Genomic DNA, 53125 nt, shown 5'->3' with positions numbered 1-53125 from the left:
ATGTAAGAGAAATGGAGTTAATTGCTGAGGGGGTAATGCTGATAAGGGAGTAATTAAAGCCGCGAGGGTGGGAGTTAACTGTCCCAAACGAGTCTGGAGGAGGTTTTCGATAGTCAGCCGTTGTCCTTGCTGTATGCCTTGCTCTATGCCTCTTTGTATACCTTGCTGCATACCTTGCTGTATGCCTTGTTCTATACCTCGCTGCATACCTCGTTGCATACCTTGCTGTATGCCTTGCTCTATGCCTTGTTCTATGCCTTGTTCTATGCCTTGCTCTATGCCTTGTTCTATGCCTTGCTCTATGCCTCGTTGCAGCGCGGCGTCGAGTTGTTGCCGATATAGGGGTGCTAATGCCATAATTAACTCCCTGTCCTCTGTGTCTAATTGTTGTTCTTGGTTAGCTTGTAAGTTGGCTTGCAAATTATACAATAACTCTAGCGCAGATTGCCGCAGAGGATGGTCTTCGGGTAATGCAGTGATTTCCTCAATCGCTTGCTGTTGGACTCTACCTTTTCCCAGAAGTCTTAACCATAGGGTTTCTGGGGTACGGGGGAGTTGGAGAAAATTGGCGATCGCACTAAGAAAGTATGATTAAACCCATCGCATTGTAGGGGCTATTGACCTGCGCCCTGTCAAATTGACGGAAATGGAAATCAGGCTGCGATCGCACGATGGAATTGACCAGACGAGAACAGGCGATCGCAACGTTTGTCGCCTGCACGTAGGGGCGCACCGACGTGCGCCCGATAAAATTGATGGGAATAGGAAAAAGGGAGCGATCGCACGATTGAATTGACCCAAAGGGAACAGGCGATCGCACTGTTTGTAGCCGACACGTAGGGGCGCACCGACGTGCGCCCTTTACTTCCCGTGCGTCATCACCACAAACGTGCGCCCGATACAATTGGTTTGAGGCATTATTAAGGTTAGATGATCGCTCTGGGTCGAGATGTGGGTAGGTTAAGGATAGGACGAAGCTGTGAACTCAGGTTCACTGTTCAATGCTCAAGCTGGTTTGAATTGGTCGTTCTAGCTAGCGGGACTTGATTGGCTGGCAGATTCATTTACCCTTAAGTAGGTATGGCGGATAAAAAACCCAAGGAAAATCCCCTCAAACGAATTCTTCTTGTATTCTCGATGGTAGCCTTTCTGGGATCTACGGGCTATGGGCTATTTGGTCTATATAGTAATGCCTTACAGCAACCGCAGACGACGGCTACTCCGGAAGAGGCGTCGGTTGATCAACAGCTAGCGGCGAAAGAACGGGGGTATGAGTTGGTTTTAGAACGGGAACCGGAGAATCGGGTGGCGCTGGAAGGGTTGGCGGATATACGGTTACAGAGGCAGGATACTCAAGGTGCGATCGCACCGTTGGAGAAGTTGATTGAGTTGCATCCTCAGGAGGCAGGGTATAAGGTACAGTTGGAGCAGTTGCAGCAGCAGGTGGGTGAAGTTGGTGAGGGGGAAGAGGAGAGCGATCGCTAAACGACTCCTAACTCTAGGAAAATGAACTTGATAAGAAAGAATATCTTGTTTAAATTAATACCATTTATTGTCTGAAGGTTATTTTTTTTGATAAATAATAAATGCAATCAACAATGAAGTGTAAAATTTGTGACTCAGAAGCCAATAATTTTTCTGAAGCAATAATATTAAACCAATATAATATTGATTATTTCCAATGTTCCAATTGCGGCTTTATTCAAACTGAAGATCCATTCTGGTTAGAAGAAGCTTATTCCACAGCAATAGCTCGTAGTGATGTGGGTTTGGTATTCAGAAATATTCAATTATCTAAAATTACCAGTCATATAATTTTTAATTTTTTTAACCATGAAGCTAAATTTATAGATTACGGAGCAGGATATGGGTTATTTGTGCGGATAATGAGAGATGCAGGGTTTGATTTTTATTGGCAAGATAAATTTTGTCAAAATATTTTTGCCCAAGGTTTTGAAGCAGAAACCCAGACCCATCAAAATCATGAATATGAATTAGTTACGGCGTTTGAAGTCTTTGAGCATTTGGTAAATCCACTTCAAGAAATTAAGCAAATACTCGATTATTCCCGAAATATTTTGTTCAGTACAGAATTAATCCCGAAAAGTAACCCAAAACCTGATGAGTGGTGGTATTTTGCTCTGGAAGAAGGACAGCATATTTCTCTCTATACAAGTAAAGCACTATCTATAATTGCCGATAAGTTTAACCTACAATATTACTCTAATGGTTCCTCTCTACACTTACTGACAGACAAGACAATTTCGCCATTGATATTTGATAATTTGTCTCAAAGGCAGACAGAATTATTACGTAAGCAATCACTTCTACAACAAGATTATTTAAAAGCAATTGGTAAATTAGAGAATCGTCAAAATTTTTATGTCAAAACCGAAACTAAGAATCAGGAACATAATCTAGTCTTTACCGAAGGAATGAAAATTGCCATTGATTGTGTATTTTTTCAGCTATACAAAACTGGAATAGCTCGTCTATGGCAGTCATTATTAGAAGAATGGTCAGAAAAGGCTTTTTCTCAGCACATTCTCATTCTTGACCGAGCTGGAACTGCTCCGAAAATTCCTGGTATTCAATATCGAACTGTACCGCCTTATGACTACGGTAGCACAGATATTGATCGCGAAATGCTCCAGCAAATCTGTGATGAGGAAGGTGCTGATTTATTTATTTCTACTTACTATACGACACCCCTGTCAACGCCCTCTGTCTTTATGGCGTATGACATGATTCCAGAAGTTCTGGGATGGGATATGAATAATCCCATGTGGCAAGAAAAGCATCGTGCGATTCAACAGGCGTCTGCTTATCTGGCGATTTCAGAAAATACAGCGCGTGATTTGGTAAGGTTTTTCCCAGAGATATCTCCAGAATTAGTAAGGGTGGCTGCTTGTGGAGTTAAAAGCGGCTTTTCTCCAGCGAATTTGGAGGCGGTGAATAGTTTTCGCACGAAGTATGGCATCTCGAAGCCTTATTTTATTCTGGTAGGTACTGGAGGCGGGTATAAGAATACAATTCTATTTTTCCAAGCGTTTGCTCAACTGTATAGTAAACAAGGTTTTGATATTGTCTGCACGGGTAGCGGTTCCCTGCTTTCTCCAGAGTTAAGAACTTATGCATCGGGTAGCGTTGTCCATATGTTGCAACTTAGTGACGAGGAGTTGAGAGCCGCGTATGCTGGTGCTGTTTCATTAGTTTATCCCTCAAAGTATGAAGGGTTTGGATTGCCGATTTTGGAGGCAATGGCTTGTGGTTGTCCAGTGATAACTTGTGCCAATGCATCTATTCCTGAAGTGGCTGGGGAAGCCGCATTATATGTGAATGACACTGATAGTAATGAACTAACCAATGCGCTTTGTGATGTGCAAAAACCGGAGGTTCGCAACTCGCTAATTTCGGCGGGTTTAGCACAAGCGAAAACGTTCTCATGGTCAAAAATGGCAGAAATCGTTAGTGCGGCTTTGGTTGATGCTACCCTCTTGCCTTTAAATTTAAGAGATATTAATTTAATTATATTCCCCGATTGGTCTCAACCTGAAGAGTCACTAGGGATAGAATTGGAACAAGTGATTAGAGCGATCGCGACTCATCCAGATAGAAGTTATATCACGTTGCTGATAGACACCACTAATATTTCTGAGGAGGAGGCTAATCTCTTTTTGTCGGGTGTCGCTATGAATCTGCTCATGCAGGAAGATTTAGATGTTACCGAGGGAGCAGAACTATCTTTTGTGGGAAATTTCGGTGAAATGCAGTGGAAATCGCTCTTGCCTCACCTCCAGGCTCGTATTATCTTAGAGAATGAAAATCAAGAGGCGATCGCACAAGCCAACGTGGACGCTTTGCAAACTTATGCACTAAGTCGGTTTAGCGATAGAGAAGTTGGCAGCTTTTTTTTTAAGTTGAGCCATAAATTCTTTCAGGAAGGAAGATGGCAAGAGGCAATTGAGCAATATCAACGGATTTTAGCTAGCCAAACAGGAACTCCAGAGATTTTTTGGCGCTTAAGCCAGTGTTATAAAAAGCTCAAGCTCTTAGACCAAGTGTTTAGCATACTCCAAGAAGGGGTTAGAGTGTGTCCTACAGATGGTCGTCTTCATTTTACATTAATTATTGAATTACAGAGACATGGACGTACCCAAGAAGCAATCGCCTGGGCGAATCAGGCATCGCAGATATTACCGAGCGATTATACCTTTAAAATTCTCAAACATTTAATTGTACCGATAATCTATGATTCTCCAGCGGAAATAAGTTTTTATCGTCAACGCTATAAAATTGGACTTCAACAGTTGATTCAGGAAACCTCTCTAGAATCCTATGCCGAAAAAAAGGATGCTTTGGCAGGTATCGGTAGGCTGACCAACTTTTATATTTCCTATCAGGCGAAAAATGATGTTGATTTGCAACGCCAGTATGGAAACTTAGTGCATCAAATTATGGCGGCTAACTATCCAGATTGGATTGAGCCTAGAGTAATGTCTCCACTTCAGCAGAATAACAAGATTCGGATTGGTTATGTTTCGGCTTATCTACACTGCTATAGTGGAACCCTGTGGTTAACGGGGTGGCTGCGTCATCACGATAAACAGAATTTTGAAGTCTATTGTTACTACACGGGTAGTACTCCCGACTTGATTACCCAACAGTTTCAGGAGTATAGTGATGTGTTTCACTACATTCCTCATAATTTAGAAGCAACCTGCAAACAGATTATTGCTGATCAACTGCACATCTTGGTATTTCCAGAAATTGGTATGGATGCGCCAACCCTGCAAATGGCGGCTTTGCGACTTGCACCAGTACAATGTACGGCTTGGGGACATCCGGTTACATCGGGTTTACCAACCGTTGATTACTTTTTATCCAGCGAGTTAATGGAACCGGGAAATGCTCAAGAGCATTACTCAGAAACGCTGATTCGTTTGCCCAATATTGGGGTTTCTTATCCTAAACCTTATATTCCGCCACGCACAAAAACTAGAGCAGATTATCAGTTACCAGAGGAGGCGGTACTTTATCTGTGTTGCCAAGCACCTTTCAAGTATTTGCCACAATACGATTATATTTTTGCTGAAATTGCGCGTCGGGTTCCACAAGCACGGTTTCTGTTTCTGCGTGGTGAGTTGCTTCAGCCGCGTCTTGAGCGTGCGTTTAGCGCCGTTGGGCTAAAATATGAAGAGTATTGTGTGTTCTTGACTATTCCAGAGCGGTTGGATTATCTGATGATTAACTTACTCTCAGATGTTTATCTGGATACACTTGACTGGTCTGGTGGGAATACGAGCTTAGAGGCGATCGCCTGTCATCTACCTATTGTTACTCGCCCAGGGGAATTTATGCGGGGTCGTCACTCGGATAGTTTCCTGAAAATGATTGGTGTGACAGATACGATTGCTGAAGATGAAGCGGATTATATTGAGATTGCGGTTAAGTTGGGACTAGATTTAGCTTGGCGACGGGAGATTGCAGAACGAATGAAGGAGAGTCATGAACGTCTCTTTGATGACAAAGCCTGTGTTGCGGGTTTAGAAGCATTTTATAAGCAGGTTGTTCAGGAGTGGCTTACGCTGCAACGAGAAATGGCTCACTAAGCGCAGAACAAAGTAGTGGCGTGGCACACCTTAATTGGTGGATTAGATTCGGTACGTAGTGAGGGCTTTAGCCCTCTTCAGCTAGGCGTTAGAGAACTAAAGTTCTCACTACAAACAAAGTCCTATTTTAGCTGTGTCAGTCCAGTAGTGCCATGACCCAGCTTAAGTGTGACTTTATAAAAACGCTACAACCTTTATATTACAAGGCTTGGCGCCAATTTCCTAATGCATCATTTTAGCTGGGTCACGCCAGTAGAATGAGATAATATTGATAAGATAACTGCGTTTCATCTCCATTTGTATGTAGTTGGAGATGTAGAGGGGACGTTCGGCAAGGTTGGAGTTAAAATACTGCTGATAAGCTTGAGTCCCCAAGAGCAGAGAACGGACAACGGAGGTATCGAGAAAATGTTGCGGACTATCCTTGGTCTGCATATTATTTAGTTCTCATCCTTGTCTAGCTCAATACTGGAGTTAAATTCTACCCCAAAGGGCAGGGTGTCGAAGCCCAAATCTTCCAGACTTAAAATGGTTTGTTCGACTTCTTCATTACTCAGTTGGGAATTAACTAAAGTCGTGAGGAGATCGCCAACTTCTTTATACTGATTAGCCTGATAGTCAATCCAGCGATTCTCAAAGGCGATCGCGTCGTAAAAAGCCATCAGAATTTCGGTTAATGGTTCAAAGGGAAACTGATCGCGAATAGTCCTCAAGGTTCGCAACAGACTATCTGCGTAGACAGCCGCTATGGGTGTACCACAGTAAGGTTGGATTTTTTGCAAGTCTAGCTGAATAGAGAGAGTAAGTTGTTTGGGAGAAAGAAGCTTTACGTCTGGCATGGTTATTTCCGTAAGTGATTAATTTTTTGCTTAAATCATCATCCTATCTTCACTGCTTTTTATTTTAGTCGGATTGTACTTGATCAACGCTTTTTTAGTCTGGTAATTTCTAGAGTGACAGTGTATAAAGCACTACTAATTATTGCGTCTGTTCAATATATCTTGTCCACATTTGCTGGTAAGCCTTTTCCATTTCGCGGGTAAACTGCTTGGCGTTCCATAATGGTGCTGTTTGCTTGGACTGTCGCAGCTTCCAGGCGATTTGTTGCCGCAGCGCTTCATCTTTACCTAAGCGCACACCCCACTCGACATATTCTTCATCTGTCCAGGCAATCCCTTCTGTAATACCAGCATTCATCATCATGGTGTAACTGTTGCGGGCGGAAAATTGCTGTCCCACTCGCGTGACTAGAGGGATACCCATCCAGAGGGTTTCGAGAGTTGTGGTTGCACCATTATAAGGATAGGTATCTAATACCACATCCGCAATACCTAGATTAGCTCGGTGAGTTGCTTCTAAAGCCACTTCTGGTAAAAATCGTAGGTACTGGCAATCAACTCCCTCTTCTTCAGCAATCTGGATAAAGAATTTTTTGACTGACTCTTGATTGGCTATCCCTTTAATCAAAAAATAGCTATTCGGCACTTGTTTGAGAATTTGCATTTGCAGACGTGCCGTGTCTGGATGCCGTTTATGACCCATCTGAGCGCTAAGATAAATCACTGCATCGTTGGGAATATTGAGTTGGTCGCGGCGTAACGTTGGTACACCAATTTCAAAACCATCTACAGCAATGTAGGTGTTAGGTAAGCGCCAGATTGTTTCACGATAGTAATCTGGTGCAGAATCGGGTAAAACGTAGGGATCAGCCATAAAGTAATCAATCGCGGGTAGTCCGGAAGCATCCCAACCCAGCCAAGTGACTTGAATAGGGGCTGGCTTTAGCGCGATGACTTCGCAAGTAATATCTAAGGTAATGCTATCAAGATCAATTAAAATATCAATTTCATCCTGATAAATTTTCTCTGCTATTTCCAGAGAATTCATTTCAAATTTATGCGCTTTATCTGCGTGTTCAACAAACCAATCTCGTAGAGGATCTTTAAGGCGAGATTGATAGTTGATAAAATAAGCACTAATTTCAAACTGATTGCGGTCATGATACTCAAATACCCATCGAGCTAACCAACCAACAGAATGTCTACCCAGGCAATGAGACAAGTATCCAATTTTCAGGGATTGAACAGCAGTACCTTTGCTACCTGGGTGTGAGGTGCGCTGATGGTATCGTTCCACGCGCTCCTTTTCATAACATTCAATGCCCGCTTGACAAAGCTGAACCACCTGATTTTGAATCCAACGATTAGCGGTTGAATCGTCTCTAATATAAGGCAAAAAAAAGGTTGAGTTCACCAGACGGGAGGTAGAGGTTCTGTCAGTTAAAGTAGGTTGAGCCTCAATCAAAGACAGTAATAATGATTCGTAATGGTTTAACAGAGACAGAACTTCCTGCCAATGACCACCCGTACCCATCAACCCTCGTAGCAACAGATAGCATGCAAACACTTTTTCGGGTAGTGTTTTTGCCAAAGAACAACATAATTTAGCGATATCTATACCCTGATCGTCCTGACGGTTGCGGATATAAAAAGTGGATAAATGACTTAATATTTCTATATTTTCCCCATCTAAATGCAAACATATTTGGGCTAGCTGTATCGCTCTTTGGTACTGTCCTATCCCATAAGCAATTTTAGTTGCCGCCAGCATCAATACATAAATAAAAGTCTGAGGTTTATCAGTGTAGAGCAAGCAGGCTTCGGCGAATTCAGGCAACCCCGGATCAAGCGGAGCGTAATCTAGAACATTTTGCAACACTTGCAGCAATAGATCAGAATTAACATGAACTCCTTGTTTTAACTGAAGTATCTCGATAATCCCAAGAGAATGCAAATCCTCTCCTGTAAATTGTTTCAGCTTGATAGAAAGTTGAATAATTTGTAGTAAATTATTAATTTCACTTGGGCGAATTTCCCGGATGTGTTGGCGGAGTGTCCAAGCCATTGGATAATCCTCCAATGTTTCCTGTCGCTCCGCTTCGAGTTGTAACACTTCGATCAGTTCATTTGTCCACTCGTCTAACTGCTCCGCTTCACCCTCCAGCATTGCTAGCATCCAAGTTGTCTGAGCTTCTGCTTCTTGTCCTTGTAGAAGTAAAGTTAACCCTAAATACCAGTAATACTGTTTAACACTGGGTTTAGCTGCAATTGCTTGTTGATAAAGCTCTGCGGCTTTTGCATAATCACTCTGAATCAGGTATTGGTATGCTTCTTGCTGCAAATTTACAGACTCTGAAGAAACCTTGTTAGCAGTCATGATTCTGATCCAAATTGCAGAAAAATAAAATAGTAAAGACAGCAGTAGGGAGACTTAATGAACCTACTGCTGTAAAATGCTGCAACTGAACTAGTCAAAAAGCTTGATATAGTGAGAGCTTTTTGGCTGGAAATCAATTGCTTAAATCTTCATAGGTCGGATCATTACATTCTGGAGCTGTGTCTGTATTAGGCTTCAATTTAACACCAGCCTCAGTTCCCTTCTGTGGATCTGCTGATTGACACAATATAGCTAATGTAGTGGTTTCACCTGTACCCTTAATTTCCCCAACCTGCACACCTCCTACAAACGCTCTCAGAGTATTGGTCTTGCCGTCAAATGCGGTTCCTACAATTTCTACTTTTGCACCTAGATCACCAGCTTTCGTAGGAACTGTATACTGATAGTTTGCCGTCTGCGTGGAAATGCCAAGACCCAGCTCTCCCCAGTCACTTGTAAATTCCGATCTCTCTAGATAATAAGCTTGTTCAGCACGGTTAGCAGAACCAACATATTGCTTGGCTTCCGACTCCTTAGCTTTATTGGCTTGGTTCAAGAAGGAAGGCAGAGCAATAGCAGATAGAATACCAATAATAATGATCACGACCAGCAGTTCAATCAGCGTGAAACCCTGATCCTGCTTTTTCTGGCTGAGATGCTGTAAGAACTTGGCTTTGAGTTCAGTTTTCATGAACGGTTTCTCCTTGAGATGGGGGATGCTTGACTTTTGTCTCCTGAATGTAACTTACCCAGTTCCGACTGTTTTCCTATCACCTGACGTCAAAAAAATTTTTTTCTGGGTTCCCAGTCACTCACGATGCACGCTCTACCAACACATATCCATTTTCCTCCAGTCCAGTCAGTGCCTGTTTGACAATCTCAAACGCTTCCTCTTGGTTGGTAAACTCCAGCGTAACCGGATGCACTGGGCGCAATTGCTGCCATCGCGCCACCAGAGATGGCATCGACTGAGGTGACTCCAACAAGGGTAACAGACAGGCAGCAATAGTACTGTCTACCAATCTTGACTCTCCCGTCACAGGCAAATGCTTGCTGATTTCAAACGGGTTGAGTTGCCTAATACACCAAATCATTTTCTCTTTGACGGCTGCGGTTCTAAGCTGAGGATGCAAATGCACCTGGGCTTCCTGCCAATCAGCATTCGTCCACTCGGCAATCGGTACAAAGGGTTGAGCTTGATCAGGATGCCCACACCAAAAATCCAGCAGTCGATGGATGGGGTGTAATAGCTCAAATAAGCGCAGTCGCTGTTCCTCTGAAATCTCTGGTAAACTCATTGCTAGAAACACAGGCAAGTTGTCCGGCTCTTTGAACAGCTTCATTAAGTCCCATTGCCGCCAATTGACCATACTGATAAATTCTAAGTCTGCTGCTCTCAACGCCGCAAATAAATCAGAAATTGTGTAGCCCTTATCTCCTTGGAACAGATAGTTCATTAAAACTGTTCCTTTTCCCTCTTCTCCCTCATACTTATCAGTCCAAGTTCTAGCTTTTAGGTTAACGCCATCCTTCAACGCCTTCATTGTTTCTAAGACGATCTCAATCTCCATATCCTCCGGATTGTCATCCATCAATCCCATCATCTGGAACGCTTCCTGAGCGCGGAAATAGTGAACGCGCTGATGTTTGCTGTGGAGATTGCTGCGAATAATCCCCTGTGGCTTCAGCACCGACTTCATTGCTTGGAGGGCAATGGCTGGATCAGGAAACAGGTACAGCAACTCATCACAATTAATGTAGTCAAATTCTAAACCGAGCTGAGGCAGCTCATAAATAGAGAGCTGATGAAACTCTACCTGCTCAAAACGATGATGCTTTAAACGCTGATGCGCTAATTCCAGGGATTTCTCTGATATATCAATCCCGACAATTTTTGCGCCCGGGTTGGCTTCGGCTAAAATTAAAGCTCCATATCCTGTACCACAGCCAGCATCTAAAATAGTTGTCTGCTCCGTATCTATTACCTTTTGATTTCTTACATAGTAAGGTGTGACAAAATTATGAATATAGAGTTCGCTAACATTATCTTTCGGGGAGCGGTCTATAGGAATTCGTGGATAGGGACCAAAATCAAATTGCTGGCGAATTTTTTCCAGTAATACAGCCGCTTGTTCATCCATTAGCGCTATCTCTCCATACAAAGGCACAGACACAAATTAACAGCATTCAAGCTTTTCCCCCAAGTCTAAGGATAATCGGATGGGTGACGCGATCGCAATGATTATGAAGGGATAATCCTCAGTGACACCATTTACCAACAAAGGCGCACGTTGGGAAAGGGCGCACGTCTGTGCGCCCCTACGAGGAACCATCCATCATAAATATTAGGTGTGCTATGCCAGTCGATGGGATTTTTCAGGTAGCACAGCGCGAAACACTGATTGCACAGATTTATAGAAACGGTAGGGGTGGGGAGGGGAGATTTTAGTAGCACTGATTACACTGAAGCGTTAGTTCTCAATGGGCAAAGGATGACAGGATTATTCGATGGGGGTAGGAATTATTCAGTTATCTGTGTCCATCTGTGTCATTTAACCGTGAGTCTACAGCAGAATGTGATTAAATCGGTGTCATCTGTGTTATCACAAGGCATCTGGATCAACGAAAGAGCGATCGCATGGGCTTGCTACATCCGTCAGGTGCATTCCTTGAATGTAGGTAATGTAGGTTAGAAACGATAACTTGGTGGGTTACAGCGGATAGGTAATTAAATGATTTGTTCTCTCAATTGAATACCGCTTAACCCACCCTACGGTTTACTGTTGATGAGGTCTATAGGCAGGCACATTTTCCCACAATTGAAAGTATACCATAAACCAATACGCGATCGCCTTCGGCACTAGCTCTCGCTAATCGCACTTGTTTAAGCGGATTGGCAAGGATCAGTGTTGGGAGGGTGTAACCCGACTCTTTTCCATAATTCTCGCGCACTTCGGATCGATTCCTCTTCTGGATAGCGGGTATCATTCAGATCAAGCCGATCACACGTTGCTCGACCAATAGGGGTTGTTCCCAGGATTTCTTTCCCATCCGCACTCCAGATAAAATGGTCTGACCATTGTTGCTGACGCGGGTTAAAAAGAGGAACAATCGTTTCAGTGATGTGATCGTATCCAGCTACGAAATTATAGCGACGCTCGTTGCAACGGCGACAAGCAAAAGCCAGATTATTTAAGTGATCAGAACCGTTAAGAGAACGGGGTAAAATATGGTCAATCGTAAAACGAGTTGTACAAATCTGTTCGGGAGAATGACAATATTCGCACAATCCATTGGCTCGCTCTCGCACTTGTTGACGTACTGTCTCATTAACAGTCATTTTTGAGCGAGGAGCATAGCATTGATATGAGTGAAAATGCGATCAAGTTCGCCAATCGCTGCGAGTTCGCTGATTTCTTCTAGGGTTAAGCGATCGCTTTTTTTCTTTTCGAGTAGTTTTTCCATTCGGGATTGCAGATCGTCAGTAAATTTAAACAGCGTATGTTCTTCAACTCGCTGGAGTTGAATTTTACCAATTAGAGTAGAAGGTTTGATGGTAACGGAGGAAACCATATTTAATCTGATACCATTGATAGGGATATTATAATTCTACATAGTCAATTGCCCGATTGAGGATTGCACGGGTTAACTTCACCATGGAAAAATGTGTCCACCTTTAGGAGCATCTAGCGATCGCAATCTCTCCTCTAACCGATTAGAGATGTCTAGCTAGGGCGTGCGATTGCCTTCGGCACAAGCGAAGCTTATCGCTCTTTTCGTCTCCCCGTCTGCCACCTTATATATTGAGTCGATAGGCAGGCACATTTGCCCACGGTGAAAAGTATACCATGAATAAACACGCGATCGCAGGTCAGCAGGAGAAAATCAACCAGGCTTTAGAAATACCAATTTTCGATTGGCAATTCATTAAAATTAGCATAATCTGATACATTATTAGTCACTAAAATTAACTGATTCACCTTAGCAATTGCGGCAATTTGACTATCTGCAAACGAGGGAGTTTTACCCAGTTTAACCAAACGCGCCCTAAGAGAGAGCGTGCCATTCTGCGGCGGCTTCGTTGTAAGGGAAAAACGGTAATTTCGCTTTAACTTCTTCCTGAAGATACCGTTCCAACCCTTGACGCTTTCTTGATGGTGGCAATCGATTCAAACCGAATAACAGTTCGTGCCAGACTATCGTTGCTGTTGACATCTCTCTCCTCTTGACGGGATAAACTTGCCATAACCCTGGCATCAGGCTTTGGCTTCATCGGTTCAGATATTATATTACTATCTAGCAAAAATCGAAGCGTCACAAATTCACCTCGCGTCCAGGAGATTTATCGCGCACATCGCCAAAAATATCATCAACATCAATATCTAGTTCAGCAATATTATACCTGAGCCTAAATTCTTCTAAGTTGTCACCAAACTTGCCTTTATCCTGATTGATTGGAGTATCAATAATTTCAAGTCTCACCGCTTGACCTTCAGGAATATCCAGACGTTCTGAAAATTCTAACGTTTGACCGCGTTTAATCGCTGTGATTTGCATAATCGACTCTCCCGATTTGGAAAAATTATAATGGATACAGATAACCGAGTTTAGACTGGGAACCCAATTTTCCCCATCATCAGCTCAATTCTACCCGATATCGCCACAATTGGGTCTTGGGAGCGATCGCTCTTTTTATATCCCCATCTGCAATCTTATATATCGAGTCTATAGGCAGGCACATCTGGTAAGGCGTAAAAACGTTGCCAGAATTTCGGGGTTGTTCGATGATGCACTTACAAGTTTCCTAGTTTTCCTTGAGACTTGGCTGTCATTGCCTCTTCCAGCAAAAAATCCAGTTTACCATTAGCACTATCCGCCTCAATTTGCTGATCCCAGATTTCCCAATCTTTTTGAGCAAACCACTCTCTCAATCGCCGGAAATCCTCCTGGGAGAGCGCTTCAATTTCCGATTGAATCTGTTCGACTTGTTTCATTTAACGTCACGCTTGAGCAATCCACCTCTATCATTTTATCCCGTCGATGCGATCGCACTCCTCAATCCACCCGAGTTCAAACTCCCTGATCACCCAATTTTCCCCATGATCAGCTCAATCCTACCCGATATCGCCACAATGCGAGTCTTGGGTGCGATCGCTTGAAACGTCTTTTTGTGTCAATCTGTGTCATTTAAGCGTGAGTCTCTGCAAGAGTGTGACTCAATCGGTGTCACTTGTGTTGTAACAAAGTTTCCAAAGCAACCCCAAGCACTCTGGGTATATTCAATAGTCCGTCCACTTTGACTTTGTGCTGTACCATTGAAGATAAGATATCCGTTAAATTAGCAGCCAAAAATGTCAACGCTTGAATTTACCGCCAAGGTACAGGATGGGAAAATAGAAGTCCCTGAAGCCTATCAACAACTCCTACAAAATATTGACCGTGTAAAGATTACCGTAATCTCAAACAGCCGAACCCCTGAGCTAGGTATGATTGCCCACCTAATTCATAACCCCATTCCACTTAAGACAGTCGGGAATTTTCTTTAAACTGCCAATACAATAGGACTCGTCAGCCTGTGCTGAAGCTACCTCTTCTTTTTCTTGAGTAAAGCTACCTGTGGGGTAAAATTCGATGCCTTTTTCCACAAAGTAGTCAAACAGTAGCCCTGCAATTGTCCGACTGAAAAGTTCGTGGTCTTGTGAAACTGCCAAAATTTCTACCTCACCCTTGTAGTAGAACAGTCGTATTCCAGGGGAATTGTTGAATCCTGCTTGAATGAATCGAAATTGTTGCCAGTTGATTCCTGAGTGGGTGAACCGTTGGTCTGTCGGTTTATCTAGTGTCTGTGTCATGGCGATCGCTCATGTCAAGGTTCATCTTATCTTGTGCTTCTTGTCGTCCTTATTCCCTTAAACCAGGGACATCAATCGTCGCTTTTACCTCAAGTCTCAGGATAATCAGATGGGTGACGCGATCGCAATGATTATAAAGGGATAATCATCAATGAAGCCATTTATCAATAAGGACGCACGTTGGCAAAGGGCGCACGTCTGTGCGCCCCTACCAAGAACCATCCATCAAACATATTAGGTGTGCTACGCCAGCCGAGGGGTTTTTCAGGTAGCACAGGGCGAAACACGCTCTTTCACGGATTGATTGAAACGGTTGGGGTGGGGATGTGAGAGGTTAGCCCCACGAAAGAGGGGAGCAACCCCTCAGACTCCCCAATTCAGTTTCAAGAAGAACAAAGCAGATCAATTAAAGATTGAGGAAGTTCTTCAAAATGATCTAACAAAAAATCCACGGTTGTCAACTGGCGCAAGTCAACGGGGTGAGGAGAGCGATGATCTTGACCTCGGTTGAACCAACATTGAACGGTTCCCAGGGAACGGAAACATATATGAGAAATTTGCTCATACGTGACATCCCATTTGGAATAAAACGTCTTGGGTGTCATCCTTAATTTACAGTAACAATAGAGGTCAATGATGTATTGTTCACGCTGGGTAATCGGGCGGGGTTTGTGGGGTTCTTTGGAATTATAGCGTCCGGTTGGGGTACACACTAATGGAGGCTCTATTCCATGATCTGAATCGGTGGGATAACGGTAGGGGTTGTGATCATCTTCACCGGAAGAATCGTTGAGTGTTAATTGTGTCGGGGCGGGTTGAGGAACAAACAGGAATTGTTTGACCCAACTTGATGGCAAAACCCGCCCTGGGTGTGGCGTTACGTCCTCCATTTCTTGACTATGACGCAGAGTATTTAAGACACCAGCAATGAGTTTACCCGTGAGGCTTTCGGTTAATTGCTGGATCAATAACGTTGCGATCGCATGGGCTTCATCATCCGTCAGGTGCATTTGAGATGCATCGAAGTCAATGTCGCTGTAGTGCTTAATCAATGAGAGGAGTTGGATAATGCCCAATTCCTCTAAGGCTTGCTGGATATAGGTTTCATCGGTGTTGCTGGTGTCGAAGTTAGGGGGGAGATGTGTCATGGCTTTTTTCTCCTTTAATGTTTAATACTTAAGTAACTTGTAATAATGTTATAACAAACTGGGTAAAATAAAAACCCCTTTGTCTCAAAAAAAGGGATTTAAAGGAAATCATGGAAAGGAAAAAACCTAGGGTAGGTTAGGTGGAATTTAAACGGAAGCGCTAACGATTCAATGAATAATCCAACCCAACCCACCGATGTTAATTGGGGAGTGCAATGTTGCTATCAATAGTTCCAGTTTTGTTGGGGGTGTAGGGAATGTAGGGAATGTAGGGAATGTAGGGGCGAGTCGCTGCACTATTGTTAGGGGAAATCCATTAATGCGATCGACTCGCCCCCCTATTGTTAGGGGAAATCCATTAATGTAATCGACTCGCCCCCCTATTGTTATCGGGAAATCCATTAATGTAATCGACTCGCCCAAATCTTTTGTTCGCTCGTTAGATAACGTGGTGGGTTACGGCGGATAAGTAATTAAGTGGTTTGTTTTCTTAATTGAATACCGCCTAACCCACCCTACGGCTTACGGTTGATGGGGGTCTATAGGACGGCACATTTTCCCATGATATAAAAGTACCTAAAATCTCCCAAAAAGTCAAGCCCTAATTCTGTTTTTTTTAGCTGCAATTACCAATCAGATGTCCCATGAACACCTGAATATGGGTATTACCAAATCACCTTGAGATCCTGATAGAGAATCTGGACGAGAACCCAGTTATAGGGGATGACGAAGACTGTTGCGATCGCTCTTTTTGTATCCGACGTTGATATCTTGTGGATCGAGTCTATAGGCAGGCACATTTTCCCATGATGAAAAGTATACCAGAAAAAAACACAGATGGCACAGATTTCTAAAAAGGGTAAGAGTTTGGATGTGAGAGGTTAGTCCCACTGATTTCACAGCAGATGTTATAGCAGTCTACATGAGCGATTAGGACAAAGCCCATGAAACCTTGACCAGTCAATCAGGAAAAGATGGTCAGATTTTGATGGGAATTATTCAGTTTTCTGTGTCCATCTGTGTCATTTAATCTTGAGTCTCTGGCAGAATGCCCTTCAATCTGTGTAATCTGTGTTATCGCCAAAATGACGCAGGAAGTAAGCAGCAAGCCTAGATATGACCCGTTTTGCCTAGACTTGCTGATGTCTGATCAACGGTTTAGAACAAATCGCCAAATTCTGGCTTTAAATCCCGCTCCATCAACGCTTCTACTGCCTCTTGGGGTGTAATTTTATGGTTGAGTAGACGATAAACTTGCCGACAGATGGGTATAGGAATTTGCTCGCGATTGGCAATTTGTACCAATACGTTGGCTGTATTTACCCCTTCGGCGGTACTTTGCAATTCTTCGAGAATTTGCTCCAATTTTTTCCCTTGGGCTAAACCGTAACCAACCCGATAGTTCCGGCTGAGTATACTACTACAAGTGGCTAGCATATCACCCAAGCCCGATAATCCGAAGAAGGTTTCCGTTTGTCCACCTAAGTGTGTCCCCACCCGAATAATTTCCGTTAACGCCCGGGTAATTAGGGCAGATTTGGCATTCGTACCCAATTTTAGCCCATCACAAACCCCAACCGCGATCGCAATCACGTTTTTCAGGGTGCCTCCCAGTTCGGTGCCAATGGGGTCGGGACTGGTGTACACTCGGAAGAGACTGGAGGAAAATACTGTTTGCACTTCCTCCGCCGCTGCCATATCTGTACTCGACACCACTGTGGCGGCGGGGAGTTCTTGCTCAATTTCTTTGGAGAGATTCGGACCCGAAAGCACTACAATCGGATGGTTGGGAAAGTCGGCTTCCCAGATTTGAGAAGGGGTACGAGTTGTCTCTGGGTCTAATCCCTTGGTTGCGGTAATAATTGTCACATAATCCGGTAAACCAATCTCTTGAATCTTCGCCGCTGTCGATGCTACTCCTTTCATCGGAATCGCGGAGACGAGCATATCAATGTCCGCTAATACCTCTTCCAGGGATTCGGTGCTGCTGCGAGACCACAGTCGCACCTGATGATTCTTATGTCTGGCAATTGTTGCCAACGCTTTACCCCAAGCCCCAGCGCCGAGAATGGCTAGGGTAGCTTCTGGCGCCGGTCTCCGGTGGGAGTGGGCATGAGCCTGAGTCGTTTCTGGGTTCTGATCCGCTTGAGATGAGCTGGATTGAGAATTTGAGAGGTTGCTCACCATAAATAGTATGTGTTGAACTCAACAATTTCTGGGTTAAGTTAAGGGTCAAAGGCAAAAGAAAAAATATAATGAGTTCTTTTGCCTTTGCGGATGGGATTAACTCACGGGTTGGATTTCTTTCTGAGTCGCCATGACGTAATCGGGAATACAATTGGCTTCCATGAAAGCCCGATAGTCCTCAACTTGGCGATCGCACTCCGCCGCACTCCAACCACCATAGCGAGACAGAGTGTCAGTTAGTACGGGCAGAATATCAAAGCCATAGTTAGTATGCATGGCTAGGCTGGTCCGGCGACGGGCAATATCGACCAAGGTTCGCGCAAATTCTGACTGCACCGCATAGATAATCTGGGCTTTAATATCGGGCAAGTTGGGGGTAATCGCTGCGGCTAATTCCGGTTCCTCGTCGGTTAAGGCTAAAATATCCACCGCCTTCGCCCCATACACATCAAACAGGTGATGAATTGTTGCCAGGGGTAAGGAGAGGCGATAGTCTTGCAGCGCTTTTTCCAGACGCGGATCACTGGGTAACATGGCGCCCGGTAAGGGTTTCTCGTAGGTGGGACAAGGGGGAGCAGAGCGTCCCAGCTTGCGATAGACTTTATTCACCATCTCTTCCCCCACTTGGCGATAGGTGGTGATTTTGCCGCCAATTAAAGAAATCAGATTGCTCACACCCTCTGGGGTATGGTCATAGAGAATATGGCTGCGGGTAACGCTTCCGGGTTTCTTCCCCTCTGCATTGGGTAAGGGACGTACCCCCGCGTACGTAAACTTCACATCTTGGCGGGACAATTGAGCAGTGGGCAGAATTCGATTGGTTTCGGTGAGTAAATAATCAATTTCCTCGTTGTCTGCCTTAATTGAGTCAAGAGACCCTTCATGGCGCAAATCCGTGGTGCCAATTAAATACATGCCCAACCATGGCACAATAAAAAACGGACGACCATCCGTTTTCGCTTCTACGTATAACGTTGTTTCGGGGGCACCGGGGAAGGGGGGGACAATGATGTGACTGCCCTTAGTTGGACCGAGTTTTTTCTTCTTACCAATGGGCGCAGATTGTCCATTTTTCACCCCAGACTGACAAACCTTATCCACCCAGGGACCGGCGGTATTCACCACCACGGCGCGATCGCTGCCTCGAACGGTGAATTCCTCTGCCGTTAAGGCATCTTTACAGGTGATGCTGGCAATGCGACCCTCTTGGCGCTGTAATTGGGTGACTTCGGTATAGTTGAGAACCGTTGCTCCCGCTTGTTCAGCCGCGATAATATTCTCTAATGCCAAACGCTCGGCATAGGCTACCTGACCGTCATAATATTGCGCTCCCCCGACTAAACCATCGGGATCGATATGGCGAAAGAGCTGCTTAAACTTCTTTTTGGGCAGCATCCGGTGAGGTAGCAGGGTTTTCTCGAAGCTCAAGATGTCATAGAGGAGCATCCCAGCTTGAATTTTCCAGTAAGGACGAGAGCGATCGCTATAGATCGGAATCGTCAGCATTAGGGGCTTGACTAAATGGGGGGCGGTATGCAACAGAATTTCTCGCTCCCGTAACGATTCCCGCACTAGGGCAAATTCAAAATATTCCAGATAGCGCAAGCCACCGTGAACTAATCGGGTTGACCAACTGGTCGTACCACCGCAGAAGTCAGCCTTCTCCAGCAAAATCGTTTTCAGACCTCGCAGAGCCGCATCTCGGACAACACCCGCACCGTTAATGCCACCGCCAATGACAATTAGATCATAGGTTTGGCTCTGGATGGTTTGTAAATCACGCATGATCCCGTTTGAGTAACATCTAACTTCCACATTAGTCGCGACGGTGGCAAATCAGTAATAGACAAGGGAGATAAACAGGAGAAGAAGAGGGAAAAAGGAAGGACGTTAACCTCATACTCTTTCTCCCGTCTTTGCACCTCTACCTCCCGCACCCAGACGCGCCATGGCGCATCCTTACAGCGGTTTAAACCGCTACGGCTTCCTGTTGCTTCGCGGTCTGATGTTTGGTTTTCTCAAACATGTCAAACAAGTGATCTGCCCAGCACTGGATGTCGTACTTGGTTACGATGTCATACATTTTCGCCATCCGTTCCTTTTGCTCCTCCGGAGACATCGTCAGCGCCTGCTCAATCGCTTCGTCCATGCGATCCATGGAGTAGGGGTTGGTCAAAATGGCATCGGGGAGTTCCACGGCGGCGCCGACAAATTCAGAGAGGACTAATACACCTTCTTTTTTCTCGTGGGTGATGATATATTCCTTCGCCACTAGGTTTAAACCATCTCGCAAAGGCGTTGTCCAGCAGATATCTGCGGCTTTGTAGTAACAGAGCAAGTCCGGTAAAGGAACGGGTTGGGTATAGAGCATAATCGGTAGCCAGTCTAAGTTCCCATACCGCCCGTTAATTTTTCCAGCTAATTGCTCAATCTGAGTTTGAGCCGTTTTGTAAACTCGCATTCCCGACGCCGACGCCACACAGGTAACCAGCATGTTAATTTTGCCATGCAAGTCGGGACGACGCGCTAACAGGCGTCCATAAGCTTCTAGCTTTTCACGAGTGCCTTTGACATAGTCCACTCGTCCGGCTGAGATAATTAACTTGCGATCGCCTAAGCTTTCCTTAATTTCCGCAAACCGTTTTTGCGTTTCTGGTTTATGCAGGATAGAGAGAATTTGTTGCGGATTGGCACCAACCGGGAAAGGATCGATATTAACTAACTGATCCTTGTATCGTAGCTGAGTGGTCATTTCTGGCTCAGCCAAGGCAATTCCCGTCGGGGTAATATGCTCAGGTACAGGTTCTTTCTTAACGATTTCCACCGGGCGCAGGCTACGAGCCACATTGACAAAGTTCTCGGAATAGCGAGGAATATGGAAACCGACAATATCGCAACAGAGTAAGCTATCGGTAATTTCTTCCCGCCACGGTAAGATATTGAAAATATCCACCGAGGGAAAGGGAGTGTGATGGAAAAACGCAATCCGCGCATTCGGCTTCAGTTGGCGGATATAGTAGGGCGCTAACCATAGGTTGTAGTCATGCACCCAAATTAGCGCATCATCTGCTGCTTCGTCACAGGCGGCTTCGGCAAATAGGCGGTTAATCGTGTGAAAGTTTTCCCAATCTGAGCTTTCGTAGGTGAAGTGATAGGGGAATGAATGCAGAATGGGCCAAAAGGCTTCTTTCGAGGTGATGTGATAGAAATGCTTGACCTGATCGGCGGATAGGGGAATCCGGCGAACGTTATAGTTCCCTTCACCTTCAACAACAATCCGCTGTTCAAAGTTATTTCTTTGCTTAGCATTCACCTGTTTCCAAGCAATCCAGGTGCCTTGATTGACGCCAGCAAAGAAGCTTTTCAGGGTTGGCACAATCCCATTGGGGCTTTTCTTTGCCCGATAATGCACTTTACCATTTTCCACGACCTCATCATAAGGTTCGCGGTGGTATAGGATAACGAGTGATGATTTCATGCAACTACCTCCAGGTGTTTACCATTAAAATTGGTACAATTCCCGATCTCAATGCAACTTGGATGGGAACATAATTTGATAGCTTCGATAAATTTAGGTTTGTCGAATGTCCACAGTTATAATTTTTCCCTTTGACTTCCTGATTAGTTTAAGAGTATAGACTCAAATATGACTCAAATCGCTTGCTGGAAACCCCAGTCACTATTGTCCTGATGGGACGTGAAGATTGAACGTATTACCCGTGTTACTTATATTACCAACAATGATGGTTTTGAAGGTTGCATTGCATTGGAAGTCATTATTCGATCAAAAATACTCTCAACAGTCTAGTTTTGATGACAAAACCGCCAAGATCAAGATACAGATTAAATTGGCTATGCCATCAAATCCTTGGGGAATTGTGTTCAATCTCGATTAGTCTGTGCCGTACTCAGTATTCTGTCCATACAACTAACGCCGTAGCAGGTTGGCGAGAGTTGACGTGAGCCAAAGCTAATAACAAAACTGGGACACCTCAGAATTCAACAATAGTCTGACATCCAGTGGACAAGGATTTATCATCTCTTACACTCTGGTTATGGATGATATCTGCCATCGACAGATTTCCTGACCGAGTAGCTATCTGTAGCTACTATACTATAAAAGTATAAAAAAGTGTAAATTTTAGTAAAATTTAGCATAGTGCCTCGTCTTACATCATTGCTAAAGCGGAAAGCTGAGGGAGCTTGTAGAGACATAGCATGCTACGTCTGGGAGCTGGGGGAGATGATGATCAATGAACAATCAACAATGAACCCTGAACCATCAAACAATTCCCGATCGCAACGCTACCACCGCCGCCTGCACTCTGTCATCTACCGAAAGTTTGTTCATGATTCCGCGTACATGGGTTTTAACGGTATTGGCGCTGAGGTAAAGTTGAGCGGCAATTTCTGGGTTACTGTAGCCTTCGACGATCAGTTTTAAGACTTCTAGCTCCCGTTGTGACAAATTAGAAACATTGCCTGGGGGAGAAGGAGGGGACAAATGCTTGAGAACTTGACGACCAATTTGAGGATCAAGGTACGTCGCGCCTTCAGCCGCCGCGGTGATCGCCTGGAGTAATCGTTCTACACTTGATCCTTTAACACAGTAGGCATCAGCGCCGCTGGAGAGTGAAGCAATAATTTCGCGATCGCTGGTATGAGAGGTGAGGATGACCACTCTCACCTCAGGGAAATCTGCTTTAATTTGTTGAGTCGCCGCAATCCCATCTAAACGCGGCAAACCAATATCCATGACCACGATATCAGGTTTGAGTTGTTTGGTCATTTCCACACCCATATAGCCATCTTCAGCTTGTCCCACCAGTTCAAGCTGGGGGTTTGTGGATAAAGATTGTTCTAAGCCAAGCTGCATCATGGGATCATCTTCTACAATCACAACTCGCAGGAGTGGGGAATTTTTTGGCGAATTAGCCGGGGAGGGAAGTTCTGAGGACATGGTTCGTACCAAAGCAACGCGATCGCACTTTTGTATTGTACAAATTAAGTCGGTGGACACAATTAAAGTGAACGGTGGAGATCGTCATTCGTCATTCGTCATTTGTCATTTGTCATTCCGTTTTTATCGGGTACTGGCAAACGATACTGACGAGCAATGTAATAGAAAAAGCGATAGTAATCAGCAAATTGCTCACTCTCACAGCGTCCCTGCCAGTTGTAGCTTACATTGTTCTGGGTCAGGGTTAAGGTCATCACACTGATATCAGAGTCAAGGTTTACCTGAAGTTGACCTGTTTCACCTTGTTCAGTGAAGAAATTTTGAGGTTGAGATGGATTGAGGGGTTGGGATGTACTTTCAGGTGATGGGGTTCCGAGTGGGGCAAATTCTGCCCATCCCCTAATCTCACAGTCGGGATTCTCCGGATCACGAAAGGCTCGACCATCAAGGTTGTCGGGTAGGGGAAAGGGTATCCAATTACTCGGATAGAGGAACTCAAAGTTGAAGCGGGAGTTGCGGTAGGTGTTCCAGGTGTCTGGCAAATCCACGTTAGTACCCTGACAGCTTACGAGTAAGACAGCCAGTGGCGCGATTCGACTAATGAATTTCCAGGTCATTTGTCATTTGTTGATTGTTCATGGTTCATGGTTCATTGTTGATTGGTAATCCTCTTCCCCATCTCCCCCCGCACCCTGGATTCATCCGCCTGATCGGGCATCAGAACCGGATAATGTAAAGAAATATTACAAAAATGCCGTCATACTGGCTTACTGTATTGACAGCCAAAGAGAATGCCGTTAATCTGGCATACATACCCGGGTAAAACGATTGAAAATAATATGCAAGACAAGCAAAAAGTTACGTTGTATCTCCCACCAGGACTTCATCGCCAGCTCAAAATCCGAGCAGCCGTTGACTCAGACTCAATGTCGGCGATGGTCGAGAGAGCAATCGTATTCTATCTACACCACCCGGAAGTGGTAGACGAGGTAGAAGCATCCTACGGGAATACTCATCGGGTATACAATTGCCCGGAATGTTCTAGCTCAGTGGTTATTCAAGATGGAGATATGGTTGCTCTAAAAAATCAGCCCAGCCTTCTGGATGATGAACTGCCTGTCGAGAAAGTGCGAGAAGAAGTTAAATCCCGTACCGATTCTCAGGGCGAAGAGGAACTCGTTCCTTGTTGATAGTGTTACAAAAACAGCTAACTGCGAGAGTTCTATTAATGATGTTTGGGCAGTGGTTGTGCCGTCTCTAAATAGGTCGATAGTCATGCAAGAAGAGATAAGTATTCTCATTCAAGCTCAATACCCTCTAATCTACCTGGTGACGTCAGAGGAAGAGCGGACAGAACGGGCAATAGCCATGATTGCTCAACATAAAGGTCAGCAACGGCGCGTATTCGTGTGGACTGTCACCCATGGGATTGTGGAGTATGGTCAATCACGCCACATCACCCAACACAATACAGTCTCTCCAGAAGCTGCTGTACAATGGGTTATTCAACAAAAAGAACCTGGTATCTATATATTTAAGGATCTACATCCATTTATTGATTCTCCAGCAACAACCCGATGGCTGCGGGATGCGATCGCCAGCTTCAAGGCGGCTCAGAAAACGATTATACTCATGTCTCCCCTGCAGCAGGTGCCGATTGAGTTAGAGAAGGAAGTGGTGGTGATTGACTATCCGCTACCGGATTTGACTGAACTCAACCAAGTGCTGTCTCAGCAATTGGATAAAACCAAAGGGCGTCGCACCACCACGGAAACGCGGGAGAAGTTGCTGAAAGCGGCATTGGGTTTGACGCGAGATGAAGCGGAGAAAGTTTACCGCAAAGCCCAAGTTAAAGCAGGGCGTCTCACGGAAGCGGAAGTTGATATTGTTCTGTCTGAGAAAAAACAGCTCATTCGTCGCAACGGTATTTTAGAGTATATTGAAGAGGATGAAACCATTGATTCTGTTGGCGGTTTAGAGGAGCTAAAGCGATGGCTGAAACAGCGATCGGGCGCTTTTACTGAACGGGCAAGAGAGTATGGTTTACCCCAACCTAAAGGGATGCTGATTTTGGGAGTTCCCGGATGCGGAAAATCCCTGATTGCCAAGACAACGTCTCGCCTTTGGGGACTACCCCTATTGCGGTTAGATATGGGTCGGGTGTATGATGGTTCCATGGTTGGTCGCTCAGAAGCCAACCTGAGAAATGCCCTAAAAACAGCAGAATCGATTTCACCTGCTATCCTTTTCATTGATGAGCTAGACAAATCCTTTGCGGGAAGCAGTGGCTCGGCTGACTCCGATGGTGGCACCTCTAGCCGCATCTTTGGTTCCTTCCTCACCTGGATGCAAGAGAAAACATCGCCAGTATTTGTCATGGCGACAGCCAACCGAGTGGAACGGCTACCGGGAGAGTTTCTCCGCAAAGGTCGATTTGACGAAATATTCTTTGTTGACTTACCGAATAAAGAAGAGCGTCAGCAAATCTTTAACATTCATCTGAGTAAGCGGCGTCGAGATATTAACCGCTTTGATATCGAACAGTTGGCGACAATTTGTGACGGTTTTTCCGGTGCAGAAATTGAGCAAGCCCTCATCGCTGCAATGTACGAGGCGTTTGCCCAAGATCGGGAATTCACCCAACTGGATATTATCGCGGCGATTAAAGCCACGCTGCCGCTTTCTCGGACAATGACTGAGCAGGTCACAGCCCTAAGGGACTGGGCAAGACAGAGAGCGCGACCTGCTGCAGCCTCCGTCGCTGAATATCAGCGCATGGAGTTCTAACAGGCTTTCTCCTGCTCCCAACAGGAGGAAAGGCTAGCAAACTACTTGCTAGCAGTTTCAAAAGACGCCGCACTTTAACTGCGGCATACCCAAAAAAGCTACGTTGTCGTTTGTTTTCTATCTCTACTGGAGGAAATCTAAAATGTCTCACTTTAGCACTCTGCGTACCAAGATCACCGATGCCGAAATCTTAAAGGCTTCTTTGAGCGATCTAGGTATTTCCGTGAAAACGGAAGCTGATGTGCGCGGCTACAATGGTCAGCGAGTTCGTGCAGACCTCGTTGCTGTTCTCGAAGGCGAGTATGACCTCGGTTGGTCCCGCAATGGCGATGGTTCCTTTGACCTAATCGCTGACCTGTGGGGTGTTGCTAAAAAGCACAACCAAACCGAACTGATCAACTCGATCAACCAGAAGTACGCCGTTAATAAGACCTTAGCAGAGGTCAAGCAACGTGGCTTACAAAATGCCAACGTTAAACTGGTGGTACAAAAATAGTCCATCTAGGCGTTCCCAAGCTTACGGGTTAACCAATTTATTTGGGGTTGACCCGTTTTTTAAAAAAGCTTTAGAACAATTGTTCTAGTCTTTTGCATAACATACCAACGGCGAGAAAAGCTCTCATCCAGGGAGTTTCTTCGCCGTATTTTTGTATTGGCTTGGTTTTGGCGATCGCGTTCCCAACTGCGGTAGTCTTTTAGGGTGAGGAGAGATAGGCAGAGGATTAATTGTTCTGATGCGGGTAGGGGATGATTGATCAAATGATCAGGGGATCAAATATCTACTGTCTATTGATTTACAAGAAAGCGTATGTTTGCAGATAATTTAAGATCTTCTCAAGCGGCAAAGTATAGCAAACTTGAGGAACTGTTAGCAGCAGGGCGGTGGCGAGAAGCAGACGAGGAAACGTTTACGATGATCTTGAAAATTACGGGTGCGGATAAACGCGGCTATTTAACGAATCAAGATATTCAGCAATTTCCTTGCCAGGAACTTCGGGCGATTGATCAACGTTGGGTTAAGTATAGCAGTGGTCAATTTGGTTTTAGTGTTCAGCAGCGGATTTATGAGCAATCAGGAAAGGATTTGATCGCATTTGCTGATCGGATTGGCTGGCGGGTGTCTAATCGGTGGCAAAGTTACAATGAGCTGATATTTAATCAGAATGCACCGATAGGACATCTTCCTGGCGGTGGAATCGTGGGATGGTTGGCGTGGGGAGACCTTCGGGATGATTTGTTTGCTCGTGTTAGTGCGTGCAATCTCTAGAACAAAAAGCCATCGTATCTACACAATTATCAGATCAAATACAGAGTGCGATCGCCCTCCTTAAAAATTAATGCGACGATAGATTTCAGACAGGGGAACTTCTATGTTTAAACTGTGCAGAGCGATCGCCTGCTCAAGGTTAGAGTATACTTGCCATAGCCAGCGATCATTACTGCTTTGCTCAAGATTATGATACTGCTCAATGTAGGGTTCACTTTGGCTCACCAGCAGATATTCCCGAAAGCTAGCAATAGAGCGATATTTTCTGAACTTTTCACCTCGATCATAGGCTTCCGTAGAAGGTGATAGAACTTCAACAATCAGTAAAGGATTGAGAATTTCATCATTGCGCTCACCATTGAACTCTGGGAAACCATTAACCACCATCAAATCCGTATAAGTCCCACACTGATATTCAGGAATCCAAACACGCAAATCGCTGTTATACAAACGAAAATCCGTGTCTCTCAGCAAAAACCCCAAGTAAATTAATAAATTGCTAGCAATCGCACTATGGGCTTCAGAACCTCCCGACATTGTAATAATCTCTCCGTTGCGGTATTCATGGCGTTCTGGGTGGGTTTCTTCCATCGCCCGATACTCGTCTAACGTGAGGCGAGTTATTCCTACAGGGGAACTGGTTTGAGCAAAGACCACAATTAGACCTCTTGAATCATTACCTCTAATCTAAAACAATCCAATGACGTGCGCCCAACATCGCCAGATGCTAAATTGGGATGCATCCAGATTAGAAGTGCGATCGCCTTACCCATTCACAGCAATGTAAAACTTTTCCTCTCCAAGGGAAGATATCAAACCGCCGCTGCTTTCTTCGCCACCGATACCTTAACCTGCGCCATAATTTCCTCCATCTGACTTACTAATTTATTCGCCTCTTCTAGGTTTTCCTGGTGGGCGTGATCATTGAGTTGACGCGCTAAATCTGACATCGATTCCACCGCCACAGACGCACTCGCCCCCTTAAGTTGATGCGCTTTGTTTGCCAGAATTACCCAGTCTTTATCCGCCAAAGCTTGCTGGACTTGGGAGAGAAACGTTGACCCATCATTAATAAATCCTTTGACTAATTCCAACTGAAACTCTGGATCACCGCCAGAAATCTCTGACAAGGCACTCCAATCCACGGGATCTGTAGTCGCTTCCACCCTATCGTGGCTGTCCATCTGTTTGCTGGATTTTGCCTTATTTTCCTTGACTACCAACGACCATCGCTGTAACATGACTTTCAGTTCTTTTACCATTACTGGTTTACTCAGATAGTCATCCATGCCCGCCGCGATACATTTATCCCGATCGCCTGGCATAGCATAAGCGGTCATGCCAATAATTACAGTATGGCGGTCTGTACCTTCCCGTTGCCGCAAGGTTTGCGTGGCTTGATAGCCATCCATGACTGGCATTTGACAATCCATTAACACAATGTCATAGTCATTCTCTGCCAATTTTTCCAGGGCTTTTTCACCATTTTCCGCCGCATCCCACTGATGACCCAGGAGGCGAACTTGGTGCTGGACTAATTTCAGGTTAATGGGGGTATCTTCCACTAACAAAAGAGTTAGCGGCTGCTGGGGTTCCGTTTCCGCTTTCAATTTGGATGTCTTTGCTGCCAACTCAGCAACCTCTTGTTGAAAATCCCATCCTTTGCTGGGGAGTTCCTCTTTGAGGGAGGTAGTATTTAGGTCGATATGTCCTTTGAGCTGTTCTAGGAGTTGTTCTAATTCTTCAACTAGCTTAGCGCTACTCTCCCCATTTTTAGTGATTGCCTGATGGCGCAGTTGTTCCGCCACATCGGGCATGGTTTGCACGGCGACGGAGGAACTGGCACCTTTGAGTTGGTGGGCTTTATTGGCAACCATAACCCAGTCTTTATTGGCTAATGCTTGTTTTGCCTGGTTAATAAAACTGGCGCCCTCTTTGATAAAGCCTTGGACTAATTCCAGTTGAAAGGCGGGATCACCTTCGGAGATTTCCTTGAGACGCTTCCAGTCTACGACATCGGAGAGTAGGGTACTTGTGGATTGCGCCGGAGAGGGACGTTCGGGTTTGGGGGAGACGCCTTTGACCACCGAGGACCATCGTTCTAATACGGGGGCTAAGTTTTTCACCATCACGGGCTTACTTAGATAATCATCCATTCCTGCGGCTAGACATTTTTCGCGATCGCCTTGCATGGCGTAAGCGGTCATGCCAATAACTACAGTATGGCGGTCTGTACCTTCTCGCTCCCGTAAGGTTCGGACTGCCTGGTAGCCATCCATGACGGGCATCTGACAATCCATTAACACGATATCATAGTCGTTTTCGGCGATTTTGTCAAGGGCTTCTTGACCATTTTCGGCTGACTCTGACTCATGTCCCAATAATTGTACCTGATGGCGCACCAGTTTCAGGTTAATTGGCGTATCTTCCACCAAGAGAATTTTCAGACAAGTGGGTTGGGGTCCAGGCTGAGAGGGGTCAGGGATAGCCGATTGGGTGCTGAAGAGGGTGGCGGGAATCTCAGCTGCTAGGATTTTCTGTAAGGATTCTAGCAGTTGGGATTCTTTGACGGGTTTGACTAAATAATCGGCAAACCCGCTTTTGAGTAAGGGTTGGGCGGAATCCCCAGCGTGCATTGAGGTCATCAGCACTAATTTGGTTTTTGCCCAATCCGGTTCGGCGAGAATTAATCGTCCTAGGGTAGACCCATCAATTTTGGGCATTTTCATATCCAGTAGCGCCACATCGTAGGGTTTACCCGCTTCGGCAGAGGCTTGCATGGCGTTGAGGGCAATAATACCATTATCGGCTTCATCGACTTCCATGCCTCTGGCTTCTAACTGATACTTGACAATTTGGCGATTAATTGGGCGGTCATCGACAATTAAGATGCGTTTCCCTTGCAGGGATTCCGGGGAAATGGGTAGATTACTAAAGATGCGATCGCTCTCATTCTCCTCAGTACCCACTGCCACTTTCCCAAAGGTAATTGTAAACCAGAACGTCGAACCCACGCCAATTTGACTTTCGACGCCAATCTCACCCCCCATCATTTCCACCAGTTGTTTACAGATGGCTAATCCTAACCCGGTTCCCCCATATTTGCGGGTGGTGGAGGAATCAACTTGGGAAAAGGCTTGGAAGAGTTTCCGTTGATCCTCGGGGTGAATGCCAATCCCTGTATCTCGCACCGCAAATCGCAGTTGAATTTTGTCTTGATCCGGCAATTCTTGATGCACCGACACCCGAATCACGACTTCGCCAGATTCGGTAAATTTAATCGAATTACTGACTAAATTGGTGCAAATTTGGCGCAAGCGACCCACGTCTCCGATGAGTCGTCGGGGGACATCGGTATCCACTAATAAGGCTAATTCTAAGTCCTTGGCTTCGGCTTGGGGAGAACACAAATCTAAGACATCTTCCAAGGATCGATTAATATTCAATTCATCGACATCCAGGCGCATTTCGCCGGCTTCGAGTTTGGAGAAGTCGAGAATGTCATTAATGACACCGAGTAAATGTTCACCACTGACTTGCAAGGTTTTGACGAAATCTAGTTGGCGGGGATTGAGATCGGTGGTTAACAGTAATTCACTCATTCCCAACACGCCATTCATCGGCGTGCGGATTTCATGGCTCATATTTGCTAAGAATTGAGCTTTTGCCCGGGCGGCTTCGACGGCGGCTTCCCGCGCTTCTACTAATTTATTTTCATACTCTTTGCGTTCAGTTACATCTCGGTTTACGCCAATGGCGGCAATGGGTTTACCTAAGTCATCCCGCAACGGCACAACCACGGTTTCACAAACCCCTTTATTGCCATCTTTCCGGATAAATTCAATCTCCCTTGTCCAGCGTCCTTCTCGTAGTAAGCTGTCTAGCATTTGTTGGGTTAAGGCGGTGGCTTCATCCGGTTTATAAACCATGCCACAGGTTTGACCTAATACTTCGGTTTTTTCATAGCCAAAAATTCGCTCTGCTGCTGGATTCCAGTCCAAGATATGACCCTGCAAATCGGTGACAATCACGCCATCATAAATGGTTTCAAACATTAAGGCTTGACGGCGCAATGCTTCATCTGCCCGTTTGCGAGCGGAAATGTCTTGAACTAAACAAACAATTCCCTGAATCCGATCGGCTGAATTCTTCATCACTGAGGCGGTAACTGATACGGGGATAGGATTACCTGCTTTCGTAAAGAAGGTGGTTTCGTACCGACCTAGGAATCCACTTTGTTGGGAATCATTTGCCTGTAAATGGGCGAGAAAGTTATCTTCTTTAAAGAAACGTTCTAAGGGTTGATCGCGCAGTTCTTTGGGCGAATAGCCGGATAAAAATAAGGTGGCTTCATTAAAGCTTTCAACTCTAATATTTTTATTCAGGACAATGAGTCCATCACTCAAAGAACTGATAATATTATCGAGATAGGATTTAGATACCGTCGTTTCTTGGAGCTGTTTACTCATCTGATTAAAGGTATCGGCTAAGACACTTAGTTCGTCCTTAGTTTGTACCTCAACATAGGTATCGAAGTCCCCTTCACCAATTTTAGAGGCGGCTTCTTTGAGCTTCACAATCGGCTTGGTGACGCGATCGGCTAAGACGATACCGAAAATAATTGATACGGCGACAACGCCAGTAATTGCTGTGAGGTTGATAATCAGTGAGTAGGTTGAACTGCGATTCGCGGTTTGATTTTCTTCTTCTAGAGTATTCGTGTGAAAGGTAATCGCTTGATCAACAACGGCTAAGAATTGGTCTTCCGCATTCTCTAACGCTTGCCGTTTTGCCAAGATATCAGTGCGTCGGAAGTTGGTGTCATCTAAGGCTAAAATTTCCTGGCTGATTTCTGCCAATAGCAGCTTACTGACTTTTAATTCCCGATAAAAGCTTTGAGCTTGAGGGTTATTGGCAAAGGATTGAAATTCGGCTAAATACTGATCCAGCGCCGCAACGGATTGTTGAAAGTCAACTTTGGCTTGTTGTTCCGGTTCTTCGTCTGGAGAGGTGGGTGAGGTGGCGGTAGATTTTCCTTCGATGACAGCATAACTATAGGCTTTGTTGGTGAGTCGGAGGGAGGCTGCCTTAATCTGATTTAATGCCACCAGTTGACGGGTTGTACCCTCGGTAATCTGATTAAACTTATCATCAACATTTTTCTTTGTTTGAATTGTAATAATTCCCAAAACAGCGACCAGCGATGCCACCCCGAGAAAGCCTGAGATAAATTTGGTCTTCAGTTTCATAGCTGTCTCCCGTCACTATTTTGTCGTTCAAAGATTTATCCGAACATTCCGGATCATCAGGTGGCACAGTCTGACAAAGTTCTGGCAGCAAATTAATGTCACCCTAATGGGATGTTCTTTTATACTGTAACCGACACAGATGCAGACGAAAAGAGGGAGTTGTTTGAATAAATTTTAAGTAAAGGATGGGTGAATTTTTATTTTTGCCGATTAAATTTATTGGCTTTTTGTCCTTTGTCCTTGGTCATTTGTCCTTGGTCAGGGTTTAAGGGATGTTTATATAAGTTAATGGAGTTGAGCTGATTTCGACTAACTGACTTAGGTCAAGATTGGGGTAAACGCGGCTTGGAGGAAAATAATCTTATTTGGGGTATTGACAGAGGCGGTAGTTTTCGCTTAGACTTACTTTATAATGGGAAAATGTGCCGACCTATAGGGTAGAGTTGGCGAGTATTATCTGATCAGGAATTAAGGGAATAGCCCTAACTTTGAGCGAAAGTTCTGTATTGGCAAAAGTGAGCCTCAAGTCAGCCAACAGACGAATGCGATCGCGTCATTTAAGCCGATGCGACTAACGCAGAATTTAGATGGCAATGCAGGATATTTTGTCAAAAGTTGGTTTTGGAAAAATAATCGGATTGGGGGGATTGACAGAGGCGGTAGTTTTCGCTTAGACTTACTTTATAATGGGAAAATGTGCCGACCTATAGGGTAGAGTTGGCGAGTATTATCTGATCAGGAATCAAGGGAATAGCCTTAACTTTGAGCGAAAGTTCTGTATTGGCAAAAGTGAGCCTCAAGTCAGCCAACAGACGAATGCGATCGCGCCATTTAAACCGATTTAAACCGATGCGACTAACGCAGAATTTAGGCAACAATGCAGGAGATTTGGTGAAAAGCCGAGTGGGAGGAAAATAATCTTATTGGGGGTATTGACAGAGGCGGTAGTTTTCGCTTAGACTTACTTCATAATGGAAAAATGTGCCGACCTATAGGGTAGAGTTGGCGAGTATTATCTGATCAGGAATCAAGGGAATAGCCTTAACTTTGATCGAAAGTCCTGTAGGCGTAAAAGTAAGTCACACCACCTGTAGGGGCATAGCATTGCCCATCAGTGTCAATTTAAGGCTGAAACTCTGACGTAATAAGAGATCCCCCCTAACCCCCCTTAAAAAGGGGGGAAGCAGAAATTCCCGAAACAGGGGGAAAGCAGAAATGATTCAAAGTCCCCCTTAACAAGGGGGATTTAGGGGGATCTAAACTTTGATCGCTAGTCAGTTCAGTTAATTCTTGAAATTAAGTTGACACCAATGGGCATTGCCGTGCCCCTACCTGAACCCCCAATTGTCCCAATAGAATGTTCGTTTAGATAACGAATAGTTGACTGTAGCAAAAAACCCACCCCCATGAGTAGTAGTGGGATAGAAAACGCGGGTTATGAGGTGGGGCGATTTATTAGCTTAGAGCGGATTGTCGAGAGAACGAAGGAAAGTTACTATGATACGCTGTATCAGTCTTCCCAAGATTGGCATGAAGGACAGCATAACCTATTACCTTGGTGGGAATATTTTTTGGGAGTCATGGTGCTGTCAGCGTATCGGGAGTTTGAAACAAGGGTGGGAGTCGTTGTAGCGCTACGCGCTAGGCAATAGTGAAGAAAAAAGCTTACCGTACAAGGGATTGAGCGATTTAAATTTTTCTTCATTTGTCCTAACCTTAGTGCGTAGTGCAATACTTCTGCGAGGGGAACAGTTCGTAGTAGGCACGAAGCGTGCCAGAAGCGAAGACAACGCTTACTACAAACTCTAAAATCGATAACTCAACAGTTTAATCATCGCACCATCTTGGGGCAAATCTGAAGGTTTCAACATCAACGTATCACTGTTCACCCGACTGACAGGCATTCCCTCCATCACCGTTAAAAACTCATCCACGGGTTCAATCCCATAATCCCCTTGACAGGTTTCATCCGCTGCTTGGGTACGGAAATGAGTTGGGATGACCAACTTCGGATTCAATACCGCGATCGCGTCTTTCGCCTCCCTCGGATTATAGGCTTTAATACTGCCACCCACAGGCACAAATGCCACATCTGGACGCCCCATGAGAATTTTCTGCTCAATTTCAATCGGTGCAGCTGCGCCACCTAAATGGAGCAGTTTAATCCCGCTTTGCTGCCATTGCCATGCCACATTATTCCCCAATCGGCGTCCCCCGTAGCGATCATGAGGAATACTAATTCCTTGGAATCGAATCCCCCCAATTTGATAAACTCCCGGTTGAAACAGGATACGCGGATTTCCTGGCAATCCCTCAGCCGCCCCTTCATCCAACAACTGAGAACTAATTAAAACCAAATCCGACTCCACTTTCGGTGGACGATAACCTGCGGTACAGCCGACTGTCCGAAACGGATTCACCAAAATCCGCATCCCTCCACCTGTAAACAAAAAGCAGGTATGTCCTAACCACTTAACTGTCAACGTTCCACTCGCCGACTGCGCCTCAGCCGACTGAAATTGTGAAGCCAATGTCGTTGCCAAAGTGCCAAGCACCCCTGCACCCACGTAGCGCATCAACTGTCGCCGTTTCATCGTTAGTTAATCAATACTCCTCAAACTTAAGCTAGAACCATCGGGTTTTGAGTCGATGCTGGAAGAGAAACGAGGAAATTTTGCAATAACTGTTTACCGCAATCGGTCAAAACACTCTCTGGATGAAATTGGACGCCTTGAAGGTGGGGATAGTTCCGGTGTCTCACCCCCATAATTGTGCCATCTTCCACCCAAGCGGTAATTTCCAGCACGTCTGGACAGGTGTCTCGTTCAATTACCAGACTGTGATATCGAGTGGCGATAAAGGGATTGGGCAAATTCTGGAACACACCGACGCCTGTGTGGTAAATTTCCGAGGTTTTGCCATGCATCAACAGGGGGGCGGAGATAATGGTTCCGCCAAAGACTTGACCAATACTTTGATGACCCAGACAAACGCCTAAGATGGGTACAGTTGCACCAAGTTGGTGAATTAACTCACAAGAGATCCCGGCATCATCCGGGCGTCCGGGTCCTGGGGAAATTACTATCCCATCGGGATTTAACTGGCGCAGTTGATCTAGGTCAATTTGGTCATTGCGGTAAACCTGAATATCCGTGGCAATCGGGAATGTGAACCCAAGTTCCCCTAGATACTGCACCAGATTATAGGTAAAACTGTCGTAGTTATCAATGACAACAATCAAAATTTACACTCCTGGGTAGCTTACCCTAACCACGACAAACCATTACACTGTAATTTAAGTTAAAAAAATAGCTTAACGTATCAGTAACAGAATACGAGTCACCAAGGGCGGTAAGAGTAGAGAGCCAGCAACGAGTAGGGCTGCGATCGCGGAAATGAGAACAGCACCCGCCGCACAGTCTTTGGCCACCTTTGCCAGCTTATGATAAGACTGCTTAACCGTTAAGTCAACCACCGCCTCAACTGCCGTATTCAGCAATTCCAGGGTCATCACTAGCCCACTGGTCAAGCCAATCACCGCAATTTCCACAGGCGGCAACTTTAACAAAATCGCCAAGCTTATTGCTACTGTGCCAATCAGGGTATGAATACGGAAGTTCCGTTGGGTGACAAAGGCATAGCGAACTCCCGCCCAAGCATATTTAAAACTAACCATTAGGGTTGGGGCAATGCACCAAGCCAAGTCGCGTTTGAATCTCTGATTCGGGTCGGACTCTGGCGGGTTTGGCAGTGACAAGTCATGCACTATCGACCGGGAACCGGGAACTAGGTATTGAGAGTTAGCAGAATGAGTATTGTGATAAACCATAGGGATTGAATTCCATTGCTAGTGATGAACTGACACTGAATCCAGTGTCATTATACGGGTAACGTCAAGTTGACAATCTGGAGTAAAGCCTGCTGCTGGTTTAGCATTCGCTGCAAGCTTTCCTCGTCCGGATGATCCCACCCTAAAAGATGTAGCAACCCATGGGTTGCTAACCAAGCCAGTTCTATTGTTAAGGGATGACCCTGGTGTTGGGCTTGGCGATAAGCGGTTTCCACTGAAATGACTAAATCGCCCAGGTAGACTGATTCAGCCGCTTGCATGTCTGGAGGTATCTGAGGCGAGTCTACCTCTAATGCGGCGAAGGCGAGTACATCAGTGGGTTGATTTTTGTGGCGGAACTGAGTATTCAGTTCCTGAATTTCTGGGTCATCAGTCAGGCGTAGTGTCAGTTCATACGTCGGCGCTGGCGGACTCTCTAGGTGCAGTGTTTCTAGCCATTGGCTGAACCAATGTTCCCAAGTAGAGGTGGAAATAGGATTCGTCAGGGAATTCGCTTCCGGAGTCGCTGACTGGGAGGCTTCAAAGAAACAATCCTGCACTATTAGTTCGATATTCACTTGTGCCGCCTCTGGTGTGAGATGAGCTATGGGAACGTTAACGAGTCAGGTAAGCTAAACCAATCAGCACAGCTAATAGACCCACAGTGGTTAGAAAAAAGTGTTGTAGGGATTTGCCTCCTTTACGCACCATGTTACGCATGGCTAATTTCACGTAACTAGGTTTCGGTTCATTCAAAGCGGCGTTGGCTGGTGTTGGCTGTTCAGCAAACGGCGGCTTCGCTGTATCTGGAGGTGTTGAGGATTGACTCATCAGTAATGGTGATTTGACGCTAAAAACTATTTTATCGCCTTTCTTTACAGAATGTAACAAATTGAGATTCGTAATTATTCGTGATTATTCGTCATTTGTCAGGGAACAGGGAACAGGGAATTCTAGAACTCAAAATTTGGTCAGGGCGGGTTTAGTCGCATCTGGGTGATCAAGAAACGATAATAGTCTCTCCCCGCCCCGACACCCCACACCCGACACCCCACACCCATTTTCATTACGTCAATTGATTTTCCTGACGCAGGTAGGCTTCGATAAAGGGATCAAGCGTCCCATTCAGGACATCATCAACGCCTGTGGTTTCCACATTCGTCCGTAAGTCTTTCACCAATTGGTAAGGATGGAAGACATAATTACGAATTTGGTTTCCCCAAGCGGCTTCAACCATATCGCCTCGGATTTGGGCAATTTCCTGGGCGCGTTGTTCTTGGGCAATTACCAATAGCTTGGCTTTCAGCAGGGCGAGGGCTTTTTCCTTGTTTTGGAGTTGCGATCGCTCCTGGGTACAGCGCACGGCAATGTCTGTGGGAATATGCTTCACCCGAACAGCGGTTTCCACTTTGTTGACATTTTGACCGCCCTTACCCCCAGAACGAGAGGTGGTAATCTCTAAATCCGTTTCAGGTATATCTAGGTCTACATCCTCGTTCAAGATGGGCATAACCTCAACCCCAGCAAAACTGGTTTGCCGTTTCCCGTTGGCGTTATAGGGAGAAATTCGCACCAGTCGGTGAGTTCCTTTCTCAGCTTTCAAATAGCCATAGGCGCGGAGTCCCTGAATTTCTAAGGTGGCTGACTTAATCCCCGCTTCATCCCCTTCTGAGAGTTCTGCCAACTGCACTTTATACCCTTGGCTTTCTGCCCAACGGGTATACATCCGCAACAGCATTTCTGCCCAATCTTGGGCATCCGTTCCGCCCGCCCCAGCATTAATCGCCAGTACCGCGCCATTGGCGTCATAGGGACCCGATAGTAACTGTTCTAATTCCCAACGGTCAAGTTCGCGATTCAGCTTGACTACATTAGTTTGAGCTTCTTGCAGCAATCCTTCATCGGTTTCCAATTCCAGCAATTCCAGAACCGCTTTCGCATCCTCTAGATTACTTTTCCACTGCTGGTACTGCTGGAGATTCAATTTCAGGTCATTCAGCTTTTGCAGGGTTCGCTGAGCGAAGGTTTGGTCATCCCAAAAATCCGGTTGAGCCGCTTGTTGCTCTAAGTCTTTAATTTTGGCAGTCAGTGCAGGTACGTCAAAGATAGTCCTGGGTTTTTCCCAGGCGAAGGGACAAGGTTTCGACTTCGCGTTTAATCTCTAAAACTTCCATGTTTCTTGGTTCTGGTACTTTACTACCCTTTTTCAATTTTACTCAGAAAATTTAATTACATCAGACCAATGACAAATATCCCACGCTTAAAAAGGCGTGGGATAAGGTGAGTCAATTAGTCGCGATTAAAGGCAATCAGCAACCGCAAAATAAAGATAAACAGGTTGATGTAGGTCAAGTACATCGACAATGCGGCTGGCAGATACTGATCATTGCGATAGGTGCGGGGCAAGATGTAAAAATCCACCACCGCCGCCCCGACAAACAGTAAAACGCCAATCCCAGAGATGCCAATTTCTAGCCAGCTCGGGGTATAGACGCCAAAAAAGCTTAAGACGAGCTGACCCACCAACACCACCAACAAGGCAATGATACCCAGTTGCACGGTTTGGGTTAACGCCATCCCATCTTGGTCGGAGAGATTCGAGCCAATTTGACGGGCAGCGACAAACGTGACACCACAACCCAGGGCGGCGATGCCAATTCCTGGAATCCCTACCCCTGACGTGCCGAGGGCAACAAAGACGATACCACTGAGGGTGTAGCCTGATAGCAGGCTATAGGTTGCCAACAGAGGCAATGCTGCACTGTTATTGCCTTTCTCCGCCACACCACGAGCGACGAAGAATAGGACTAATTCAGCAATCAGGGCAACCCAGAAGGTAGGCATGAATAACCCTGGGTTGGTGGCAAGGACATTCAAACCACCATAAGTCCCGACAGCCGTTAAAACCAATCCACCGCCGACATAGGGCAGGGCGTTGGCAATGACATTGGGTCCGACTAGGGCTTGACCCTGGGCATTACGCATGGCTTGGCGAAAGTTACTCGTGTTACTCATGAAAACTCCTTGTGTAACTTACGTCATGATTTAACCAGATCCGGTAAAAATGCTCCCGTCGTAATCTTCGATTTGACGGTGAGATGAATCTTGAATGAAAGCAGATTGACTTTCAACAATAGTATACTACACTTTATTAGAGGATGGCATTACAAATATTTTTCAATACAATTATGTTAATTTGAGCAGTAAAAATTAAAGGAAATAAAACAAAAGAATACCGCAATAAGTAAACTGCAAAACATATTTTCAGCAATAAGTTTACTTGGACACTGGACTGGAAGGTTAAGCTGTCACGTATTTAAATTGGGAATAGGTAGCAAGCCAGATGCTCGCATTACAATCCTCCTTCCCTTCTGCCCTCTGCCCTCTGCCTTGTCTTCTGCCTTGTCTCAACCGATAGTGTAAGTATTCCACCGGACATGATATTAACGGCGCTGATTTTTCTCTCTAGGATTATCTGGCTGGAGTCTCTAATATTGAAGTTGCTTTAGCCTTCACCAAAGTCTTTTTACCTGACTTGGTTGAACATGAGGGGGATATTTTTTTATCGGAAGCCTTTAATTTAGAAATTTACGAGCAGTGGAAAGCACTATTCGGAGATAATATTGCCGCGATTGAGCAGGTAATGAACCATCAGCATATTGATGATTTACTCCCTGGTTCAGAATCTGCTGCAATTGATAACTTATTTTATTTGGGTCAAGTAATCAAACAAATGTGGGAAAATCATCTCAAGTCACTGTATCCAAAGTCTAAACCAAGAGACAGGACTTTAAACTCTCCCCATTAATGTAGCTTTGTCGTGTGGGTGTTTCGCTCACAATGCGAACAACCACCCACACGACTCATCAACTCAAGGTTGACACACTCCTTTGTTAGGCGTCACTTTCGATGTAGATAAACAGAAGTCCCATCAGTACAGCAGGCATCAGCCAACAGACGACAGGAATCAGAATCCACGGTAAGAACGAAGCTGCATAAGAACCGGTCATGTCAAATTGTCCTATCTAAATTTACAAGAGTTCAAGACAAATATTACTCAATGAGCGAACCCAATGGGTTAGTTATTCACAAAACCCCGGAAAATGGCATCCACAGTCTCAAAATTCTCTAGGAGGAAGTAAGCCACGAAAGCGCCTCCCATACCTCCAACAAAGAATCCACCTGCAAATTCGCTCCAGCCTTCAGACGTTTTGAGTCGTTCTGTACCCGGAGCGCTTTCGGCAGCGCTTTTGAGCGAGACTAATCCCCAAGCTGCCATTCCAGCGGTTCCCAGTAGCACGATAACCAAAGCAGTGACTAAGCCGCCTAGATAACGGGCTTCTGGGTAATCCCGCAGTGCGCCAAACACAACTTCAGGACCCACTAAGAAGTAACCATGAGCCATGCCAATTTCCAAACCTCGCAGGAATGGGGATAGCCCTTTGCGGTACGCTGGCAGGTTGCCAATGAATGCTTTAGTAAACGCCGAATCGCTGATCGGAGTCGATAAATGACCCACAAAAGGGTCTCCCGCGTAGGGTTTTACCATTTCCATATCTCTTGCATCTGCCATCTAGATGTTGCCTCTCATTCTGAATGTTTACAAAAATACCTGACTTAACATTGTAAGCAGAGAGGGGTAATCCCATGGCACAATCTGGGAAGACCTTTAAAAAACTTCATCAAATTAGTTATAGCGTAAGGATATAACACTGCCGTGTCTCTAGGGAGTAATCGGCGCGAATCATCATCTGCGTCCACTGACCAAAACCCCTGACTTCTTGGAGAAATCAGGAATCTAGCTTGCACAACTATGGTTATATGTCAAGACATGAGCTAGATGTCGGTCGTTCACTAGAGTGTAGTATTTTGAAAAAAACAGTCATCTCAAGAGTCAGTAAATGAGACAAATCTTCAATCAACTATACAAAAACCTGAAACGTCTAATACTACCGCTATTACTGGGCGTTTTAGTTAGCGGATTGGTAGCTACACCTGCCAACGCCACAGGCGTTTACCAAATGCCCAACGTCAACGCGGGTGAACCAACGTGGGTGATTGACCAGGCTGATGTCCTCAGCCGCCTGAGTGAAGGCAAGTTGAGCAAAAACTTGGAAGACTTAGCCGAGAAAACCGGCAAGGAAGTCAGATTTGTGACAGTTCGCCGTTTAGACTACGGTGAAACCGTAGACAGTTTTGCCAAAGCCCTATTTAAAAAATGGTATCCGACACCGGAAGCCCAAGCGAATCAAACCTTACTGCTAATCGATACTGTGACGAATAATACTGCCATTGTTACCGGGGAAGACGTCAAGTCAATCATGCCCGACGACATCGCCGAGAGTGTCGCCTCGGAAACAATGACAGCCCCCTTACGGCAGGGTAACAAGTACAATAAGTCTTTTTTAGAGGCTAGCGATCGCTTAGTGGCTGTTCTATCCGGTCAACCTGACCCCGGTCCTCCGGTTGTCGAAGAAACGGTTCAGGTTGAAGGCACATTTACCAGTGCCGAAGAAACGGACACCAAAAACTCAACCATCTGGGTTGTTGTCTTACTGGTTGTCGCCACAATAGTACCGATGGCAACCTACTTCTTTTATCAGGGCTTCTCTGGTTAAGTTGGTCATTTGTCCTTTGTCCTTTGTCATTTTTTACTGTTCCCTGTTCCCTGTTCCCTGTTCCCTGTTCCCTGTTCCCTGTTCCCTGTTCCCTGTTCCCTGTTCCCTGTTCCCTGTTCCGGCACTAATCCTGAACATACTCCTGTCCCGTAATTAAAGCATACTCAGCCCGCATAAACTCCCGTCCTAAATAAGCCGCATGATCCAACATCGTGACTGGACAGGGCTGGGTTTGCTCAAAAATAACCACACAAAGTTCCTTGGCGGTTCTACCTGTAAACACCTGAGTATGCGTGCGTTCCACCTTACCTCGTGCGGGAATCGGTTTACCGGTTTCGGGGTCAACGGCTAAACCGCGATCATCAATCACATTGGTGAAATGTTTGGCACAAATTAACCGTGCATCCCGGTCGAGGTAGATAATAAAATATCCACCGGGATCAAGTTCAATTTCCCGTTTAGACAGTTTGTCATCAATAGTACGCAGGTCTTCTGCTGTTTGGTTCATCTTGTCTTGGCTCAATGCGTCCCTTCTTGAATAGTATCGTGTTTAGACCGTTTAAAGCAGGCAGAGGGCAGGAGGCAGAAGCATCTTATGGCAATTGGAAAATTAAGACCCCTGCCAATTGTACTGAGGTTCGGTTAAAAACTGGGATACTTTCATCATGCATCATCCCGTGACAATCAATCCTGAACCAAAAATTGAATGTCTCGTTTGCTAAACGGTAAATCGTTATTAATTGCGTCGATTTCTTCCTGTTCCATTTCATTCACCTCACCAATATAGTGGCGCAAAATTTGCATCAGGCGTTGATTATAAAATCGGTGCAGACTGTGATTCGGTGTCGCGGGAAATCCTCGTCGCCGCTTATGGCGTCCTCCAGCACCTGGATCAAACATCTTAATCCCATTCGCGATCGCCCATTCTATCGGGGTGTAATAACACGCATCGAAATGCAGGCAATCATATTCCTCAAAACAACCCCAATAGCGCCCATACAACTGATCACCCTTATTAATACAAAACGACATCCCCACGGGATGTCGGTGATCATCGTCTCGATAAGCCGCCACCAATACCACGCGATGGCGATAGTCGGGATACAACTGTTCAAAAAATTTGCGCGTCAGATACTTACTCCCCCAAAAAAATTTATCACAGGTGCTGCTATAAAAGTTATAAATCTGAGGAAATAGGGATTTGGGAATATCATCCCCGACTAAAGGAATCAAACGCAGTCCGGCTTTAGTCACCGCTTTACGTTCCCGCTTAATATTACGGCGCTGGTTGGCGTTAAAGATACTCAGATAATCCTCAAAGCTACTAAACCCTTTATTCTGCCAAATATAACTGTGATGCAACCAGCTTGTAAAACCATGGCGTTCCATCACCTGTCGCCATTCAGAGTCAACAAAGAGAAAATGACAACCACTAATTCGGTTATCCCCACAGAAGTGGTCAATGGCACTCACCATGATCTCGGTGAGTTCATCTTCATCTTCGCCAGGGGCGATTAAAAATCGGTAACCGCCTGCTGGGGTAAATGGCGTCATTCCTAACAGTTTGGGATAGTAGCGAACGCCTAAGCGATGGGATAGATCTGCCCATTGGTGGTCAAAGACAAATTCTCCATAGCTGTGACCTTTAATATACAAGGGTGCCGCCGCCATAAGCTGTCGGTTTCGCCACACCGTTAGGTGATGAGGCAACCACCCGGTTTTAGATGTCGCACTTCCCGATGTTTCTAAATTATTTAACCAGTCCCATTCTAGAAACGGTGTTTTCAGGGGTTGGGCTAGGGCATCCCAAGCAGCTTGGGGAATATCAGCGATCCGGTTAACCCAGGTAACGGAATAGTCAGTCTGTGGTTGGTGAACCATGGGGAAAATCTATAATTAGGTCTAGATCGGCATGGGTTAAAATGAACGGTGAGGATCGTTATTGTTATTTGTCATTAGTCCTTTGTCATTGGTAAGGGCTTGAGGGGTTATTTACATAAGTTAACATAGCAGAGTTTATTTTGACTGACCCTTCGCGACCTTCGAGGGCATGGTGCGTGAATTTGTCGGGGCGGGTTTAGGGACTAATATTGGTTGTTTTCCCTAGTAGAGACGTTGCATGCAACGTCTCTACATCTCCCCCATCCCTCAACAACCGATAGTGCAGAAATAACTCGTGGTCAATCCTGTCAACCGCCAAAAGTTCTAAACGCTTCGCCAATTGCGGCGAAAATCCAGACCCCTCCACTGGCGTTGGGGCGGCTGCACCTCCTAAAATCAGGGGGCAAACCGTGAACCAGAGTTCATCGATTAAATCAGCAGCAAATAGAGACGCCACTAATTCACCCCCTCCTAAGACGGCAAGCCGTTGGATGCCCAATTGGTTTAGCTGTTGATAAGCGTCATGCCAATTCATCCCATCGTTAGAGGCATTCACAACCAAAATTCGCTTAAAATAATCAGACTCATCCTGCCATGATTTAGCCCCCGCCTCTGTCGTCAACAGCCAACGCGGCACGTTTTGGCGAAAAAAGCCTAATTGCGGATCGAATTGAGCTAGACGGGAGCAAACAATCTGCACAGGTTGGATGGGTAAGCCCCGTTGTTGACGCTGTTGCTGTAACTGGGGATTTGAGACACTACGGGTGGTACCATAAGCCCGGAGAGTCCCTGCACCGAACAACACCCCATCAGCCAATGCCACCTGGTTTTCCAGATGGGCTTGATCCGCAGGCGATGAGAATCGGGCAGGCGATCGCGTCACGTCCGCAATCTTGCCATCGGCACTCATTGCCAGAACCACTGTGGTATGGGGTCGATTGATAGCAGACGTTTCCGGCATAGTTGTCTAAGCAATTAACCCAATAATTATCTGTATATCTGCCACTCTATCAAAACAATCGAAAGAGCTTGTGAATCGTTCTAGGATAGAGATAAGGGGTTTTCAAGGAAACTCGGTGACTCGTAAACTGTATTAACGATTACTCTTTCTACCACCTTTTCGTCTGCAATCACACCAGCGTATCTTATGGCTAAGCCAGGTCAATCCTCCTTTCGTCGTGTTTTGCTGTCACGCTTGTTGTTACTCAGCGTGCCAGTGTTGCTTTTAGGAGTTTATCTGACCTACCGAAAAGCACGCTCAACGCTTCTAGACACAGCACGGCAAAATTTGACCGAAAGCGCTGCGAGGAAAGGAGAAAGCATTCAAGAAAAAATCTCAGCGTTAAAAGCCAACTTACTGACTGCCAGCCAAGCCATAGTGCTGCAATCTCAGTCATCAACAGCCTATCAACAATTTATCAACCAACTGGCTCAACAACTTCCCACTCCGATCAATTGCGTGCAGTTAAGTGATATCCAGACTCAAGATATCGTGAGCAGTACCTGTGATCAATCCTTATCCGTCAGCCAGCAAGTGATATCACAATGGTCTAGCCAGGAAGGTGAGTTCTCTATAGATCCGTCTCAAATAGAGGTCACAGTGCTACCTTCGCGATCGCCCTCAACCCCTGCTAACACCGAAGCTGAAACCACCTCAAACAAAGCTCAACTTCCGATTCTGTTGAGTGCGCCCGTTTATAACGCCGAGGGTCAACTCCAATATGCTTTGAGCTTATGCTCAACCTTACTCGAGTCCAAATCTATCAAACCCGGTTCACTCTCTGGCGAACCCGGGGTAATTACACAATCAGGTAAGATTCTGGTGCATCCCATCGCCCAGCAAGTGGGACGGAATATCAACCAAGAATTCGATTCTGCCAGACTGCAGAGTTTGGTGAAAGACGCGATCGCCGGTCGTGAGTCCTTTATCCATCTTGCCTTTAGAGAGGATGGTCAGGAATACCTGGCTGGCTACACAGCGATTAAAAGTCCGATTAGCGATCAATCTGACCAGCAATGGATTATTCTGGCTGTTACCCCCTTAGAAAGTGCATTGAGCGGTCTTCAGGATATCCGCCAAGTTCTGTTTATCCTCACCTGTGGCTTAATTGCTGCCAGTATTTTAGCCACGCTATACATTGCCCGTGACCTTGCCCGTCCCTTAGAAAAACTCAGAGATTGCGCCCTGCATGAATCCCAGCTTCACTCGAATTATCGCATTCCTCATACCTTCAAAATTCGAGAAATTAACCAATTAGCCGAAGCCCTTGATGGCATGTTTGATCGCCTCAAACATTGGGCAGAAGAACTCGAATCTGCCTGGAAAGAAGCCCAAGCCGCCAACCAGCTTAAGAATGAGTTTCTGGCTACAACATCTCACGAATTGAGAACTCCACTCAATGGTATTATCGGTTGCCTGCGTCTGGTCAAAGATGGTTTTTGTGATGATCGCGAAGAAGAACTCGACTTTTTACAACGAGCCGATGAAGCGGCTATTCACCTGCTGAATATTATTAACGATGTTTTAGACCTAGCAAAACTTGAGTCAGGTAAACTTGCCGTTGAAATTGAACGGATCAATCTACGTCAACTGCTGGATGAAGTCATCCACTTACAGGCAATCTCGATTAAATCGAAGGGACTCGAATTCAATACAAAAGACTTGCATGAAAAACTTCCCGTTCTTGCCGATCCCGCCAAACTGAAACAAGTCCTGATTAATATTATCGGCAATTCAGCCAAATTTACTGATTCGGGCAGCATTACAGTCAGTACCCGGATTGAACCAGCCACTGAACAGACCCAACCCTTAGTAAAGACTGATGATTCTACCTCAGTTGCTAATGTTTCCAATCGTTCCAGCAATGGGCAAATCACTGAAAATCAGGGAACTGGAGAGTTGCTTCCTGCACAAGTTGTTGTCACAGTTAAAGACACAGGAATTGGCATCGATCCGGCGCAACAGTCTAAACTCTTTCGTCCCTTTGTCATGGTAGATGGCTCAACCACACGCAAGTACAGTGGTACAGGTCTCGGTTTGGCGATTTCCCGCAACTTGATCGAATTGATGGGAGGGAAAATTACGCTCTTTAGTGCTGGATCAGGTCAGGGAACGACGGTAACTATTAGCTTACCCCTTGTCGAAACAAAGGGACAGGATACGGATGAGCAACTTGACAGTGAGCCGCCCGCTCAACTATCAACATGATTGCCTCAATCTCAGGAGTAAATTGACGAGATTAATGGCGAATTAATAACGGATTAATAGTTTACTATATTCATATTTAAAGGAAACATTTTCAATGATTAATTAGAGGTGTATTTAACTAGCGTTGATTTCCGATTCCCTATGTCTTTGCTGTATGAAGATGTTGTCTTTCCTGAAGATAATCCAGAAGACACGCTTATTAACAGAGAAAATTGAGGTCGAAAGTTTTTCCCGACACCCCACAGCCGACCCAATTTTTTAAGTTGTCTGTCATTCCGCTAACTGGGGAACCTTAATCGGTGTTCCTCCTTGGTGGAGAGACTGGGATAGACAACTGAGAATGTTGACCAGTTGAGCCGCTACCCAGCCGGAAGAGACTGATACAGGTTGATTATCGCGGATGCTCTGCAAAAAGCGATCGCACACTTGCGCCAAGGGTTCACGACGCTCGATTTCGATGACTTCCCGCCGCAAACCCGCAGGCGTAAACACGTCTCCACTTTGCTCGAAATACCCATGCTGAAGCGTTAGGGGCGCATCATTTTGCATCTCATCAAAAATCAACGTTCCTTGACTCCCCACTACCCCCAGACGCCGTTGTTTATCGGGGTTGAGCCAACATAAGTGAATATATGCCTGAAAACCCGTTGGGTACGTCAAAATAACGTAAACAAAATCGGCTAAATCATGTTCCTGAAGAAGGGCGGGTGGAGTGACATTATCCGTTAAACCCGCCCCTACAGATCCCTCTTGCCGTTGTAACCACACTCGTCCCGTGGCTTGAACTTGCACCGGTTGTTCGCCTAACCAGGTATTGAAGATCGCGATATCATGAATGGCTAAATCCCACAGTGCATCGACATCCTGACGCACAGGTCCTAGATTCGTCCGAGCCGCGTAGCCATAGCGCAAGTCTCCTAAACACCCCGATTGCACCACCGCTTTACCCTGCTCAACAGCCGGATGAAATAAATAGGTGTGATCTACCATCAATTGGCGCTGCTGTTGACGGGCTAAATCAGACAACTGTTGGCATTCAGCCGCATCGAGTGTCAACGGCTTTTCGGCTAGCACATGAAACCCTTGCTGTAGGGCATCTTGAATCAAGGCATAATGAGTCACCGCCGGCGTCGCGATCACCACCGCCTCGCACTCTATCTGGGATTGTATCGATTGCCAATTGTCTGTTAGAACCACATTATCATTCAGGTTCAACCGTTCTTTAAGCTGAGTTAGGCGTTCCCTAGAGGAATCAACTACCGCTACCAGTTGGGCATCTGGATGTGACGCGAAATTCCGCACCAAATGCGTACCCCAGCGTCCTGCTCCCAATACGGCAATTTTAGTCTTCATAGCAATTTTGAATCTGTAGGGGCGGGTTTCACTATTATCGTTTTTTTTCACCCTGATGTCACGATGACGTAGCTTGCTTCTTTTCGGGAGCGAGTAGGACTAATGACGAAGGACAAATGACGAAGGACTAATCACCAATCACTGTAGCCAAAGCTGCTTTAGCGGCGGCTTGTTCTGCCGCTTTTTTAGAGCGTCCTTGTCCTTCACCCAATTGTTGACCTTGAAACCAAACTTGGGCAGTAAAACGATTCTCGTCTCCCTCAATGGGATTGGTTTCAGTAAGGCGATATTCGGGTAAAGATTTATAGTGAGCTTGAGTCCATTCTTGCAGAGCATCTTTATAGTTTTGGCGGACAGGATCTTTAAGAATGTCTTCAGTCAATCGCTGAAAATGAGGATCAAGCCAAGGACGAATTAATTCTAAGGTGTGGGTACTCAGATAGAGTGCGCCGACTATCGCTTCAAAGGCGTCAGCCAGCCGTGACATCTCACCCCTAGGATCAGCCGCTGCGCTGGGAGCTAGGAGCAAGTATCGTTCCAGTCCATACTCTTGAGCCAATTGAGCCAAGACGCGATCGCTCACCAACACAGAACGAATTGCCGCAAAATCACCGACTGAAGCATTGGGATAGGTTTCAAATAATAACTCTGAGGCAGCCATTCGCACCACCGCATCCCCGACAAACTCCAACTGATCATAGTTCATATCACGGGACATACTGGGGTGAGTTAGCGCCAAATCCAGCCAATTCCATTGAACGGGCGCATTGTCAAGTAATCCGAGCTTCTGCACCAATTTTTGCAGTTGTTTTTGTCGTCTGGGGTCAATGGTCATCGAAACAACGGATTAGTAAGGGGATAGACGGAACCCCCTGTCATTTATGTATGGGGAGGAGTCCATGACGAGAAGGGAGAGAGTCGGACGTAAGCCGGGTTCTGTTCTCCTAAATTACTAGGAGGGTGGTTATCTATCTGGGACGCCTGTTACCAGACGCCTCTAGCGGCTCTTTAAGCAGGAACTGGTAAAAGACCAACCGTAGTTCCTAACGACCTTGCACCCAACCGGGGTTTACCGAGCCAGCACCTCTCGATGCTGCTGGTGCGCTCTTACCGCACCTTTGCACCCTTACCAATTCATCTTATCTCCTTTGTCTGATGTCCTTGGTTCTAGACCTAAGACTGGTGACTGATAACGAATTGGCGGTATGTTTCTGTGGCACTATCCTCACGGTTGCCCGCACTGGGCGTTACCCAGCAAGTTTGGTCTTTCGGGAGCCCGGACTTTCCTCAGATTCACCGCTAGGGTAAATCCGCAACCACCTGCGCCGACTCTCTCCTTAGTGATCTATTTTAATCGCCGATAAGGTAGAAGCGTGCGATCACTCCCATCGGGAAGTCTTCTTCCCCATCTCCCCCATCTCCCTCATCTCCCCCAGCTCCCCCTCACCACAACACTCATTCAGCAACCCCTAATTATTTAGGTTGTAAGGCGAGAACCAGTGCTTTTTGCCAGGACAGATTTTTGGCGATGAACTGACAGCGTAGGTTGCAGGTACGTCCTTTTGTATTTGCTTCCGATATCTTTAAGAATAAACGCAAGTAAAAATAGTCGTTTTTGTCAGCCGCTGCTTGTAGGTTTTTAGGGGCAAAAAGAGGAGCCCCGATCTTTTCATCGCTAATCTCTTCTTTTAGGGTTTGACCAGGCAGAATTGTACTCGGTGATTGAGAGGCTGCCTCATTTTTGCCGGGAATCACGCGGATGGCTCGCCGAATGCGCTTATCAAAATCACTGATAAAACACTGTTTCCAATCAATTTCTACGAAAACATCTTTGGATTTATTTTCAATACTCATGGATAATCGTTTCAGTTCATCCAATTCGTATTTATCGGCAAAGGAAAATTTTACGACTAGAAAATCCTGTAGTTGATATTTTGATAACTCTTGATTTAGATAAGCTGCATCGGCTTCAAATTTTACCAGCTTATCTAAGGACTGAAATGCTTGGTTCAAGACTAAGGCAACAACAATAAAATAAACGGTTAAAACTAATATATTTCGGGGTAATTCTGTCACAAAATCCATAAATTACAAGACTCCGAATTAATAAACAAAAGCAAGCAAACCCATGATCTGTTATTAGTGGTCAGCACTCAACCTTAATCATGTTTGGCAAAGCGAGAATCCTCGAACCAGCCGCGACGCCAGAAAAAGAAGCATAAAGACGCCGCGATCGCGATCATCACGCCCCAACAGATAAAGTATCCCCAACGCCAGGTTAATTCTGGCATATATTGGAAGTTCATCCCATAAACCCCAGCGATAAAGGTGATGGGAATGAAAACCGTTGACATTACGGTCAAGACTTTCATCACCTCATTCATTTTATTGCTGACGGAGGACAAGTAAACATCCATTAAACCTGATGCTAATTCCCGATAGGTTTCTACCATATCAAGTACCTGAATCGTGTGGTCATAACAGTCCCGCAAATAAATGCGAACATCTGAACTAATCAAATGGCTACCGTCGCGAATTAATGCATTAATCGCACTGCGTTGGGGCCAAATTGAACGGCGTAATGCCAGTAATTCCCGCCGAACCTGGTAAATTTTCTCCAGGGTTTGGTGATTAGGGTTGAGAATCACTTCATCCTCTAACGCTTCGATGCGTTCCCCATAGTCTTCCAGTACCGGAAAAAACCCATCAATGATCGCATCTAAGAGCGCATACGCCAGATAATCCGCACCCGCTTGCCGTATTTTACCTTTATGTCCCCGAATTCGAGCGCGTACTGGTTCAAAACAATCCCGTTCTGGTTCCTCCTGAAATGTTAGCAAATAGGATTTCCCTAAGACAAAACTCACTTGCTCAATCCAAAACCCATCTTCTGTGGGTTTAGGCATGACCATCTGGGATATAATTAGTAACTGGTCGCTGTAATCCTCCACTTTGGGACGCTGCGGAACATTAACCACATCCTCCAATAGCAAGGGATGTAACCCTACAATTCGCCCCAAGCCTAATAAAATATCTTCACTGCCTAACCCTTGAATATCCAGCCAAGATACGGAGTCACTTGTTAGGTAAGGAGTACAGGCGTCTGCGGTTAAATTGGTTACACGATTGGCGTGGCTTTCGTTGTAGTCAATCAGAACGATGAATGACGGACAAGCATCTTCATCAATGCTTAAGGTTCCCGGTAAACTCCCTGGCTCATCATAGAAATACTCAAATAGATCTTCGTCATCATCGTTATCATTGGATCTTGTGGCTAACCTGCCCCCTGGAGAATGGCGTTGTGTCATTTAGCGCTCCTGAGTGTTTATCCTTAGGGTAAGGATTATTCCGTGACTTGGCACAAATTCATTTTAATCCATTCAACTTCTTGTTTTAATCCCTCAGTATCCATCCAACCAACATATCCAGCAAATTTACAGTCATTTTTATCATCATAAACATAAACATGATGCACTTGAATAGGATTGACAACGAGGTATAGGATTCCACTACTATCTGTGAAATTGAGCGGCTGTAAACTTCTATCGATCGGACTATCTTTGGTAAAATCCAACATTTTCTTGGTCATGCCGCGAACTTTATATAAACGATTAATCACATCTCGGATAATTCCTTGACTCCCCAGAATATTAGACGTAACTATATTAGCAGTTTGGGAACAATGCCAATAAGAACCATGAGCATCAGCGACACCTAATGCCAGTGCTGCTTCAAGTTGACCAACAGCACGGGCAGCTTTTTCAGCTAGATTGGCATCAGTCGAGATATATTCATCTCGAAAATAAAGGTTATCAGAGGGTTGGAGATTTAAGCTTGATCGCAGCGGATAAGCAATCAAATCTGAGGAATGAATGATATTGCGCCATCTTAGCGGCTGGTTTGGATAACGATTGGCAAATTGTTTAAGTTTGTCTGGACTAACCTCTAACATCATATTCAGGAATAAAATGGGTGATCCCATTGTTGTTATGCTCTTGAGATGTACTTTTCTGATGTTTCCAGACTCGCTCAAGCCATGAATCATAGCTCGAATATCATGAGCTGGATCTTCAGGGCTGAATCTCTCGGAAAATAAGATATCCCATAGGATAACACTTCCCAGCGAGTGGGTAATGATATGGAGTTCTGTTTCTTCAGGATTCTTGGTCAGAAAATCGGCTAGCTGTTGAGCAATCAGATTTCTGATAGCAGCACCTCGTTCAGGATTTAGATAACTTAAAAAATCTCCACCGAACTCTGATAGGAATCCTTCGCGAAATTCTCGATAACGGAAAATATCATCTGGGCTAGTTTGGGGATATTCTCTCCTAAGTTCTTGCAAGTCTTGATGAATACAGTTCCATATCTTGCCAACATCCTTTAGAACATTTGCCCAAAAACAAGAATAAAAATGAGGACGAGATTCTCCTAGTTGATCAAACTCTTCCTGAATGAGACGTTGTAGTGGCTCGGCATATCTGACGTTGGACGTGGCAACACCGTGAATAAAAAATATGAGCATAGTTTAATCCTTATATGCCATTGTTTCATCCAGTATTACCCAAAAAATAGGCGATCGGCAAATCTAAAACTGTGGATGTCTACTCCGACAAATCCCCTGTAGGGGCGGGTTTAGCCGTTCACTTTGGATACTGTCGATAACATGTAGGTCAAAACCCGCCCTCTAATCCGTTCGTTGGTCAATCAATATAATCTTATTCATGACATTTATAGGCAGGGCGGGTTTTGTATTTCAGTTAGTATGAACTATCAAAGTTAATCCCTAAACCCATACCTACACATTAACCTAATCAATTTTGCAGGTCTAATTACCTCTTCCCCAATCAGCAATAATTAAATGCGCCGTTTGAGAAGAATGCCAATAGGAACCATGCAGGATTTAATCCTGATCTGTGATTACCTGATCCAGTGTTACCCAAAAAATAGGCGATCGGCAA

Annotated in this window: 48 protein-coding genes, 1 other RNA gene and 3 pseudogenes; 13 read left to right on the top strand and 39 right to left on the bottom strand. The window is 45.3% G+C overall.

The genetic code is table 11. The features are described 5' to 3' along the window. A pseudogene (locus RIE73_RS32940) lies at positions 1 to 429 on the bottom strand (flagellar assembly protein H); the annotation flags it as partial. A 224-nt stretch (positions 430 to 653) separates the two neighbouring features. Further along, a complete protein-coding gene (locus RIE73_RS32935) occupies positions 654 to 836 on the bottom strand; it encodes a hypothetical protein (RefSeq protein ID WP_446405176.1) in 183 nt (60 codons plus the stop codon). Between the two features lie 244 nt (positions 837 to 1080). Here RIE73_RS32935 and RIE73_RS32930 point away from each other — a divergent pair, with 244 nt between their 5' ends. Continuing rightward, complete coding sequence (locus RIE73_RS32930) at positions 1081 to 1485, top strand: tetratricopeptide repeat protein (protein WP_446405175.1); 405 nt, start codon at positions 1081 to 1083, stop codon at positions 1483 to 1485. A 101-nt stretch (positions 1486 to 1586) separates the two neighbouring features. After that, complete coding sequence (locus RIE73_RS32925) at positions 1587 to 5612, top strand: O-linked N-acetylglucosamine transferase family protein (protein ID WP_446405174.1); 4026 nt, start codon at positions 1587 to 1589, stop codon at positions 5610 to 5612. A gap of 222 nt (positions 5613 to 5834) precedes the next feature. Here RIE73_RS32925 and RIE73_RS32920 read toward each other — a convergent pair whose 3' ends face one another. The 5 genes from RIE73_RS32920 to RIE73_RS32900 form a co-directional block, all read right to left on the bottom strand. Next, positions 5835 to 6047, bottom strand: coding sequence for a hypothetical protein (locus RIE73_RS32920; RefSeq protein WP_446405173.1), 213 nt, complete (start codon positions 6045 to 6047; stop codon positions 5835 to 5837). 5 nt (positions 6048 to 6052) lie between these two features. Further along, positions 6053 to 6451 (bottom strand): hypothetical protein, encoded by a 399-nt coding sequence (locus tag RIE73_RS32915; RefSeq protein WP_446405172.1) that lies wholly within the window; start codon positions 6449 to 6451, stop codon positions 6053 to 6055. 139 nt (positions 6452 to 6590) lie between these two features. Further along, positions 6591 to 8828, bottom strand: a complete 2238-nt coding sequence (locus tag RIE73_RS32910) for an O-linked N-acetylglucosamine transferase, SPINDLY family protein (protein WP_446405171.1) — start codon at positions 8826 to 8828, stop codon at positions 6591 to 6593. Between the two features lie 133 nt (positions 8829 to 8961). After that, complete coding sequence (locus tag RIE73_RS32905; RefSeq protein WP_446405170.1) at positions 8962 to 9519, bottom strand: type IV pilin-like G/H family protein; 558 nt, start codon at positions 9517 to 9519, stop codon at positions 8962 to 8964. Positions 9520 to 9640: 121 nt separating this feature from the next. Beyond that, positions 9641 to 10969, bottom strand: coding sequence for a methyltransferase domain-containing protein (locus RIE73_RS32900; protein WP_446405169.1), 1329 nt, complete (start codon positions 10967 to 10969; stop codon positions 9641 to 9643). 261 nt (positions 10970 to 11230) lie between these two features. On the opposite strand from RIE73_RS32900, the gene RIE73_RS32895 reads away from it, so the two are divergent. After that, complete coding sequence (locus tag RIE73_RS32895) at positions 11231 to 11521, top strand: hypothetical protein (protein WP_446405168.1); 291 nt, start codon at positions 11231 to 11233, stop codon at positions 11519 to 11521. A gap of 191 nt (positions 11522 to 11712) precedes the next feature. Here the strand turns inward: RIE73_RS32895 and RIE73_RS32890 are convergent, their stop codons facing one another. From RIE73_RS32890 to RIE73_RS32870, 5 genes and pseudogenes are all read right to left on the bottom strand, one after another. Beyond that, positions 11713 to 12168 carry an HNH endonuclease gene (locus RIE73_RS32890; protein WP_446405167.1) on the bottom strand — a complete coding sequence of 152 codons (456 nt, stop codon included), beginning with the start codon at positions 12166 to 12168 and terminating at the stop codon, positions 11713 to 11715. Further along, the gene (locus tag RIE73_RS32885) at positions 12165 to 12401 is read right to left on the bottom strand and encodes a hypothetical protein (RefSeq protein WP_446405166.1); all 237 of its coding nucleotides are present in this window, start codon (positions 12399 to 12401) and stop codon (positions 12165 to 12167) included. The genes RIE73_RS32890 and RIE73_RS32885 overlap by 4 nt, the downstream gene beginning before the upstream one ends. A gap of 323 nt (positions 12402 to 12724) precedes the next feature. Next, positions 12725 to 13146 (bottom strand): annotated as a pseudogene (locus RIE73_RS32880) (PIN domain-containing protein). After that, positions 13143 to 13385, bottom strand: a complete 243-nt coding sequence (locus RIE73_RS32875; RefSeq protein ID WP_446405165.1) for a hypothetical protein — start codon at positions 13383 to 13385, stop codon at positions 13143 to 13145. The pseudogene RIE73_RS32880 and the gene RIE73_RS32875 overlap by 4 nt, the downstream one beginning before the upstream one ends. A 236-nt stretch (positions 13386 to 13621) precedes the next feature. Beyond that, positions 13622 to 13822 carry a hypothetical protein gene (locus RIE73_RS32870; protein WP_446390189.1) on the bottom strand — a complete coding sequence of 67 codons (201 nt, stop codon included), beginning with the start codon at positions 13820 to 13822 and terminating at the stop codon, positions 13622 to 13624. A 12-nt stretch (positions 13823 to 13834) separates the two neighbouring features. Between RIE73_RS32870 and RIE73_RS32865 the strand changes: the two genes are divergently transcribed. Further along, positions 13835 to 13987 (top strand): hypothetical protein, encoded by a 153-nt coding sequence (locus tag RIE73_RS32865; protein WP_446405164.1) that lies wholly within the window; start codon positions 13835 to 13837, stop codon positions 13985 to 13987. A gap of 339 nt (positions 13988 to 14326) precedes the next feature. Here RIE73_RS32865 and RIE73_RS32860 read toward each other — a convergent pair whose 3' ends face one another. The 7 genes from RIE73_RS32860 to RIE73_RS32830 form a co-directional block, all read right to left on the bottom strand. Then, positions 14327 to 14680, bottom strand: a complete 354-nt coding sequence (locus RIE73_RS32860; protein ID WP_446405163.1) for a hypothetical protein — start codon at positions 14678 to 14680, stop codon at positions 14327 to 14329. Positions 14681 to 15063: 383 nt separating this feature from the next. Continuing rightward, positions 15064 to 15828: a hypothetical protein gene (locus RIE73_RS32855; protein ID WP_446405162.1), complete on the bottom strand. Its 765-nt coding sequence runs from the start codon at positions 15826 to 15828 to the stop codon at positions 15064 to 15066. Positions 15829 to 16986: 1158 nt separating this feature from the next. Continuing rightward, complete coding sequence (locus tag RIE73_RS32850) at positions 16987 to 18015, bottom strand: NAD(P)H-dependent glycerol-3-phosphate dehydrogenase (RefSeq protein WP_446405161.1); 1029 nt, start codon at positions 18013 to 18015, stop codon at positions 16987 to 16989. Between the two features lie 96 nt (positions 18016 to 18111). Then, positions 18112 to 19800, bottom strand: a complete 1689-nt coding sequence (glpD, locus tag RIE73_RS32845; protein ID WP_446405160.1) for a glycerol-3-phosphate dehydrogenase — start codon at positions 19798 to 19800, stop codon at positions 18112 to 18114. A gap of 184 nt (positions 19801 to 19984) precedes the next feature. Further along, complete coding sequence (gene ggpS, locus RIE73_RS32840; RefSeq protein WP_446405159.1) at positions 19985 to 21493, bottom strand: glucosylglycerol-phosphate synthase; 1509 nt, start codon at positions 21491 to 21493, stop codon at positions 19985 to 19987. 804 nt (positions 21494 to 22297) lie between these two features. After that, positions 22298 to 22975, bottom strand: a complete 678-nt coding sequence (locus RIE73_RS32835; protein ID WP_446405177.1) for a response regulator — start codon at positions 22973 to 22975, stop codon at positions 22298 to 22300. A gap of 98 nt (positions 22976 to 23073) precedes the next feature. After that, positions 23074 to 23592: a hypothetical protein gene (locus tag RIE73_RS32830; RefSeq protein ID WP_446405158.1), complete on the bottom strand. Its 519-nt coding sequence runs from the start codon at positions 23590 to 23592 to the stop codon at positions 23074 to 23076. 222 nt (positions 23593 to 23814) lie between these two features. Here RIE73_RS32830 and RIE73_RS32825 point away from each other — a divergent pair, with 222 nt between their 5' ends. The 4 genes from RIE73_RS32825 to RIE73_RS32810 all read left to right on the top strand — a co-directional run bounded on the left by RIE73_RS32825 (position 23815) and on the right by RIE73_RS32810 (position 27029). Next, entirely contained in the window at positions 23815 to 24165 is a 351-nt protein-coding gene (locus RIE73_RS32825; RefSeq protein ID WP_044206195.1) for a hypothetical protein, read from the top strand. An 85-nt stretch (positions 24166 to 24250) separates the two neighbouring features. Continuing rightward, positions 24251 to 25762, top strand: a complete 1512-nt coding sequence (gene ycf46, locus RIE73_RS32820; RefSeq protein ID WP_446405157.1) for a stress-responsive protein Ycf46 — start codon at positions 24251 to 24253, stop codon at positions 25760 to 25762. 142 nt (positions 25763 to 25904) lie between these two features. Then, entirely contained in the window at positions 25905 to 26258 is a 354-nt protein-coding gene (locus RIE73_RS32815; RefSeq protein WP_446336784.1) for a DUF1257 domain-containing protein, read from the top strand. A gap of 312 nt (positions 26259 to 26570) precedes the next feature. After that, complete coding sequence (locus tag RIE73_RS32810) at positions 26571 to 27029, top strand: GUN4 domain-containing protein (RefSeq protein WP_446405156.1); 459 nt, start codon at positions 26571 to 26573, stop codon at positions 27027 to 27029. Positions 27030 to 27089: 60 nt separating this feature from the next. Here RIE73_RS32810 and RIE73_RS32805 read toward each other — a convergent pair whose 3' ends face one another. Together RIE73_RS32805 and RIE73_RS32800 are read right to left on the bottom strand one after the other, a co-directional pair. Continuing rightward, positions 27090 to 27686 carry a Uma2 family endonuclease gene (locus RIE73_RS32805; protein WP_446396796.1) on the bottom strand — a complete coding sequence of 199 codons (597 nt, stop codon included), beginning with the start codon at positions 27684 to 27686 and terminating at the stop codon, positions 27090 to 27092. Positions 27687 to 27841: 155 nt separating this feature from the next. Further along, positions 27842 to 32278 (bottom strand): response regulator, encoded by a 4437-nt coding sequence (locus RIE73_RS32800; protein WP_446405155.1) that lies wholly within the window; start codon positions 32276 to 32278, stop codon positions 27842 to 27844. A 762-nt stretch (positions 32279 to 33040) separates the two neighbouring features. Between RIE73_RS32800 and RIE73_RS32795 the strand changes: the two genes are divergently transcribed. Further along, the gene (locus tag RIE73_RS32795; RefSeq protein WP_446405154.1) at positions 33041 to 33196 is read left to right on the top strand and encodes a hypothetical protein; all 156 of its coding nucleotides are present in this window, start codon (positions 33041 to 33043) and stop codon (positions 33194 to 33196) included. A gap of 512 nt (positions 33197 to 33708) precedes the next feature. Beyond that, positions 33709 to 33906: pseudogene (locus tag RIE73_RS32790) on the top strand (Fic family protein); the annotation flags it as partial. A 177-nt stretch (positions 33907 to 34083) separates the two neighbouring features. Here RIE73_RS32790 and RIE73_RS32785 read toward each other — a convergent pair. The 7 genes from RIE73_RS32785 to RIE73_RS32755 all read right to left on the bottom strand — a co-directional run bounded on the left by RIE73_RS32785 (position 34084) and on the right by RIE73_RS32755 (position 39122). Then, positions 34084 to 34872 carry an MBL fold metallo-hydrolase gene (locus tag RIE73_RS32785; RefSeq protein WP_446405153.1) on the bottom strand — a complete coding sequence of 263 codons (789 nt, stop codon included), beginning with the start codon at positions 34870 to 34872 and terminating at the stop codon, positions 34084 to 34086. 26 nt (positions 34873 to 34898) lie between these two features. After that, positions 34899 to 35519 carry an anthranilate synthase component II gene (locus RIE73_RS32780; protein WP_446405152.1) on the bottom strand — a complete coding sequence of 207 codons (621 nt, stop codon included), beginning with the start codon at positions 35517 to 35519 and terminating at the stop codon, positions 34899 to 34901. Positions 35520 to 35591: 72 nt separating this feature from the next. Next, positions 35592 to 36107, bottom strand: a complete 516-nt coding sequence (locus RIE73_RS32775) for a diacylglycerol kinase family protein (protein WP_446405151.1) — start codon at positions 36105 to 36107, stop codon at positions 35592 to 35594. A 50-nt stretch (positions 36108 to 36157) separates the two neighbouring features. Beyond that, a complete protein-coding gene (gene ybeY / locus RIE73_RS32770; RefSeq protein WP_446405150.1) occupies positions 36158 to 36685 on the bottom strand; it encodes an rRNA maturation RNase YbeY in 528 nt (175 codons plus the stop codon). A gap of 37 nt (positions 36686 to 36722) precedes the next feature. Beyond that, on the bottom strand, positions 36723 to 36938 hold the full coding sequence (locus RIE73_RS32765; RefSeq protein WP_446369622.1) for a DUF3285 domain-containing protein: 216 nt from the start codon (positions 36936 to 36938) through the stop codon (positions 36723 to 36725). 235 nt (positions 36939 to 37173) lie between these two features. After that, a protein-coding gene (prfB, locus tag RIE73_RS32760; RefSeq protein WP_446405149.1) for a peptide chain release factor 2 occupies positions 37174 to 38281 on the bottom strand; the annotation gives its coding sequence in 2 pieces (ribosomal slippage) (positions 37174 to 38208 and positions 38210 to 38281; 1107 coding nt in all). 115 nt (positions 38282 to 38396) lie between these two features. After that, entirely contained in the window at positions 38397 to 39122 is a 726-nt protein-coding gene (locus tag RIE73_RS32755) for a Bax inhibitor-1/YccA family protein (RefSeq protein ID WP_446405148.1), read from the bottom strand. Between the two features lie 520 nt (positions 39123 to 39642). Between RIE73_RS32755 and RIE73_RS32750 the strand changes: the two genes are divergently transcribed. Next, positions 39643 to 39915 carry a hypothetical protein gene (locus RIE73_RS32750; RefSeq protein ID WP_446405147.1) on the top strand — a complete coding sequence of 91 codons (273 nt, stop codon included), beginning with the start codon at positions 39643 to 39645 and terminating at the stop codon, positions 39913 to 39915. An 85-nt stretch (positions 39916 to 40000) separates the two neighbouring features. Here the strand turns inward: RIE73_RS32750 and RIE73_RS32745 are convergent, their stop codons facing one another. Both RIE73_RS32745 and RIE73_RS32740 read right to left on the bottom strand, forming a co-directional pair. Beyond that, complete coding sequence (locus RIE73_RS32745) at positions 40001 to 40117, bottom strand: photosystem I reaction center subunit VIII (RefSeq protein ID WP_446372983.1); 117 nt, start codon at positions 40115 to 40117, stop codon at positions 40001 to 40003. 68 nt (positions 40118 to 40185) lie between these two features. Further along, positions 40186 to 40680 (bottom strand): photosystem I reaction center protein subunit XI, encoded by a 495-nt coding sequence (locus RIE73_RS32740; protein ID WP_446405146.1) that lies wholly within the window; start codon positions 40678 to 40680, stop codon positions 40186 to 40188. 328 nt (positions 40681 to 41008) lie between these two features. On the opposite strand from RIE73_RS32740, the gene psb32 reads away from it, so the two are divergent. Beyond that, positions 41009 to 41725 carry a photosystem II repair protein Psb32 gene (psb32, locus tag RIE73_RS32735; protein WP_446405145.1) on the top strand — a complete coding sequence of 239 codons (717 nt, stop codon included), beginning with the start codon at positions 41009 to 41011 and terminating at the stop codon, positions 41723 to 41725. 124 nt (positions 41726 to 41849) lie between these two features. Here psb32 and RIE73_RS32730 read toward each other — a convergent pair whose 3' ends face one another. The 3 genes from RIE73_RS32730 to RIE73_RS32720 form a co-directional block, all read right to left on the bottom strand. Continuing rightward, a complete protein-coding gene (locus RIE73_RS32730) occupies positions 41850 to 42233 on the bottom strand; it encodes a DUF4346 domain-containing protein (protein WP_446405144.1) in 384 nt (127 codons plus the stop codon). A gap of 176 nt (positions 42234 to 42409) precedes the next feature. Next, positions 42410 to 43606, bottom strand: coding sequence for a GNAT family N-acetyltransferase (locus tag RIE73_RS32725; protein WP_446405143.1), 1197 nt, complete (start codon positions 43604 to 43606; stop codon positions 42410 to 42412). A 196-nt stretch (positions 43607 to 43802) separates the two neighbouring features. Next, a complete protein-coding gene (locus RIE73_RS32720) occupies positions 43803 to 44567 on the bottom strand; it encodes a RibD family protein (protein WP_446405142.1) in 765 nt (254 codons plus the stop codon). A 186-nt stretch (positions 44568 to 44753) separates the two neighbouring features. Here RIE73_RS32720 and RIE73_RS32715 point away from each other — a divergent pair, with 186 nt between their 5' ends. Beyond that, a complete protein-coding gene (locus RIE73_RS32715) occupies positions 44754 to 46814 on the top strand; it encodes a sensor histidine kinase (RefSeq protein ID WP_446405141.1) in 2061 nt (686 codons plus the stop codon). 270 nt (positions 46815 to 47084) lie between these two features. Here RIE73_RS32715 and RIE73_RS32710 read toward each other — a convergent pair whose 3' ends face one another. The 6 genes from RIE73_RS32710 to RIE73_RS32685 all read right to left on the bottom strand — a co-directional run bounded on the left by RIE73_RS32710 (position 47085) and on the right by RIE73_RS32685 (position 52689). Further along, entirely contained in the window at positions 47085 to 48167 is a 1083-nt protein-coding gene (locus RIE73_RS32710; protein ID WP_446405140.1) for a Gfo/Idh/MocA family protein, read from the bottom strand. A gap of 127 nt (positions 48168 to 48294) precedes the next feature. Beyond that, on the bottom strand, positions 48295 to 49002 hold the full coding sequence (gene rnc / locus RIE73_RS32705; protein ID WP_446405139.1) for a ribonuclease III: 708 nt from the start codon (positions 49000 to 49002) through the stop codon (positions 48295 to 48297). Between the two features lie 74 nt (positions 49003 to 49076). Continuing rightward, positions 49077 to 49501: RNase P RNA component class A (rnpB, locus tag RIE73_RS32700), an RNA gene on the bottom strand. Positions 49502 to 49640: 139 nt separating this feature from the next. Next, a complete protein-coding gene (locus tag RIE73_RS32695) occupies positions 49641 to 50252 on the bottom strand; it encodes a hypothetical protein (RefSeq protein ID WP_446405138.1) in 612 nt (203 codons plus the stop codon). A 74-nt stretch (positions 50253 to 50326) separates the two neighbouring features. Beyond that, positions 50327 to 51475 carry a magnesium/cobalt transporter CorA gene (corA, locus tag RIE73_RS32690; protein ID WP_446405137.1) on the bottom strand — a complete coding sequence of 383 codons (1149 nt, stop codon included), beginning with the start codon at positions 51473 to 51475 and terminating at the stop codon, positions 50327 to 50329. A 35-nt stretch (positions 51476 to 51510) separates the two neighbouring features. Next, the gene (locus tag RIE73_RS32685) at positions 51511 to 52689 is read right to left on the bottom strand and encodes a hypothetical protein (RefSeq protein ID WP_446405136.1); all 1179 of its coding nucleotides are present in this window, start codon (positions 52687 to 52689) and stop codon (positions 51511 to 51513) included. Positions 52690 to 53125 lie beyond the last annotated feature (436 nt).

This window comes from Coleofasciculus sp. C1-SOL-03, from assembly GCF_040220555.1.
Taxonomy (GTDB): Bacteria; Cyanobacteriota; Cyanobacteriia; order Cyanobacteriales; family Coleofasciculaceae; genus Coleofasciculus.
The sequence above is the reverse complement of the archived record's forward strand: the minus strand, read 5'-3'. Positions and strand labels throughout refer to the sequence as shown.

Coding starts and splice junctions, on each gene's coding strand:
- RIE73_RS32765 (WP_446369622.1), bottom strand. CDS start 36,938: ATGAGTCAATCCTCAACACCTCCAGATACAGCGAAGCCGCCGTTTGCT.
- RIE73_RS32910 (WP_446405171.1), bottom strand. CDS start 8,828: ATGACTGCTAACAAGGTTTCTTCAGAGTCTGTAAATTTGCAGCAAGAA.
- ycf46 (WP_446405157.1), top strand. CDS start 24,251: ATGCAAGAAGAGATAAGTATTCTCATTCAAGCTCAATACCCTCTAATC.
- RIE73_RS32920 (WP_446405173.1), bottom strand. CDS start 6,047: ATGCAGACCAAGGATAGTCCGCAACATTTTCTCGATACCTCCGTTGTC.
- RIE73_RS32915 (WP_446405172.1), bottom strand. CDS start 6,451: ATGCCAGACGTAAAGCTTCTTTCTCCCAAACAACTTACTCTCTCTATT.
- RIE73_RS32785 (WP_446405153.1), bottom strand. CDS start 34,872: ATGAAACGGCGACAGTTGATGCGCTACGTGGGTGCAGGGGTGCTTGGC.
- rnc (WP_446405139.1), bottom strand. CDS start 49,002: ATGACCATTGACCCCAGACGACAAAAACAACTGCAAAAATTGGTGCAG.
- RIE73_RS32930 (WP_446405175.1), top strand. CDS start 1,081: ATGGCGGATAAAAAACCCAAGGAAAATCCCCTCAAACGAATTCTTCTT.
- RIE73_RS32685 (WP_446405136.1), bottom strand. CDS start 52,689: ATGCTCATATTTTTTATTCACGGTGTTGCCACGTCCAACGTCAGATAT.
- corA (WP_446405137.1), bottom strand. CDS start 51,475: ATGACACAACGCCATTCTCCAGGGGGCAGGTTAGCCACAAGATCCAAT.
- RIE73_RS32815 (WP_446336784.1), top strand. CDS start 25,905: ATGTCTCACTTTAGCACTCTGCGTACCAAGATCACCGATGCCGAAATC.
- RIE73_RS32740 (WP_446405146.1), bottom strand. CDS start 40,680: ATGGCAGATGCAAGAGATATGGAAATGGTAAAACCCTACGCGGGAGAC.
- RIE73_RS32725 (WP_446405143.1), bottom strand. CDS start 43,606: ATGGTTCACCAACCACAGACTGACTATTCCGTTACCTGGGTTAACCGG.
- RIE73_RS32830 (WP_446405158.1), bottom strand. CDS start 23,592: ATGACCTGGAAATTCATTAGTCGAATCGCGCCACTGGCTGTCTTACTC.
- RIE73_RS32745 (WP_446372983.1), bottom strand. CDS start 40,117: ATGACCGGTTCTTATGCAGCTTCGTTCTTACCGTGGATTCTGATTCCT.
- RIE73_RS32755 (WP_446405148.1), bottom strand. CDS start 39,122: ATGAGTAACACGAGTAACTTTCGCCAAGCCATGCGTAATGCCCAGGGT.
- RIE73_RS32905 (WP_446405170.1), bottom strand. CDS start 9,519: ATGAAAACTGAACTCAAAGCCAAGTTCTTACAGCATCTCAGCCAGAAA.
- RIE73_RS32715 (WP_446405141.1), top strand. CDS start 44,754: ATGGCTAAGCCAGGTCAATCCTCCTTTCGTCGTGTTTTGCTGTCACGC.
- RIE73_RS32890 (WP_446405167.1), bottom strand. CDS start 12,168: ATGACTGTTAATGAGACAGTACGTCAACAAGTGCGAGAGCGAGCCAAT.
- RIE73_RS32720 (WP_446405142.1), bottom strand. CDS start 44,567: ATGCCGGAAACGTCTGCTATCAATCGACCCCATACCACAGTGGTTCTG.
- RIE73_RS32855 (WP_446405162.1), bottom strand. CDS start 15,828: ATGACACATCTCCCCCCTAACTTCGACACCAGCAACACCGATGAAACC.
- RIE73_RS32870 (WP_446390189.1), bottom strand. CDS start 13,822: ATGAAACAAGTCGAACAGATTCAATCGGAAATTGAAGCGCTCTCCCAG.
- RIE73_RS32730 (WP_446405144.1), bottom strand. CDS start 42,233: ATGAACCAAACAGCAGAAGACCTGCGTACTATTGATGACAAACTGTCT.
- RIE73_RS32695 (WP_446405138.1), bottom strand. CDS start 50,252: ATGGATTTTGTGACAGAATTACCCCGAAATATATTAGTTTTAACCGTT.
- psb32 (WP_446405145.1), top strand. CDS start 41,009: ATGAGACAAATCTTCAATCAACTATACAAAAACCTGAAACGTCTAATA.
- RIE73_RS32850 (WP_446405161.1), bottom strand. CDS start 18,015: ATGGTGAGCAACCTCTCAAATTCTCAATCCAGCTCATCTCAAGCGGAT.
- RIE73_RS32925 (WP_446405174.1), top strand. CDS start 1,587: ATGCAATCAACAATGAAGTGTAAAATTTGTGACTCAGAAGCCAATAAT.
- RIE73_RS32710 (WP_446405140.1), bottom strand. CDS start 48,167: ATGAAGACTAAAATTGCCGTATTGGGAGCAGGACGCTGGGGTACGCAT.
- RIE73_RS32800 (WP_446405155.1), bottom strand. CDS start 32,278: ATGAAACTGAAGACCAAATTTATCTCAGGCTTTCTCGGGGTGGCATCG.
- RIE73_RS32860 (WP_446405163.1), bottom strand. CDS start 14,680: ATGACACAGACACTAGATAAACCGACAGACCAACGGTTCACCCACTCA.
- RIE73_RS32825 (WP_044206195.1), top strand. CDS start 23,815: ATGCAAGACAAGCAAAAAGTTACGTTGTATCTCCCACCAGGACTTCAT.
- RIE73_RS32835 (WP_446405177.1), bottom strand. CDS start 22,975: ATGTCCTCAGAACTTCCCTCCCCGGCTAATTCGCCAAAAAATTCCCCA.
- RIE73_RS32810 (WP_446405156.1), top strand. CDS start 26,571: ATGTTTGCAGATAATTTAAGATCTTCTCAAGCGGCAAAGTATAGCAAA.
- RIE73_RS32775 (WP_446405151.1), bottom strand. CDS start 36,107: ATGGTTTATCACAATACTCATTCTGCTAACTCTCAATACCTAGTTCCC.
- glpD (WP_446405160.1), bottom strand. CDS start 19,800: ATGCGTGATTTACAAACCATCCAGAGCCAAACCTATGATCTAATTGTC.
- RIE73_RS32900 (WP_446405169.1), bottom strand. CDS start 10,969: ATGGATGAACAAGCGGCTGTATTACTGGAAAAAATTCGCCAGCAATTT.
- ggpS (WP_446405159.1), bottom strand. CDS start 21,493: ATGAAATCATCACTCGTTATCCTATACCACCGCGAACCTTATGATGAG.
- RIE73_RS32885 (WP_446405166.1), bottom strand. CDS start 12,401: ATGGTTTCCTCCGTTACCATCAAACCTTCTACTCTAATTGGTAAAATT.
- RIE73_RS32875 (WP_446405165.1), bottom strand. CDS start 13,385: ATGCAAATCACAGCGATTAAACGCGGTCAAACGTTAGAATTTTCAGAA.